The organism is Neptuniibacter caesariensis, from assembly GCF_000153345.1.
Lineage (GTDB): Bacteria > Pseudomonadota > Gammaproteobacteria > Pseudomonadales > Balneatricaceae > Neptuniibacter > Neptuniibacter caesariensis.
This window is the reverse complement of record NZ_CH724125.1, coordinates 1,214,278-1,270,722: the sequence shown is the minus strand read 5'-3', so window position 1 is coordinate 1,270,722 and position 56,445 is coordinate 1,214,278. Positions and strand designations below refer to the sequence as shown.

The 56,445-nt window shown below is 47.0% G+C and carries 58 protein-coding genes (1 of these 58 only partly in view); 32 read left to right on the top strand and 26 right to left on the bottom strand.

What is annotated here, in order from left to right; all coding sequences use genetic code 11:
- From cobN to MED92_RS05985, 9 genes are all read left to right on the top strand, one after another.
- A protein-coding gene (gene cobN / locus MED92_RS06025; RefSeq protein WP_007020624.1) for a cobaltochelatase subunit CobN crosses the window boundary here: on the top strand, window positions 1-3,825 show its 3' portion. The gene continues 57 nt to the left of window position 1, outside the view; 3,825 of the gene's 3,882 nt are visible here — the last part of the coding sequence; its start codon lies beyond the left edge, outside the window; its stop codon occupies window positions 3,823-3,825.
- 270 nt (window positions 3,826-4,095) lie between these two features.
- On the top strand, window positions 4,096-5,613 hold the full coding sequence (locus MED92_RS06020) for a cobyric acid synthase (protein ID WP_050764130.1): 1,518 nt from the start codon (window positions 4,096-4,098) through the stop codon (window positions 5,611-5,613).
- Window positions 5,610-6,569: an adenosylcobinamide-phosphate synthase CbiB gene (gene cbiB, locus MED92_RS06015; protein ID WP_007020622.1), complete on the top strand. Its 960-nt coding sequence runs from the start codon at window positions 5,610-5,612 to the stop codon at window positions 6,567-6,569. Before MED92_RS06020 ends, cbiB begins: the two co-directional genes overlap by 4 nt.
- Entirely contained in the window at window positions 6,566-7,696 is a 1,131-nt protein-coding gene (locus MED92_RS06010; protein WP_007020621.1) for an aminotransferase class I/II-fold pyridoxal phosphate-dependent enzyme, read from the top strand. The genes cbiB and MED92_RS06010 overlap by 4 nt, the downstream gene beginning before the upstream one ends.
- A 180-nt stretch (window positions 7,697-7,876) precedes the next feature.
- Window positions 7,877-9,028, top strand: coding sequence for a sirohydrochlorin chelatase (locus MED92_RS06005; protein WP_040662230.1), 1,152 nt, complete (start codon window positions 7,877-7,879; stop codon window positions 9,026-9,028).
- A 451-nt stretch (window positions 9,029-9,479) separates the two neighbouring features.
- Window positions 9,480-10,100, top strand: coding sequence for a hypothetical protein (locus MED92_RS06000; RefSeq protein ID WP_007020619.1), 621 nt, complete (start codon window positions 9,480-9,482; stop codon window positions 10,098-10,100).
- 62 nt (window positions 10,101-10,162) lie between these two features.
- A complete protein-coding gene (locus MED92_RS05995; RefSeq protein ID WP_007020618.1) occupies window positions 10,163-10,489 on the top strand; it encodes an EF-Tu C-terminal domain-related protein in 327 nt (108 codons plus the stop codon).
- A gap of 115 nt (window positions 10,490-10,604) precedes the next feature.
- On the top strand, window positions 10,605-11,468 hold the full coding sequence (locus MED92_RS05990; RefSeq protein ID WP_154715145.1) for a hypothetical protein: 864 nt from the start codon (window positions 10,605-10,607) through the stop codon (window positions 11,466-11,468).
- A gap of 22 nt (window positions 11,469-11,490) precedes the next feature.
- Window positions 11,491-11,889: a hypothetical protein gene (locus MED92_RS05985; protein ID WP_040661606.1), complete on the top strand. Its 399-nt coding sequence runs from the start codon at window positions 11,491-11,493 to the stop codon at window positions 11,887-11,889.
- Between the two features lie 227 nt (window positions 11,890-12,116).
- Here the strand turns inward: MED92_RS05985 and MED92_RS05980 are convergent, their stop codons facing one another.
- From MED92_RS05980 to MED92_RS05970, 3 genes are all read right to left on the bottom strand, one after another.
- Window positions 12,117-12,314: a tautomerase family protein gene (locus MED92_RS05980; RefSeq protein ID WP_007020615.1), complete on the bottom strand. Its 198-nt coding sequence runs from the start codon at window positions 12,312-12,314 to the stop codon at window positions 12,117-12,119.
- Window positions 12,315-12,377: 63 nt separating this feature from the next.
- The gene (locus MED92_RS05975; RefSeq protein ID WP_007020614.1) at window positions 12,378-12,773 is read right to left on the bottom strand and encodes a nuclear transport factor 2 family protein; all 396 of its coding nucleotides are present in this window, start codon (window positions 12,771-12,773) and stop codon (window positions 12,378-12,380) included.
- Window positions 12,763-13,368: a glutathione S-transferase family protein gene (locus MED92_RS05970; protein WP_007020613.1), complete on the bottom strand. Its 606-nt coding sequence runs from the start codon at window positions 13,366-13,368 to the stop codon at window positions 12,763-12,765. The genes MED92_RS05975 and MED92_RS05970 overlap by 11 nt, the downstream gene beginning before the upstream one ends.
- 111 nt (window positions 13,369-13,479) lie before the next feature.
- On the opposite strand from MED92_RS05970, the gene MED92_RS05965 reads away from it, so the two are divergent.
- Window positions 13,480-14,364 (top strand): LysR family transcriptional regulator, encoded by an 885-nt coding sequence (locus MED92_RS05965; RefSeq protein ID WP_007020612.1) that lies wholly within the window; start codon window positions 13,480-13,482, stop codon window positions 14,362-14,364.
- A gap of 61 nt (window positions 14,365-14,425) precedes the next feature.
- On the opposite strand, the gene MED92_RS05960 is transcribed toward MED92_RS05965, so the two are convergent.
- Together MED92_RS05960 and MED92_RS05955 are read right to left on the bottom strand one after the other, a co-directional pair.
- Window positions 14,426-14,701, bottom strand: coding sequence for a DUF3817 domain-containing protein (locus MED92_RS05960; protein WP_007020611.1), 276 nt, complete (start codon window positions 14,699-14,701; stop codon window positions 14,426-14,428).
- Between the two features lie 58 nt (window positions 14,702-14,759).
- Entirely contained in the window at window positions 14,760-15,173 is a 414-nt protein-coding gene (locus MED92_RS05955) for a group II truncated hemoglobin (protein WP_007020610.1), read from the bottom strand.
- A 481-nt stretch (window positions 15,174-15,654) separates the two neighbouring features.
- On the opposite strand from MED92_RS05955, the gene MED92_RS05950 reads away from it, so the two are divergent.
- The 6 genes from MED92_RS05950 (at window position 15,655) to MED92_RS05925 (ending at window position 20,777) form a co-directional block, all read left to right on the top strand.
- Entirely contained in the window at window positions 15,655-16,467 is an 813-nt protein-coding gene (locus MED92_RS05950) for a helix-turn-helix transcriptional regulator (RefSeq protein ID WP_007020609.1), read from the top strand.
- Window positions 16,468-16,543: 76 nt separating this feature from the next.
- Window positions 16,544-17,098, top strand: coding sequence for a YbhB/YbcL family Raf kinase inhibitor-like protein (locus MED92_RS05945; RefSeq protein WP_007020608.1), 555 nt, complete (start codon window positions 16,544-16,546; stop codon window positions 17,096-17,098).
- A gap of 166 nt (window positions 17,099-17,264) precedes the next feature.
- Complete coding sequence (locus tag MED92_RS05940; protein WP_007020607.1) at window positions 17,265-17,831, top strand: YdeI/OmpD-associated family protein; 567 nt, start codon at window positions 17,265-17,267, stop codon at window positions 17,829-17,831.
- A 56-nt stretch (window positions 17,832-17,887) separates the two neighbouring features.
- Window positions 17,888-18,370: a P-loop nucleotide/nucleoside kinase family protein gene (locus tag MED92_RS05935; RefSeq protein ID WP_007020606.1), complete on the top strand. Its 483-nt coding sequence runs from the start codon at window positions 17,888-17,890 to the stop codon at window positions 18,368-18,370.
- Between the two features lie 34 nt (window positions 18,371-18,404).
- Window positions 18,405-18,770, top strand: a complete 366-nt coding sequence (locus MED92_RS05930; protein WP_007020605.1) for a cupin domain-containing protein — start codon at window positions 18,405-18,407, stop codon at window positions 18,768-18,770.
- 216 nt (window positions 18,771-18,986) lie between these two features.
- Window positions 18,987-20,777, top strand: coding sequence for a hypothetical protein (locus tag MED92_RS05925; protein ID WP_007020604.1), 1,791 nt, complete (start codon window positions 18,987-18,989; stop codon window positions 20,775-20,777).
- Window positions 20,778-20,785: 8 nt separating this feature from the next.
- Here the strand turns inward: MED92_RS05925 and MED92_RS05920 are convergent, their stop codons facing one another.
- The gene (locus MED92_RS05920; protein ID WP_007020603.1) at window positions 20,786-22,069 is read right to left on the bottom strand and encodes a sensor domain-containing diguanylate cyclase; all 1,284 of its coding nucleotides are present in this window, start codon (window positions 22,067-22,069) and stop codon (window positions 20,786-20,788) included.
- A gap of 306 nt (window positions 22,070-22,375) precedes the next feature.
- Between MED92_RS05920 and MED92_RS05915 the strand changes: the two genes are divergently transcribed.
- The 4 genes from MED92_RS05915 to MED92_RS05900 all read left to right on the top strand — a co-directional run bounded on the left by MED92_RS05915 (window position 22,376) and on the right by MED92_RS05900 (window position 25,432).
- Entirely contained in the window at window positions 22,376-23,557 is a 1,182-nt protein-coding gene (locus MED92_RS05915; RefSeq protein WP_007020602.1) for an acetyl-CoA C-acyltransferase family protein, read from the top strand.
- 211 nt (window positions 23,558-23,768) lie between these two features.
- The gene (tnpA, locus tag MED92_RS05910; protein ID WP_040661602.1) at window positions 23,769-24,215 is read left to right on the top strand and encodes an IS200/IS605 family transposase; all 447 of its coding nucleotides are present in this window, start codon (window positions 23,769-23,771) and stop codon (window positions 24,213-24,215) included.
- 138 nt (window positions 24,216-24,353) lie between these two features.
- Entirely contained in the window at window positions 24,354-25,145 is a 792-nt protein-coding gene (locus MED92_RS05905) for an alpha/beta hydrolase (protein ID WP_007020600.1), read from the top strand.
- A 41-nt stretch (window positions 25,146-25,186) separates the two neighbouring features.
- A complete protein-coding gene (locus MED92_RS05900; protein WP_007020599.1) occupies window positions 25,187-25,432 on the top strand; it encodes a DUF2164 domain-containing protein in 246 nt (81 codons plus the stop codon).
- A gap of 14 nt (window positions 25,433-25,446) precedes the next feature.
- On the opposite strand, the gene MED92_RS05895 is transcribed toward MED92_RS05900, so the two are convergent.
- The gene (locus MED92_RS05895) at window positions 25,447-25,635 is read right to left on the bottom strand and encodes a hypothetical protein (RefSeq protein WP_007020598.1); all 189 of its coding nucleotides are present in this window, start codon (window positions 25,633-25,635) and stop codon (window positions 25,447-25,449) included.
- A 205-nt stretch (window positions 25,636-25,840) separates the two neighbouring features.
- Here MED92_RS05895 and MED92_RS05890 point away from each other — a divergent pair, with 205 nt between their 5' ends.
- Entirely contained in the window at window positions 25,841-26,854 is a 1,014-nt protein-coding gene (locus MED92_RS05890) for a GGDEF domain-containing protein (protein ID WP_007020597.1), read from the top strand.
- Between the two features lie 53 nt (window positions 26,855-26,907).
- Here the strand turns inward: MED92_RS05890 and MED92_RS05885 are convergent, their stop codons facing one another.
- Window positions 26,908-27,183 carry a DUF3081 family protein gene (locus tag MED92_RS05885; protein WP_007020596.1) on the bottom strand — a complete coding sequence of 92 codons (276 nt, stop codon included), beginning with the start codon at window positions 27,181-27,183 and terminating at the stop codon, window positions 26,908-26,910.
- A gap of 394 nt (window positions 27,184-27,577) precedes the next feature.
- Here MED92_RS05885 and MED92_RS05880 point away from each other — a divergent pair, with 394 nt between their 5' ends.
- Together MED92_RS05880 and MED92_RS05875 are read left to right on the top strand one after the other, a co-directional pair.
- Window positions 27,578-28,000 (top strand): organic hydroperoxide resistance protein, encoded by a 423-nt coding sequence (locus MED92_RS05880; protein WP_007020595.1) that lies wholly within the window; start codon window positions 27,578-27,580, stop codon window positions 27,998-28,000.
- Between the two features lie 24 nt (window positions 28,001-28,024).
- Entirely contained in the window at window positions 28,025-28,498 is a 474-nt protein-coding gene (locus MED92_RS05875; protein ID WP_007020594.1) for a peroxiredoxin, read from the top strand.
- 12 nt (window positions 28,499-28,510) lie between these two features.
- On the opposite strand, the gene MED92_RS05870 is transcribed toward MED92_RS05875, so the two are convergent.
- The 3 genes from MED92_RS05870 to MED92_RS05860 all read right to left on the bottom strand — a co-directional run bounded on the left by MED92_RS05870 (window position 28,511) and on the right by MED92_RS05860 (window position 32,934).
- A complete protein-coding gene (locus MED92_RS05870) occupies window positions 28,511-30,862 on the bottom strand; it encodes a putative bifunctional diguanylate cyclase/phosphodiesterase (RefSeq protein WP_007020593.1) in 2,352 nt (783 codons plus the stop codon).
- Window positions 30,840-31,898, bottom strand: coding sequence for a polyamine ABC transporter substrate-binding protein (locus MED92_RS05865; RefSeq protein WP_007020592.1), 1,059 nt, complete (start codon window positions 31,896-31,898; stop codon window positions 30,840-30,842). The genes MED92_RS05870 and MED92_RS05865 overlap by 23 nt, the downstream gene beginning before the upstream one ends.
- Window positions 31,899-32,055: 157 nt before the next feature.
- Complete coding sequence (locus tag MED92_RS05860; protein ID WP_007020591.1) at window positions 32,056-32,934, bottom strand: AraC family transcriptional regulator; 879 nt, start codon at window positions 32,932-32,934, stop codon at window positions 32,056-32,058.
- A 602-nt stretch (window positions 32,935-33,536) separates the two neighbouring features.
- On the opposite strand from MED92_RS05860, the gene MED92_RS05855 reads away from it, so the two are divergent.
- Window positions 33,537-34,316 (top strand): GGDEF domain-containing protein, encoded by a 780-nt coding sequence (locus MED92_RS05855; protein ID WP_007020590.1) that lies wholly within the window; start codon window positions 33,537-33,539, stop codon window positions 34,314-34,316.
- Between the two features lie 44 nt (window positions 34,317-34,360).
- Here MED92_RS05855 and MED92_RS05850 read toward each other — a convergent pair whose 3' ends face one another.
- The 3 genes from MED92_RS05850 to MED92_RS05840 all read right to left on the bottom strand — a co-directional run bounded on the left by MED92_RS05850 (window position 34,361) and on the right by MED92_RS05840 (window position 37,767).
- A complete protein-coding gene (locus MED92_RS05850; protein ID WP_007020589.1) occupies window positions 34,361-35,224 on the bottom strand; it encodes an MBL fold metallo-hydrolase in 864 nt (287 codons plus the stop codon).
- Between the two features lie 195 nt (window positions 35,225-35,419).
- Window positions 35,420-37,114, bottom strand: a complete 1,695-nt coding sequence (locus tag MED92_RS05845; protein WP_007020588.1) for a methyl-accepting chemotaxis protein — start codon at window positions 37,112-37,114, stop codon at window positions 35,420-35,422.
- A gap of 239 nt (window positions 37,115-37,353) precedes the next feature.
- Window positions 37,354-37,767, bottom strand: a complete 414-nt coding sequence (locus tag MED92_RS05840; RefSeq protein ID WP_007020587.1) for an MmcQ/YjbR family DNA-binding protein — start codon at window positions 37,765-37,767, stop codon at window positions 37,354-37,356.
- Window positions 37,768-37,869: 102 nt separating this feature from the next.
- On the opposite strand from MED92_RS05840, the gene MED92_RS05835 reads away from it, so the two are divergent.
- A complete protein-coding gene (locus tag MED92_RS05835; protein WP_007020586.1) occupies window positions 37,870-38,331 on the top strand; it encodes a CreA family protein in 462 nt (153 codons plus the stop codon).
- Here the strand turns inward: MED92_RS05835 and MED92_RS05830 are convergent.
- The 5 genes from MED92_RS05830 to MED92_RS05810 form a co-directional block, all read right to left on the bottom strand.
- Window positions 38,328-38,489 (bottom strand): DUF2986 domain-containing protein, encoded by a 162-nt coding sequence (locus MED92_RS05830; protein ID WP_083774920.1) that lies wholly within the window; start codon window positions 38,487-38,489, stop codon window positions 38,328-38,330. The two genes, MED92_RS05835 and MED92_RS05830, sit on opposite strands and share 4 nt — an antisense overlap.
- 76 nt (window positions 38,490-38,565) lie before the next feature.
- On the bottom strand, window positions 38,566-41,202 hold the full coding sequence (locus MED92_RS05825) for a bifunctional diguanylate cyclase/phosphodiesterase (RefSeq protein WP_007020584.1): 2,637 nt from the start codon (window positions 41,200-41,202) through the stop codon (window positions 38,566-38,568).
- 116 nt (window positions 41,203-41,318) lie between these two features.
- Complete coding sequence (locus MED92_RS05820) at window positions 41,319-41,906, bottom strand: alpha-ketoglutarate-dependent dioxygenase AlkB family protein (RefSeq protein ID WP_007020583.1); 588 nt, start codon at window positions 41,904-41,906, stop codon at window positions 41,319-41,321.
- The gene (locus MED92_RS05815) at window positions 41,907-42,785 is read right to left on the bottom strand and encodes a ribose-phosphate pyrophosphokinase (protein WP_007020582.1); all 879 of its coding nucleotides are present in this window, start codon (window positions 42,783-42,785) and stop codon (window positions 41,907-41,909) included.
- Window positions 42,785-44,305: a thymidine phosphorylase family protein gene (locus MED92_RS05810; protein ID WP_007020581.1), complete on the bottom strand. Its 1,521-nt coding sequence runs from the start codon at window positions 44,303-44,305 to the stop codon at window positions 42,785-42,787. The genes MED92_RS05815 and MED92_RS05810 overlap by 1 nt, the downstream gene beginning before the upstream one ends.
- Before the next feature lie 77 nt (window positions 44,306-44,382).
- Between MED92_RS05810 and MED92_RS05805 the strand changes: the two genes are divergently transcribed.
- The 5 genes from MED92_RS05805 (at window position 44,383) to MED92_RS05785 (ending at window position 48,010) form a co-directional block, all read left to right on the top strand.
- Window positions 44,383-44,733 (top strand): 4a-hydroxytetrahydrobiopterin dehydratase, encoded by a 351-nt coding sequence (locus tag MED92_RS05805; protein WP_007020580.1) that lies wholly within the window; start codon window positions 44,383-44,385, stop codon window positions 44,731-44,733.
- Window positions 44,734-44,833: 100 nt separating this feature from the next.
- Complete coding sequence (purU, locus tag MED92_RS05800) at window positions 44,834-45,688, top strand: formyltetrahydrofolate deformylase (protein ID WP_040661598.1); 855 nt, start codon at window positions 44,834-44,836, stop codon at window positions 45,686-45,688.
- A 122-nt stretch (window positions 45,689-45,810) separates the two neighbouring features.
- Window positions 45,811-46,218 carry a CBS domain-containing protein gene (locus MED92_RS05795; protein ID WP_007020578.1) on the top strand — a complete coding sequence of 136 codons (408 nt, stop codon included), beginning with the start codon at window positions 45,811-45,813 and terminating at the stop codon, window positions 46,216-46,218.
- A gap of 105 nt (window positions 46,219-46,323) precedes the next feature.
- On the top strand, window positions 46,324-47,298 hold the full coding sequence (locus MED92_RS05790) for a DnaT-like ssDNA-binding domain-containing protein (protein ID WP_007020577.1): 975 nt from the start codon (window positions 46,324-46,326) through the stop codon (window positions 47,296-47,298).
- A complete protein-coding gene (locus tag MED92_RS05785; protein WP_007020576.1) occupies window positions 47,216-48,010 on the top strand; it encodes a replication protein P in 795 nt (264 codons plus the stop codon). Before MED92_RS05790 ends, MED92_RS05785 begins: the two co-directional genes overlap by 83 nt.
- 2 nt (window positions 48,011-48,012) lie before the next feature.
- On the opposite strand, the gene MED92_RS05780 is transcribed toward MED92_RS05785, so the two are convergent.
- From MED92_RS05780 to MED92_RS05760, 5 genes are all read right to left on the bottom strand, one after another.
- Window positions 48,013-49,332, bottom strand: coding sequence for a sigma 54-interacting transcriptional regulator (locus MED92_RS05780; protein ID WP_007020575.1), 1,320 nt, complete (start codon window positions 49,330-49,332; stop codon window positions 48,013-48,015).
- Entirely contained in the window at window positions 49,329-49,820 is a 492-nt protein-coding gene (locus MED92_RS05775; RefSeq protein WP_007020574.1) for a hypothetical protein, read from the bottom strand. Before MED92_RS05775 ends, MED92_RS05780 begins: the two co-directional genes overlap by 4 nt.
- Entirely contained in the window at window positions 49,813-51,222 is a 1,410-nt protein-coding gene (locus MED92_RS05770) for a sensor histidine kinase (protein ID WP_007020573.1), read from the bottom strand. Before MED92_RS05770 ends, MED92_RS05775 begins: the two co-directional genes overlap by 8 nt.
- 289 nt (window positions 51,223-51,511) lie before the next feature.
- On the bottom strand, window positions 51,512-51,853 hold the full coding sequence (locus MED92_RS05765) for an EF-hand domain-containing protein (protein ID WP_007020572.1): 342 nt from the start codon (window positions 51,851-51,853) through the stop codon (window positions 51,512-51,514).
- Window positions 51,854-52,138: 285 nt separating this feature from the next.
- The gene (locus MED92_RS05760) at window positions 52,139-52,999 is read right to left on the bottom strand and encodes a fumarylacetoacetate hydrolase family protein (protein ID WP_007020571.1); all 861 of its coding nucleotides are present in this window, start codon (window positions 52,997-52,999) and stop codon (window positions 52,139-52,141) included.
- A 78-nt stretch (window positions 53,000-53,077) separates the two neighbouring features.
- Here MED92_RS05760 and MED92_RS05755 point away from each other — a divergent pair, with 78 nt between their 5' ends.
- Window positions 53,078-53,890 carry a formylglycine-generating enzyme family protein gene (locus MED92_RS05755; protein WP_007020570.1) on the top strand — a complete coding sequence of 271 codons (813 nt, stop codon included), beginning with the start codon at window positions 53,078-53,080 and terminating at the stop codon, window positions 53,888-53,890.
- Between the two features lie 51 nt (window positions 53,891-53,941).
- Here MED92_RS05755 and MED92_RS05750 read toward each other — a convergent pair whose 3' ends face one another.
- Complete coding sequence (locus tag MED92_RS05750; protein ID WP_007020569.1) at window positions 53,942-54,535, bottom strand: TetR/AcrR family transcriptional regulator; 594 nt, start codon at window positions 54,533-54,535, stop codon at window positions 53,942-53,944.
- Between the two features lie 215 nt (window positions 54,536-54,750).
- Between MED92_RS05750 and MED92_RS05745 the strand changes: the two genes are divergently transcribed.
- Window positions 54,751-55,602, top strand: a complete 852-nt coding sequence (locus MED92_RS05745; protein WP_238321494.1) for a hypothetical protein — start codon at window positions 54,751-54,753, stop codon at window positions 55,600-55,602.
- Here the strand turns inward: MED92_RS05745 and MED92_RS05740 are convergent.
- On the bottom strand, window positions 55,592-56,233 hold the full coding sequence (locus MED92_RS05740; protein WP_238321493.1) for a DnaJ domain-containing protein: 642 nt from the start codon (window positions 56,231-56,233) through the stop codon (window positions 55,592-55,594). The two genes, MED92_RS05745 and MED92_RS05740, sit on opposite strands and share 11 nt — an antisense overlap.
- Window positions 56,234-56,445: the final 212 nt, after the last annotated feature.

The window sequence follows — 56,445 nt, the reverse complement described above, 5'->3', positions numbered from 1 at the left end:
CTGAACCAGACACCGGCCGATATGATTATCCTTTCTGCAGCCGATAGCTCGCTTGCCGCGCTATCCGATGCTGTAAGCCTTTTTGCCGATGAGCAGATTGAAGGTAATGGGGCGGGTGAAGAGCAACCATCGGTACGTCTTGCCAACTGGATGCAGCTGCTAAAACCCGCCGCCTATGATCTGTATGAGCATAAAGTGCTGGAGCAATCCAAAGTGGTGGTCCTGTCGCTCTTGGGTGGTGCCAGTTACTGGCAGTATGGTTTTGAACGGCTGCAAGCTTGGGCAGCTGCTGATAGTCAGCGGACGCTGATCATTGTTCCCGGTGATGATACACCCGATCCTGAACTGTTCGCTGCAAGTTCGGTAACGGATAGCGAAGCGATGCGGATCTGGCGCTACCTGCGTGAAGGGGGTGTCGATAACAGTCTGCAACTGCTGAACTGCCTGACGGATCAATATCTGCAACAAGCACGTCTCTGGCATGAGCCAAGGCCGCTACCTAAGTGCATGATCTATCTGCCAACGAGCAGAGCAGGACAAACGCCGAGCGGCATACAAGCAGCGACCTTTGCCGAGTGGCAACAAAGGCAGAACCTTACTGATAAGCCAGTAGCGCTGCTGTTGTTCTACCGTAGCCATCTGCAAAGTGGTAATACCCGGATGTTCGATCAACTGATCGAACAGCTGGAAAACCATGGTTTACCACCCTTGCCGATCGCGATTGCCTCACTTAAAGATGCAGAGTCGCTGGCGCTGGTGAATGCACTACTGGAACAGAGTGGTGCCAGCCTGATTATCAACAGCACCGGTTTTGCCTCCAATACGGTTGCCAGCCCGGATCTGTGTTCCCAGCCAAGCGAGTTTTACTCACCCTTTGTGCGTAAGGTGCCGGTATTGCAACTGGTGCTTTCCAGCAGTACCGAAGAAGACTGGCAAACCCATGCTCAGGGGCTGCGGAGCCGCGATATTGCAATGCAGGTGGTGCTTCCAGAGATGGATGGCAGGGTGCATACCCGTGCGCTGAGCTTTAAGACCGAAGATCACTTTGATGATCGCAGCCAGTTATCGGTGGTGCGTTATCAGCTTCACCAGGAGCGGGCGGGCTTTGTCGCAAGGCTGGCTTTAAGGTTTGCACAACTGGCGGATAAGCCGAATAGGGAAAAACGTATAGCGCTGATACTGGCGAACTACCCAACTAAAGATGGCCGTATCGGTAATGGAGTAGGCTTAGATACCCCGGCCTCTGCTGTGAATATCTTACGTGCGCTACAAGCTGAAGGTTATCCACTAGAGGAGATCCCGGAAAATGGCGATGCCCTGATCCAGGAGCTTTTAGGCGCAGTTACTAACAATCCGAATACCCTGCATAATCTCCCTTGTTGGCAGAGTATGTCGCTGGAAGACTACCAGCGCTGTTTTCTACAGCTACCTGAGGCCTGCCAGCAAGCGGTCATTAACCAGTGGGGTGGGCCCGAGCAGGATATCAAATACCGCGATGGCCGCTTGATGCTATCCGGTATTCGTTTGGGTGAAACCTTTGTCGGTATTCAGCCCGCCCGCGGTTTTAATATCGATCTGGTGGCTAACTATCATGACCCTGATCTGATCCCGCCGCATAACTATCTGGCGTTCTACTTTTGGTTGCGCGAATGCTATCAGGTGGATGCGGTTATGCACGTGGGTAAGCACGGTAACCTGGAATGGTTGCCGGGCAAAGGCAGTGCGCTTTCTGAAGAGTGCTGGCCTGATATTGCACTCGGTCCTATGCCGCATTTCTATCCTTTTATCGTTAATGACCCGGGCGAAGGTGCCCAGGCCAAACGCCGTACCCAGGCGGTGATTATCGATCACCTGATGCCACCGATGACCCGTGCTGAAACCTACGGTGAGATGGCGGTGCTGGAAGGGCTGGTGGATGAGTATTACCAGGCGATGGGGATGGATGATAAGCGTCAGCAATGGCTGCGTGATGAGATCCTTAAACAGGTCAGATCAACCCATCTGCTAGAAGAGCTGGGCCAAACCTCCGATGACGAAGATGCGGTGCTGAACGAGCTGGATGCCTACCTCTGCGATATCAAAGAAGCACAGATCCGCCATGGTCTGCATCGTTTGGGTGAACTCCCCGAAACTGAAAAGCTGGCAGATACACTGGTCGCCCTTTTGCGTCTGCCGAGGGGGGATGACCCCGACAGCCAGGGTATTCTGCATAACCTGGTGCAGGATCTGAACTTGCGAGTTAGTTCTGACCCAGACGGAGAGCTATTTGAGCCACTGGAAGCCGGCAGTAAACACTGGAACGGTGAAAAGCCGTCTCGGTTGTCTGACCTTACTGAAGATGACTGGCGCAGCGAAGCGGATACCCGCGAGCGTTTAGAGCTGCTCGCGGCTCAGTTAGTAACAGACTATGTCTTGGCAGATAACTCGCTAGAAAACTTAAGCGATCTACCCAGAACAGCAAAGCAGCTGGCTTATGCGCGGGCGACTATCCACAAGGCTTTATTGCAAAGTGCCGAGCTGGAGATCGACTCGCTTATTGCCGGTCTGGGTGGCGAATTTGTCAATCCAGGGCCTAGCGGTGCGCCGACCCGAGGCCGACTGGATACTTTGCCGACCGGACGAAACTTTTACTCAGTGGATAACCGATCTATCCCATCCCCAGCGGCCTGGGCGATAGGTGAACGGTCAGCCCAGGCGCTGATCGAGCGGCACCTGCAGGAACATGGTGATTATCCACGCACCTTGGGTTTATCGGTCTGGGGGACTGCCACGATGCGTACCGGTGGTGATGATATCGCTCAGGCGTTTGCTCTGATGGGTGTTCGTCCTATATGGGCGCCAGGTTCAAACCGTGTGGTTGATTTTGAGGTACTGAGCTCCCAGCTGCTAGGTCGCCCACGCGTGGATGTTACCTTGCGCGTATCGGGCTTCTTCCGTGATGCGTTTCCGAATGTGATGAAGCTATACGATGCAGCGGTACAAGCGATCGCGGCCTTGGAAGAGCCGGGTGACAGCAATACCATTGCCCAGAATATTCACAAGCGGGAGCAGGAACTTCTGGCTGAGGGCATGCCAGCAGAGGAAGCCCAGCGCCAGGCCAGTTACCGGGTGTTTGGTAGTAAACCGGGTGCCTACGGAGCCGGATTACAAGGGCTGATCGATGAGCGCTGCTGGGAACAAAAGAGCGATCTGGCCGAGGCCTACCTGAACTGGGGTGGTTATGCCTACGGCAACCAGAAGGGTGATGGCGTCGCTGCGCCAAAGGCATTCCAGCACCAGCTATCGCAGCTAGAGGCGGTCGTGCAGAACCAGGACAACCGTGAACACGATCTGCTCGATTCCGATGACTATTACCAGTTCCAGGGTGGCATGAGTAACGCGGTTGAAGTGTTCCGTGGTGAAGCGCCGCAGGTGTACCACAGTGATCACTCCAACCCGCAAAAACCGAAGATCCGCACCCTGAAAGAGGAGCTGAACCGGGTGATTCGCTCCCGCCTGCTGAATCCGAAATGGATCAATGCGATGCAGGAGCACGGTTATAAAGGCGCATTCGAGATGACCGCCAGTGTTGATTACCTGTTCGCCTATGATGCCACCACCAACCTGATCGCCGACTACCAGTATGAGAAAGTCAGCGATGCCCTGGTGTTTGATCAACAGAACCGCGAGTTCCTTGAACAGCATAACTCCCATGCACTGGAAGAGATGGCTGAGCGCCTTCTGGAAGCCACCCAGCGTGGCCTCTGGCAGGAACCGGGGGAATATTCGGAGCGGCTACAGGATCTGCTGCTAGAGCTGGACGAAAAACAAGAAAGCATCCTGTAGTACAAGGTAGAGAGAAGAGACGCCCCCGTCTCGATTAAGAAACAAAGAACGGTTGGTAGGAGAGGCTTCCAGCCTCGAAAGATAGAGACGAGTGGCCCGTAGGAGAGACGCCCCCGTCTCGATTAAGAAACAAAGAACGGTATGTAGGAGAGGCTTCTAGCCTCGAAAGATAGAGACGAGTGACGTGTAGGAGAGACGCCCCCGTCTCGATTTAGAAACACATAAACGGTTTGTAGGGGGCATCTTGCCCCGAAAATTATTGAGAGATAGATGAGTCATTTTCAATCGCCAAATACCCTAATGGTCCAGGGCACTACCTCCGACGCCGGTAAAAGCATTGTGGTCACTGCTCTGTGCCGTATTCTTGCTCGTCATGGCATCTCGGTAGCCCCGTTCAAACCGCAGAATATGGCCCTGAACAGCGCCGTAACCACGGAAGGTGGCGAGATTGGTCGTGCCCAGGCGGTGCAGGCCGAAGCCTGTTACCTACCGGCATCGGTAGAGATGAACCCGGTACTGCTCAAACCCAACAGCGATATTGGCGCGCAGGTGATTCTTAACGGTAAAGCCATCGGCAATATGAAGGCGACCGAGTATCACAACTTTAAGCCGCAGCTACTGACGGAAGTGGTGAAGAGCCACGGCCAGTTACAGCAGAAATACAGCGCAGTGATTGTCGAAGGGGCGGGGAGCCCGGCGGAGATCAACCTGCGCGAGCATGATATCGCTAATATGGGTTTTGCGGAGGCGATCGACTGCCCGGTGATTATTGTGGCGGATATCGACCGTGGTGGTGTGTTTGCACACCTGCTGGGTACCTATGAACTACTCTCTGATTCAGAAAAAGCCCGCGTTAAGGGTTTCGTGATCAATCGCTTCCGAGGTGATGTCAGCCTGTTGGAACCGGGGCTGGACTGGCTGGAAGAGAAAACCGGCGTACCGGTCCTTTGTGTGATCCCTTATGTCACCAATCTGCATATCGAAGCGGAAGATGCGGTGAACCAGCAGCAGAAGAGTAACGGCGAGCAACAACTGAAAGTGGTGGTGCCACTGTATCCACGGGCCAGCAACCATACGGATTTTGATGTGTTACGTATGCACCCGCAGGTGGATTGTGAGTTCTTGCGTGATCCTCAGCAGTTCAGCGGGGCGGACCTGATTGTGCTGCCCGGTAGTAAAAATGTCCGTGGTGATCTGAACTGGCTGCAAGAGAATGGCTGGGACAAAATTATTCAGCGTCACCTTCGCTTTGGCGGCAAGCTGATCGGTATCTGCGGCGGCTATCAGATGCTGGGCGAATGGATTCATGACCCGGAGCAGATCGAGTCAACGGCAGGCTCCAGTGCCGCTTTAGGTATTCTGCCGATGGAAACCACGCTGACCGGCGATAAGATGCTGCGCAATGTTCAAGGTGTACTCTGTGGTAGCGATACCCCGGTGACCGGTTACGAGATCCATGCTGGTATCAGTAACGGTGAGGCGTTGAATAATCCCCTGTTTGAGTTACAGGTTGAAGGGAGCACGCATACGGATGGTGTGCGTGATCCTGGCGATCAGGTAATGGGCACCTATCTGCATGGTGTGTTTGATCAACCGGAATTGCTAACCGAGTGGTTGAACTGGGCCGGGCTCAATCAGCAACAGAGCTTTGATTACCCTGCCTTTCGCGAAGCCCAGATCAATCGCCTCGCCGATGAAGTTGAAGCGGTGATGCCACTGGAGAGTATCCTGACCTTGCTTAGCTTGGGTAGGGGACGAGGTAGTGAACAGGGTGGTGAAAAAGCATGAGTATTGCTTTGAGCCTACTGCTGGCTTTGCTGCTGGATTACTTCCTTAAGGAACCGAAACATTTCCATCCGCTGGTGGGGTTCGGCAACCTGGCGATTGCGATTGAGAAAAAATTAAATCAGGCGAATGCGCCTAAAGAGAGTCAGAAGCGATCCGGTATGCTGGCTTGGTCATTAGCAGTTATACCGTTAACTCTTGTCGCGTTGATTATCGACCTGCTGTTATCAGATTCCCCGGTTCTATTGGCGCTGGTGGGTGGGGTTGTACTCTATCTGGCAATTGGCTGGCAGAGCCTGTTGAGCCATGCACTCGCGATTGCAAAGCCATTGAATGCAGGGGATCTGGACAGCGCCCGCACTGCAGTGGGGATGATCGTTAGCCGCGATACCTCTGAATTGGATGAGCAAGCGGTGGCGTCTGCGGCTACAGAATCCGTATTAGAGAACGGTGCCGATGCGATCTTTGCGGCGATCTTCTGGTTCTGTGTTTTGGGTATTCCCGGCGTGGTGCTGTATCGCCTGAGCAATACCCTGGATGCGATGTGGGGCTATAAGAACGAGCGCTTCCTGCATTTTGGCTGGTGCGCTGCCCGCATTGATGATCTGCTCAACTTTATCCCGGCGCGTCTTACGGCACTGAGTTATGCGCTGGTGGGCAAAACCCGCATCGCCATAGAGAGCTGGAAGCAGCAGGCACCCACCTGGAAAAGCCCGAATGCGGGGCCGGTAATGGCCGCTGGGGCGGGGGCGATCAATGTCTCACTGGGTGGTGCGGCGATCTATCATGGTCAGCTTCAGGAGCGTCCGCAATTGGGCCCTGAGAGCGGCGATCAGCCCTCGGCGAAAAGTATTGAAGAGGCCTGTGCATTGGTGAACCGGGTGCTCGTGATGTGGGGAGTCGGGCTGTATATCCTGATTGCGCTGAGTGTAGCGATTACCTCGGGAGCAGCCGCATGAGCAATCTGATCCACGGTGGCGATCTGGTGAGTGCCGCGCAAAGGTACGGCATACCCGTTGAGGATTGGTTAGATCTATCCACAGGGATCAATCCGGCTGCCTATCCGGTACCACAGATCGATGCGGCCCTGTTTCAGCGTTTACCTTATCAGTCCCAGGCTTTTAGTGATGCAGTCGCCAATTATTATGGTGGCGAAGGCCTGGCGTGCAATGGCACCCAGCAAGCGATTGAATTGTTGCCCAAATTGTCATCTGAACGCTTAGTGGGTGAACAGATAACCTATCCCGTGCTGCTACCTGATTGTGGTTATCAGGAGCACCGATACAGCTGGCAACAAGCGGGAGCTGCGCTTAAGTTCTACTGCGCGAATGATCACCAGCAGGCCGTTGCGCAGATTAATCAACAGCTGGCTAAGGCCGAGCCCTGCCACCTGTTGCTGATCAATCCGAATAACCCAACCGGGCTGCAATTCTCTCCTGAGCAGGTCTTTAGCTGGGCAGAGCAGATGACCGAGGGGAGTTATCTGATCGTTGATGAAGCCTTTATTGATCTGTGCCCTGAACAAAGTTTGCTCAATGACTATGATCGGTTTCAACAGCTCGGGAATCTGATCGTCCTCAGATCATTTGGTAAGTTTTTTGGTCTGGCAGGTATTCGGCTCGGTTTTGTCTTTGCCGAGCCACGATTGCTGAACCGGCTAAAAACCGAGTTGGGCGCATGGGCAGTAAATGGTCCGGCTCAGGCGGTCGCCATTGATGCGTTGAATAACCAGTGCTGGCAGCAACAGGCTCGTCAGCAGATAGCCGCCAATGCCGAAGTAACTCAAGCATTGTGGCAGCCGTTGTTTGATCGGGTAGGGGCTGAATTGTTATGCTCCCGCGGCTTATTTCTGAGTGCGCGATTAGAGAGTGAAATCGCAGAAAAAATTTATCAGTTCCTGGCCGAGCGGGGCGTGTTAATACGGCTGGTTCGCGGTGAGGAATTGGGTCGTTCAGTACAAGGGATCAGTACTGAACAGTCAGCATCGATCTGCCTGCTAAGAAGTGGTTTGATTGATGCGACAGAAGAAAACCAGTGTAAGAAATTAGAGATGGTTATAAGTGAGTTATTACTTACACTGGAATGATCTATCAATGGGGTCTTATTCGTACGAAAGACCCCATAAAATATCGTAATGTAGTTCATTAAAGATGAATCTATGTAGGAGGCCTGCCCTCAGGGCGATTAATCGGCCACGGGGTGGCCTCCTACAATAACAATGTTTGTATGTTGAGTTGGAGAAAGCCCAGTGCCTAAAAAAGGTATTATGGTTTGCGGTCACGGTAGTCGTGACAAAGATGCAGAAAGAGAGTTTGGTCGTGTTGCTGAAGGGTTGAAAAAACGCTTCCCGGACATGCCGGTTGAGTATGGTTTTTTAGAGTTTTCTGCACCGAATATTCATATGGGGCTTAACTCCCTGATCGAGCAGGGTGTAGAAGATATCTACGCTGTGCCGGGTATGCTGTTTGCGGCAACCCATGCCAAAAATGATATTCCTTCTGTACTGACCACCTACGCTGAAAAGAATGATGGCGTAGAGGTTCATTACGGCAAAGAGCTGGGTCTGCACCCGGCGATGATCGAAGCTTTCCAGGCGCGTATCTATGAGTCTATGGGGCTGGATCCGGAAAACCCACCTGAAAGCCTGTATGACACTATGTTGGTGGTGGTAGGCCGTGGTACCTCTGATACTGAAGCCAACGCCGAAGCGGCGAAGCTGACCCGTATTGTGAATGAAAACATGGGCTTTGGCTGGGCAGATATCGTCTACTCGGGTGTGACTTACCCCTCTGTCGGTGTCGGCCTTGAGCGCCTGATGAAGCTGGGCTTCAAGAAGATTGTGGTAGCGCCGTACTTCCTGTTTACCGGCCGTCTGATCAAACGTATCTTCGGTTATGTGGATAAAGTTGCCGGTGAAAACCCGGGTATCGAGTTTATCAAAACCCCATACCTGAACGATCACGAAAAAGTAATCGATGCCTTTGAGATCCGTGTTCGCGAGATCCTGGATGGCAACCTGAAAGACAACGAGACCCTGATGGAATCGTTCCAGCGTCGTCTGGCTGCCGGTGAGGTGGATGTGCATCACCACCATGCGGAATTTAATCCGGATGCTGAGCATGGTCACAGCCATGATCACTCACATAGCCATGATCATAGCCACGATCATTCACATGGGCATCACCATCATCATGATCACTCGCACGGCCATTCTCATAGTCATGAGCATGGTCATTCTCACGAGCATGGTCACTCCCACGGCGTCTACAAGCATATCGGCCATCCGCTGGGTCCACGCACTATGATCGGCGAAGGCATCTGCTGCTGCTTTATGTCTCAGTTCCCGGAAGAGATTCTGGAAGAGGAGAAGGAAAGGATCGCGCTTTGCGATCCGCAGGACGCCCTCGCTCATCGTTGATGAGCAAGGCCTAGAGAACGCTTCGCTTCTAGTGGCTAGGACGCAACTGCGTCGCTAGAGATAAATATTTAAGACCCGGCACAGCCGGGTTTTTTTTATTGTTTGGAACTATAACATCATTCACATAGAAGCAAGAATCTATCTATTGAATGACCATGCTGGATAAGATCCAGTTGCTGCAATAAGCCTATTTATTTCATGAATGACTTATGTAAGGATACTGGATCAATCTGATGGTTTTTCCCGTCCTTTAAGATCACAAAGCAAGGAAAGCTTATGATATCTAAGAGTTTCTCTTCCTCCCCCTATGTTCTCATTCGGAGATATATATCAAATTGACGCGTTTAATCATGTCAATCTGATATGTATTTAGCTGTTAGCTACTAATCAAATATAGTCCTACCGGTACGATAACTGAGCTTTTATGGAATATTATTTTAAGGACACTGTAATGTTGGAAGTCAAAGCAGCTTTACCCTTTGTTACTTTTTTCCTAGGTGTGTATCTAGTTCCTTACATAGAAAAGCGTAAGAATAAGGCAAAGTCTCAAGAAATATTTGAAAACTTGAAGCTTGAACTGACAGATGAAATAAAAATATTACCCGATAAATTAAGAAATATGGCATCGTGCTTGGATAATATGAATTATTGGGAAAAAAATGGCGAACCGAAAGTGGATCAACCTTGGTATTATGTACCTCGAGAAATTAGCTGCTACTTCTTAAAAGACACCATGAATAATAGCTTTCAATTGCTTAGTGAAGAGCAACGCTATGCCGCTAAATCCTTACAAGTACAAATTGAAGCTCTCAAAGGTTATTGTACAGAGATCAAAGCCACCAAAGTTACAGATGAAACAAGGAATCAACTGAGGAATAACTATAAAAGGTATTTGTTCACAGGTTGTGCCACATTAAATACTATGCGTATCATTTCTGGCGATCCAAAGGGGAAAATCGGTAAAGCTGATGAAGAGATAATAGATGCAATCTTGCACGAAATTGATATCGACATTACCAACAAAGACTTAAAAATAATACATAAACAGATTTTTGATGGTGGCCGTAGCTAACAAGCCAATCAAGTGGGACGCCTACGGCGCCCCTTATTGAGGCGTTATGTGACCCAATAAATATGCCAGTACCTAAAGATATCGAAGCAGAAATATATTACCTCACCGCAGAAGAAGGCGGCAGGTCTGCTCCTGCTTTTACTGGTTATAGGCCGCAATTTTATTACAACGAGCAAGATTGGGATGCCTCACACATTTACCCTGACGTAGACGTTGCCCAGCCAGGTGAAACAGTTCGAGCATACATTGGCTTTCTTAGTCCCAAAGAACATATTGGTAAAGTTCACGTAGGTATGGAGTTCCTAGTTAGAGAAGGTGCCCGTACTGTAGGCAAAGGTGTAATAACCAAAATCATTGAGCTGGAACAATCGGCAAGCAATGCAAAGTAGCCAGCCGCATAACAAGTTTGTGAATAATCGCTCTTTGGCAGGACCGCTAAATGGCTGCTTCGCAGCAATACGGCCCATTACAAAAGCGTTATGTTCGGAAAAGCAGGGAAAGGTAATGCGAGTTTTAGATAACATGGAAAAATGGGCTTTAGATCTCCTAAGCCCATTCCTTATTTCCGAGTTCCCCAATGGGTATGAGGTAGTCGTGCCAAATCAAGATCCTCCTGACTGTATTGCTACGAACGGGAAAAAATCTTTACCGATAGAGTTCACAGCTTTCGACACATGGGAAGTTTTTAAGTTTTACAATTCTGATTTCAAAAAGAGAAAAGAACCTTTTTATTCGATTCTTCAGATTCCATACGAACCAGAAAAGTGGATCATGAGTGTGATGGAGCGTAAATCGTATGCTCTTGAAGATAAGTTTAAAGATCTAACTATTGTTACTCATTTTCACGGTGGTCTTGAGTTTCAAAATGCAGAGCCACAAGAGATAGTTAGTAAGACGTCTGCAATTGGGCTAACACATGATCTTCTACAACGAATGAGCTGGGCTTTATGGAATTCAAAGTACCGAAATGTTGAGACTTTCTTAGTATACCCAGGTCAGAACCCTATAAAGCTAAATGTGCCAGTCGAAGAGCCTTCAGAAATTGATATAACAAATGGGTATCCGACAATTCAAACAATCATAGGTAAGTTTCCACTTAATCAAGTAATTGATTTTGAGAAGCTGGAGAGAATGGAAGTGAAATTCTTTCCAAAATCTCAAGGTTGGGTGCAGCCTGATTCCTTAAGAGGCGGCCCTATCGATCCATTTACAATACAGGCTGAACCAAAGGATACAGATGCTTTAGCTTGGGCTTTTGTTGCTCCTAGTATGCCAATGTATAACGAACTAGATCTTAGGCAAATTGCTGAAGCACAAAAACATAACAAGTCAAAGCACTCGGAGTCAGCAAGCGGCGCGAGTGTTTGAGGCGTTATAAGTCAGGATGCTTATGAGAGCTGTCATTCTTCTTTTGTTGTGTGTTCCATGTTTAGTTTCGGCAGGTTCTCTTTCATATAGTTGTGAAGTTAAAAGTGAATTCTACCTGGCGAGCTCGGGCAGTCTTGAGAGTGGTAACCAACTCTATGTTGGGTCTAAGTTTAATGTAGAAAAAAGGACTGGTGTTGTCTCGGGCACTGGGGTTGGAAATAGCTCATACCCAACAAAACAAGTTATAGATGTCGGCAGCGAGGAACAGTCATACCAACTAATATGGATCTCGCGCGAAGTTATAGGAATCAAAGGCGCGCATAATTCTGTTTATTTACGAGTTCAGGAAAACCATGAAGGTATGAACAAACCATTTATTATGAATATGGGTTCAAAAACTCTAACTGGTATCTGTAAGTAAACTTATAACAAGTCAATTAAATCGCTTTGCTTTGACGCGCTCTGCACGCCATTTTTTGAGGCGTTATGCGTAAAAGTATGGACATGAGATTACGTTACATTTTTGATGTGACAAATGGGATCTGAATAAATTTTGCTCTGTTATTAAGCCTCCAGTTGAGCTCTCACTAAGGCAATAAAACCGGCTTTTGGCCGGTTTTATCGTTGTTGGGGTTCTAATGAACTCCATTATCCCTTCCTTATCTCAGTAACTGTCTCGTAGCCGATGCCCCAGTTATCTGTATCTACTTCGTCGATGACAACAAAGGTAGATTGAGGGTCTTTGTTGAGGACTTCTTGTAACAGCTTTGTGGTGCCTTGGATCAGTGCCTTTTTCTCGGCTTGGGTTACACCGTCATCGGTAATTTTGATATTCACGTATGGCATGTTAAGTACTCTTGTTGATAAGTGGCTGGATTCGGCCCTTCAAATATTCTCGCTTAAGGGGCTTCATGCGGCACTTGTCTCAGTTGTTTGGGCGATGTCTGTATACATTTTGTTAACAATCAGCCAGCGCCCCTGTTCCTTTAGTAAGCCTAAAAAATCGATATAGAAATAATCGAATAATGGGCATTCCAGTTTGACCATCGCTTGGTCGTGGATGATCTCGATGGACAGCACCTTAAAGTTAAATGGCTGGCCAAGTGACTCAGGGGTTGCCCGGGTTTCGACATCTTGCAGCCAGCGTTCTAGTGAGCGGAAATTACCTGGGCTTTTCAGCATGGCCGTTGGGTGAAAGATCGCTTTCAGTTGGCTGCTATTGCCCTGATATAAACCGGTAAAATAGCTGTTGATGATGTTACGAATCATCGTGAAGTCATCATCTATTGCTGGGTTAGTTGTCATTTTCGGCCTCCATTAGCAGTGCTTGCTTAAAGGTCGGCCTTTCAATAACGCGGTTAAGCATGGCTGTTGTGCGTGTACCCAGCTTTATCTCAACGGGAAAATACTCCCCCCAACGTGAATAGACGGCGAGCATAATGTCAGCCGCTGAGACTGATTCTCCGCCGAGGTAGTTGCGGTTTTCTAGTTGAGCTTCTACTGATTCCCACAGGGTATTGATCGCGTTAGCGGCGGCGATTAAGGCCATATCCTTCTCAGGCCCTTCGGTCATATTTTGAGTGATAAAGAACAGTCTGCCGTAGGCGGGATGCATCGTTGCATTGGCAAACATAATGTTCTGAATGGCTTTTTGCTGATCACTTTTGTCTTGAGGAAACAGCTGATTGGTTTTGGAGCCCAATAGGTAAAGCATGATGGCTGCACCTTCTGTCAGCGTTTTACCCTCATCGATGAGCACGGGGACGTTACCCACAGGGTTGATTACCGAGAAGTCTGTAACCTTATTTTTGTTAATCAGGCTGACAGACTCATCCATCTCTAACAAAACAGTCAGTGTCGCAAGTGAGCAAGCGTTGGGCAGGTAATACAAGGTGTACATAGGATTCTCCTGATTAGGTCAGATCGTAAAAGACAGAATCAGAATAAATCGCTTGTCAGGTTTCATATATATCTACAATATGAACGTACTGTTCACGTATTGGAAACTTGTATGGATAAACTCAGGGCAATGTCATTGTTCATCCGCTTAGCTGAGCGGGGGAGCTTTACTGAAGTCGCCGAAGAGCTTGGCTTGTCTAAATCAATGGTTAGTAAAGAGATCAGTCGACTTGAGGCGGAAGTCGGTGCCCGATTAATTCACCGTTCTACCCGTTCGTTACAGCTAACCACTATAGGCGAGGGTTATCTGCGTCATTGTCATGATATTTTAGAGCGCATTGATGATGCTGAAAGTTTTGTGCAGGGGGCGCAAGATTTACCCCGCGGAAAGTTAAAGATTAATGCGCCCATGGCATTAGGTATCTCACACCTGAGCCAGGTTTTTTCAGATTTTATGCGTGAATATCCAGAAATCGAATTGGATATACATCTTGATGATGCCCCAGTCGATCTGATTGAAAATGGTTTTGATCTCGGGTTCAGAGCAGCAAGCCGTCCGTTTGATTCCGGTTATGTCGGTAAACCACTTATGGACTTTAGCTATAGTGTTTGCGCATCGGCAGAGTACCTGAAAGAACAGGGCCCAATCACGACGGTTGAAGAGTTGTCGGAACACAACTGTTTTATCTATAGCTATTTCAGAGGGCAGGATATTTGGCCGCTTGGTGAGGGCGTAAAGGTGGGTGGCAACCTACGCGTGAACAGTACACCCTTTATGCTTGATGTCGTGAAAAATGGCTTAGGTATTGGATTTATACCTGATTTTATTGCTGGAAATTCAATTCGTGAAGGGCAGGTCGTAGAGCTGCTAAAAAACGTAGCAAGGCCTCGTTTAACTCTATATGCCATGTACCCTGCCAGACGGTTGGCCCCTCCTAAAATTAAGCTGTGTATCAGTTTTTTAGAGCGTTGGTTCAGGGAAAACGGGGCCGGATAAAGGAATGGATTAAAGGGAGAAGCCATTTCCTGAACTACATGAACCCAACAAAAAACCGGCTTTATGCCGGTTTTTTCTGTTCTGCCTTCTGTAAATAGATCTCGGTGGGGATAAAGGCGAAGGGGATCAGCGCAGCTGCCATTAACAATAGTTGCTGGCGTGAGGTCCAGCCGGTGTTGTTGGACATGGCCAGGATCATATAGATCATAAACAGGATGCCGTGGGTCATGCCGATAGAGGAAACATAGTCGCGGCTGATATAACCCAGCGTGACGCTTAAAATGGCCAGGTAGGATAGGCCTTCAAGCAGGCTGATGATACGGAAAAATTTGATCATGATTAGTGCTCAATGATGGGTAGTCAGTATTTATAAAAACAGTTCAATGTATCCCGGGTTATCTGCGGCAGACCTGGGTGATTCTGCCTGCCGGTACTCTGAGTTGTTCGATCAGATAATCCTTAAAGGGTGCTTCATAGGGCTGTAGCTCGACTGCCTTCTGCATACACAAAATCCACATCTCACTGTCTTCCTCAACGATCGGCAGATGTTTGTGGGCCATGGGGATGCGGATAGAGCCATAGTTTTGCGAGTACAGCTTTGGGCCGCCTAACCAGCCGGAAAGAAAGTAAGCGAGTTTCTGGCGTGACTCGGTCAGGTCTTCCGGGTGCATATCGCGAATAGTCTTCGCTTCAGGTAGCTCATCCATAAATCGATAAAAGTCATCGACCAATCGGGTCAGACCTTCGATCCCACCTGCCATTTGGTAGGAGTTGTCGTTGACGCCATATTCACAGCTGGGAGTTTTCATGAACTATCTCTTTGACTCGCTATCTTAAACCGAAGCGCATTCTATCAAGTTATCGTGCTGAATACTTTGCTGCCTTAGCTTGGGGAACCTGCGAATAAGTCTCGGACTTTCTCAGTGGGCAATAAAACGGCTTAGTGCGCGAAAGGCAATGCAGTGTAATGACGTGTCCTTTCCAAACTGCCTGACAAAGCAGTAAGTCATTATAGTGCCCACCCAAAGGGGCTTACAGAGCGATTCAATCTCTGCGTTAACGATCTTCGACGTACAACCAGTATGTCTGTAATCGTTGCCTTGATCTTGAACCGCTCTGTAAGCCTGAGTCGTCCAGGGCTTGTTCGCAGGTTCCTTAACCAAAGTCTTAAGATATCAACAAGGCTTTGAGTGCATTCACTCTGAGTGATAGGTATATTTTGAGCTGAAGTGCAGCGCAGTGCAGTGCTAACAACAACTGGCTTCCCCTTTAGGCGATTCTTTATTGGCTATGCATAAACTCATCGAAACCGCTCGGAATATCCTTCAGGAAAACGATAGCTTACCGTTTTCCATTTACTGCTCCTCTGCCGAGCAGCGTTTATTCAATGTACCGGTATTGAAGCCCCTGTTGATCTTTATTCTGTCTGGAAGAAAAGAGCTGGGCGTCGATGCGATTAACTGCCCGGCGGGGAGTTTTGTTTTTCTGTCGAATACGCCGAATATCGCGATGCGTAATATTCCCAATGATGAGGAATATTTTGCGCTACTGATTGAGTTCGATTATGCAGACTTTGATTGCCTGAAAGATCGAAAAGCGAGCACTGAAACCTTCTTTCGTGGCGAAATTGAATCCAGGCTCGAGTTGACGCTGCAGCAGTTCATCGAGTGGTCTGCAACCGCCCCGGCTGAACTATGGTACCTGCGCCGTCAGGAGATTCTTCAACTGTTGCTATCACTGGGCTTTGAGCAGGTTGGGGGGATTATGGAGCCACCCACCCTAAGCCACAAAGTCCATACGATCATCAGCGATAATGTGGCGGCTAATCTGGAAGCCAGTGATCTTGCTTCGATGCTGGCGATGAGCGAATCGACTCTGCGAAGAAAACTCAGCGCTGAAGGCAACAGCCTGCAAGGGATTAAAGACCGGGCCCGGTTGGGCTATGGGTTACATCTGCTGCAAACCAGTTTAGAACCGATTGGCCTTATTGCAGAGCAGTGCGGCTATAGCTCCCAATCCCGTTTTACCGACAAGTTTAAGCAACTGTTTAATCTGACCCCGACAGAGTTAAGAAAAACCCGATTGCGCGTTTCGGGCGAATAGTTGGTCGTTATGGGGCTAATCGGCTGACTGGGGCAGAGGTACGATTTCCGTACTTAATAACGCACGGGATTTTTTTATGAATACCTCAATCCAGAAACTGTCTTTGCTCTCTCTACTCATCATGTCATGTGCCGCTTCTGCGGATTCCCTGTCACTCAGCAGTACCGACATTGCTCATGGTGATTTTATGCCGCCGGCTCAGGAGTTCCAGGGATTTGGCTGCACCGGCGGAAACCTGTCTCCGCAACTGTCATGGAGTGGCGCGCCTGAAGGTACCGAAGCCTTTGCGATAACGGCCTATGACCCGGATGCTCCAACCGGTAGTGGCTGGTGGCACTGGCAACTGATCAATATTCCCAAGGAAGTATCAAGCTTAGCGGCGGGTGCGGGTGATTCAGCTAAAAAACTGGCACCGAAAGGGAGCGTGCAAATCAGTAACGATTACGGTGTTGCCGGGTTTGGTGGGGCCTGCCCACCCGAAGGTCATGGTGCTCATCGTTACCAGTTTACAGTACATGCCCTATCTAAAAGGTTAGACCTGCCTGAGAATGCTTCCGGTGCCTTGGCGGGGTATATGATCAATGCCCACTCACTGGGCTCGAGTACCCTCGAAGCCTTGTACAAGCGTTAACAGCGGGTTTAAAGTTAAGCCGTGGCGAGATAGACACGGCTTATCAATTGGAAGTTTTTAATCAGAGTTATGGCTATTGGATTTAGGGATTTTTCTAGATAGCTATACGTGCCAACGAGGAGATGCCACAATTCAGATAAATCACTAGCCAACGATACTACCTCCAATGCCTGATACGACCACGTCTCTATCTTTCACAACCCCTGAAGCGCTTCATCTGTGGCTTAAAGCGAACCATGCCTCTGAATCCGAGTTGTGGATAAAGATCTTTAAAGTCAAAAGCGGTATGCAAAGCGTGACCTGGGATGAAGTGGTGGTTGAGTCTCTATGCTGGGGCTGGATCGACGGGATCAAAAAGTCGGTGGATGAGCATGCCTACCTGCAGCGAATTACCCCTAGAAAGGCCAAAAGTGTCTGGTCGAAGCGCAATCGTGAACATGCCGAGCGCCTGATTGGCGAAGGACGGATGATGGCAGCTGGATTAGCACAGGTAGAGGCGGCTAAAGCCGATGGGCGCTGGGCTAATGCTTATACCGCCAGTGAAATGGAAGTGCCGGAAGATTTTATTAATGCATTGGATGACTATCCAGAAGCGAAGGCATTTTATGCAACACTGGCTAAATCCCGGCGCTATGTGATCGCCCATGGTTTAATCAGTGCGAAAAAAGCGGAGACCCGCCAGCGTCGATTTGTAAAATTTATCGAAGCGCTGGCGCGTGGTGAAAACCCTTAGGTGTTCTGAATAGAATCACAACAACAGAGCTTAGTTTTCTAATAAGTAATCAGATAATGGACAAGAGCAGATTTATATTTTTCTGTGGCAAGATGGGGGCGGGTAAAACCACCTTGTCGCGCAAACTTGCTGCGCAGCGTAATGCGGTTTTACTTTCTGAAGATGAGTGGCTGGCTTCGCTCTATCCGGGGCAGATCAGCTCGTTGCAGGATTATATCCACTACTCAGGATTACTCAGACCGCAGATTAAATCACTGGTGCAATCGATTTTGCGATCGGGCACTGATGTGGTGATGGATTTCCCGGCTAACACCCCTAAACAGCGGGCCTGGTTCCGCTCGATCTTTTCCGAAACCGGGGCTGAGCATGAGCTGATCTATATTGATCTGCCTGATGAGGTTTGCTTACAGCAGATCGCAAAGCGAAGCGCTGAACAACCTGAACGAGCGGCAACGGATACACCCGAGATGTTTGCCCAGGTGACAGCATATTTCGTCGAACCTTCCGATGAGGAAGGGTTTGATATCTCTAGAATCTAAAATTTAGCGACTAGCCACTATTGTTGAGATGAAAATGGGAAAAATAAATATTCAGGAAAAGTTTGCTCTGTTCAGTGAAGAGTGGACCCCAAAAATTATTGCCGAGTCTAATGGGCAACTGGTGAAAATTGCTAAAGGCAGTGGTGAGTTGGTTTGGCATAAGCATGATAATGAAGATGAGCTGTTTATTGTCTTCAAAGGCCATCTGACTTTGAAGCTACGTGATCAGAATATCGAGTTGGCGCCGGGGGAGATGTATGTGGTACCTAAAGGCGTTGAACACTGTCCGGTAGCAGAACCTGATACTCATTTTCTGATGGTCGAACCGGCCAGTACTGCCCATACCGGGGAGCTTCAGTCAGAAGTCACCGTAGCCGCTGAAGATCAGGAGTGGATATAACCGCCTGAAACGAGTCTTGGTCACAATAGCTGAAAATATAAACCGGTTTTCTTTTCAGTACACCAAGCATAGGTAATTTTCCCGTTGCCTATGCTTTTTAGCCTTTAGGCTCGAGCCTTATATTTCAAAATCCAGCCGCCCTTTAACAAGTTAAGCTTTCCTTCATTCAGCCGACTACGGATGATGCGCTCGCTTTTATGGATGAAGGAATATTAAATGGAAATTACCTCTGCTAACTATCATTTGCTTTCCCCGGGATCTACTCCCCGCATAGCCGAGAGCGCTCAAGTTGAGAGCAAGCAAGTTTCCCCTAGCCATGATTCATCACAGGCAACTCAAGGTTCCGATTCAACCCCGAATGATCCGTTTCTGAAGGTCTATACCGGTAATTATCGAAGTGGTGCGGTTGATGATCCGGAGAAAAGCGCACGGCTGGATTCTATCCTTAATCGCTTATCCAAAAATGAGCAGGCTGCCTTAATCGATAACAACACGTTGCTGCTTGATGACAAGTTCCTGCAACTGGCGGAAGAGCTGAGCGATGATGAACTGCGTCAGTTTGTGGCTATCAGCTCTGCGTTGCAAACCGCACCGCTGGTGGGTGGTGATCAAAGCAGCCGCGCTTATTCCGGAACCCAGCAGGTGGAAAACCTTGTTAATAGCTTATCAGGGATGGACTCCGCTACCCGGAGTCGGGTGCTGGACAAGGCTGAAGGCTATGCCGAAAAGGTTGTTAAAGCGCCGCCATCCCAGCCTACTTATGCTGCCCAGGATATCTGGAATTATATGAGTGCCGCAGCGACGGCCAATGATCTGTTTAATTTCAACACGGTGATTTCTAAGAGCGACGATATCAATGCGACTCTGGATCAGCTAGAGCAGTTCGATGAGACCCAGCAAAAGCAGTTACTGGGCGTCTTAAGAAGGGATATCGAGCTGGGTAGTACACTGATGGATCAGCTGGAGGAGCGGGACTCAGCTGCGCAAAATGCAATTCTGAATTATATGACTGAGCTGGATATCTCCCGAAAAGAGTTGGTTAAGTATGATCCGCTTGGTAAAACCAGCTCCGTGCTCGATTTCGATAATAACGGTTATTCCGTTGTTGTTGGCATGATGGAGGACACGGTCTCTCTTCTGGAAAACTACCATTTCGATGATGAACAGCTTCAACAGATGGGGGAGCAGTTACAGCAAATGGATCGCAGTGATCAGCGTGCCTATCTGGCGATCAGTAAGAACGGCCTTGAAACTTTGTTGGGGGATGTTGCTCGGGCTGGTAAGCAAATTGATATGAGCCAGCATCAAGCGGTGTACGAAACCATAGATGGTCTACGCCAGGATGATCAGGTCCGTGAACTGGTCTTCCGATCGCGGATGGGCGAGGAGAGTATCCACGATGGGCGGCGCTTCTACGAACAGAAATCATTGGGAGAAGCAAACCATGATGTAGCGGAGATGGTTCGTTTCCTGACCGCAGATGCCTGGCTAACGGAGCAGGTTGATGACAGCTCGGCAGATCAGGTACAGACGACACGTTTAACCCATAAGCTTCTTGAAATGGGGGCTGAACAACGCGATCAACTGATCCAGGATCTGAACCATCTGGGGCAGGAAGAGCATCCAATGGCTGAGCTGTCTGATGAAGCCCTGCAAGAGGTCTACGGTAGCTTCTTTGATCGGACAACCACCATCGCCCATGTTGATGATCTAAACGAATTGGTAGCAGCTGAAGCTGAGACACGACCTGAATTACGTGAGTCATTTTGGCAGGCTACTGAACTTGCCGGTGAACGTGTGGATCAGCTTCTTCAGGTGTTGGAACATAACCCTCCAGCGATAAGCGAACAGGTTATTCAGGGATTGGCAGAGCAGAAGGACTTGATGCAGGCAGATGAAAGAACGCGTGTTGAAGTGGAGAAGGACTTGAATAAGCTACTTAACTACTTCAGTGAAGAGCATAGTCATCATGAGAAACTGGATTACCTGAGTAGGGCATTTAACTGATTATAGGTCTAGCCGCTGATAAGCTTATTCCGCCCGGATTCTTTGGCTTTATATAATAACTCATCGGTGTGCTGGTAGATCGCGCTAATGGGATCTTCATCAGTAAAATCTTTGGTCATCATCAGGCCAAGAGAGATCGTGACATATTGGCTGGCACCATTGTGTTTGTGGGGAATAGCCAAGCTCTCCACCTCATTCTTGATCCGTTCCGCGAGTGCTGTCGCAGCGCCTTTTGTTCGTTCTGTAAAGATCACCGCAAACTCTTCACCGCCCACCCTAAAGCAATAATCGTTGCCGCGCCTGACGTTTTTTCTCAGGGTTTGGCTGATTTTTTTCAGCACTTCATCACCTTCAAGGTGCCCGTAGGTATCGTTGTATTGTTTGAAGTGGTCGATATCGAGAATAATTAGGCAAAAAAAGCTGTTCTCCCTTTTAGCACGCTCGATCAACGAATCAGACAGGTACTCAAAGTTACGGCGGTTAAACAACCCGGTTAGGGAATCGGTGACCGCTAGCTTTTCAATCTTTTCCTCAAGGGCGCGCGCTTCTGATATATCGATGTGTACGCCGTTCATGCGAATCGCATTACCTTGCTCATCGCGTTGAAATACTTTGCCAACATCATGAATCCAACGCCATTTTCCGTCTCCGCAGATCATTCGGAACCGTGCGTCATAAACCTCAGTTTCGCCATTCAGATGCTTTTCGATCAGTTCGACAGTTGGTTCCAGATCATCCGGATGAACAATCGATGACCAGCGTTCCAGACCATCAATCACCTCAGAAAAGATCGCGTCGCTTTCCCTGAACTCTGAGTCTGGGTATTTCTTTTGAGTGACCCAGGTTTCATTGGCAATGATACGACCCTCTTGCGGATAAAAATCCCAGCAGCCGATATTGGCTCCGTTCACCGCATCATTCAGGCATTTAATGGTTTCCTGATCCTCTAAAGCCTTCTCCTTTAGATGATGCTCTGATGTGATATCGGAAAGGATGCTTAAGATGCTGTCTTTGCTTTTGACCAGACGCATCTGGTAATGGCGGTTGTTCTTTTGGTAGGTAAAAAAGAACTCATTGCCTTCGTCTGCGGCTGAACATTTCTGAAAACAATGCTTAAGCGCTTCGGCTTGTTCTGTTGGGTAGAGTTCAAAAATGGACGTGGATCGCAGAGTTTCAGCAGAGAGACCACGGAGTACTTTCTCTTGCTCATTAAAGAACAGGTACCTTCCTTCTTCGGCGGTGAATTCAGCAATGCCGTAAGGAAGAAGATTGAGAATATGCGAGTTGTCCATTTACTCTGAAATACCAACGGTCGAAGATTATTGAGTGGTTAATCTATATTCGTACAGTTCCTTCAATAAAGCTACGTCAACTTTGTCTGGAAATAAAGTGACGATTTGCATATCTGCAAGCCCCTAAATTAGTAGGGATATACTTTTGTGTGATTGTTATTTCGTCATATGCCGGTGATATTGTGTTGTATTCGATTTGCCTAAAGTGAGATAGTGATCACTTAATCAAAAAGATGGGAAAGCCAGTAAGCCGTTTCCAGAGTGAAGTTACAGGCGATACGACATAATTATCAGGAGTGATGAATCGTGACTAAAGAAGTTGTTGTTCTAAGTGCAGTACGTTCAGCCATTGGTGCATTTGGTGGAAGTTTAAGCACAATGGAACCAGCAGAGCTTGCTGGTCAGGTAATGAAGGAAGCGGTAAACCGTTCAGGTGTAGATCCAGAGAAAATTAATTATGTAACGGTAGGTAACTGTATCCCTACAGAATCTCGTTATGCGTATGTTGCACGAGTTGCTTCTATCCAGGCAGGTCTGCCAATGGAATCTGTGGCAATGTCTGTAAACCGTCTGTGTTCTTCTGGTCTGCAAGGTATTGTTACGACTGCACAGCAGATCATGCTGGGTGACTGTGATTACGGTGTTGGTGGTGGTGTTGAGGTAATGTCACGTGGTGCTTACCTGTCGACTGCGATGCGCTCAGGTGCGCGTATGGGCGAAACCACTATGCTGGATTCGATGGTTTCCGTACTGACTGACCCGTTTGGCGCAGGCCACATGGGTATTACTGCTGAAAACCTGGCAGAAAAATGGGATATCAGCCGTGAAGAGCAGGATGAGTTTGCAGCTGAATCTCAGCGCCGTGCAGCGGTAGCGATTGAAGAGGGCCGCTTTAAGTCTCAGATCGTACCTATCGTGCAGAAAACCCGTAAAGGTGAAGTAGTATTCGATACCGATGAGCACGGAAAGCCAGGCACAACGGCTGAAAAGCTGGCGGGTATGCGCCCTGCGTTCAAGAAAGACGGTACAGTAACCGCGGGTAACGCGTCTGGTATCAACGACGGTGCTGCGTTCTTCGTACTGGCATCTGCAGAAGCTGCTGAAGCGGCAGGTCAGAAGCCAATCGCTAAAATCAAAGGTTATGCTGTTGCCGGTGTATCCAATGAGATTATGGGTGAAGGCCCGATCCCGGCTTCTAAGCTGGCGCTTGAGAAAGCAGGTCTGACTCTGGATGATATCGATGTAATCGAGTCTAACGAAGCGTTTGCTGCGCAGGCGATCGCAGTAGCGAAAGGCCTGGGTCTGGATATGGCGAAAACCAATCCAAACGGTGGCGCAATCGCGCTGGGTCACCCGGTAGGTTGTTCTGGTGCGTTCATCGCAACTAAAGCTATCTACGAGCTTGAGCGTATTGAAGGTAAATATGCACTGGTAACTATGTGTATCGGTGGTGGTCAGGGTATCGCGGTAGTCTTCGAGCGCGTTTAATCCTGTGGTCACTCCTATAGCTGGTTAGCAGAACCAGCTAGAAAAGGCTGATCTGACTTTTGCTTGCAGGCAAATGAAGGTCAGCCTTTTTTGTTTTTGGCCCTAAACCACCTACTTCAGTAGGTGGTTATCATTCATCTGGGCTTTGCCCGAAACACTACCCATGTTAGAAGCCGATTTGATTTTTAGCGAAGTCGAATAGGAAACTAACATGAGTAGATATGAGCAAGCATCGCATGTGTATTGGCGTTGTCAATATCACATAGTCTGGACACCTAAATATCGATTTAGGATTCTAAAGAATAGATTAGGTAAGGATGTATATCGTTGCATCCATGTTTATTGCGCCCAGATGGGATGCATAGTTATGGAACTTAATGTGCAGATAGATCATGTGCATTTAGTTGTGAAGGTGCCGCCTAAGCTTTCGATCTCCAAGTTGATGGGGGCTTTGAAAGGTAAGATAGCTTTGAAGTTATTTAGTAAGTACCCCTATTTAAGGAAGAATAAATTGTGGGGAAACCATTTCTGGCAGAGAGGTTATTTCGTTGATTCGGTTGGAATTAATGAAGAAATTATCCGTCGATATGTCCGTCATCAAGAAAAGCAGGAGCGCCGAGAGCAGGCCCAGCTTTCTATGGACATAGCCCCCTTATAGGGGGCACAAGCAAAGCCACCTTCTTTAGAAGGTGGATTTTTTACTTTACGATCAGCCGTACCCCTTGCTTCTATGCTGGATCAGGCCCTAGACTCTGGCTTCTATTCTTTGAGTTTTTCAGGTTGATATACGACTGATATGAAAAAGGCAGGGTTAAAGTTTCTCGCTCTTAGCTGTACAGGCTATTTTCTGCTGTGCGCCTTCCTCTACTTTTATCAGGATAATCTGCTCTATTTTCCAAAGGATCGAGAAGTTGCTAACCCGGAAAATACTTACCTGCTGAAGACGGATGTAGGTAATACAGTGGTAACTACCGAGGTCAGAAATCAGCGGAAAGCGCTAATCTATTTTGGTGGCAATGCTGAGGATGTTTCAAAGCGTTTGGAGGATTTTAAACAAACCTTTCCCAACCATTCACTCTATCTGCTTCACTATCGCGGTTATGGGGGAAGCGATGGTAACCCTCGTGAAGAAAGCATCTACCAGGATGCGCAGGCTTTATATGAACGGGTACAGAAAGATCACACTGAGATCGTTCTGATGGGGCGTAGCCTCGGTACTGGCATTGCGACCCGGTTGGCGGCGGAGAAAGCGATAGAAAATCTGATCCTGGTGACGCCTTATACCAGTATTGAAGATCTGGCGAGTGAGCGCTACTGGGGGGTTCCGGTGTCATTGCTTCTGAAAGATAAGTATCTGTCCTGGCAGTATGCTCAATTGGTTAAAGCCGATACGGCTGTCTTCCTGGCGGAGCAAGATCAGGTGATTGCTCCGGCCAACACACTTAAACTTCTGGAATATTTCAAACCAGGGGTAGCCACACTTTATCGGTTTGAAGATAAGGATCATCGAACGGTTGCGACGAATCCCAAATACTTTGAACTGTTAAAGGAATTAACTCAGGCAAAGGACCTTGAGGCCAGCCGCTAGAGGCTGATATTGAGACTTATAAACCGATTCAAAGGAATACAATGAGCGATATTAAACTGTCTACGGATGAGACTGACCGCATTGTCAGCAAGATTAAAACTTACTTCAGAGATGAACTTGATCAGGATATCGGCGGCTTTGAAGCCGAGTTTCTGATCGACTTTTTTGCTAAAGAGATAGGCCCGCATTTCTACAATCAAGGCTTGGCAGATGCTAATCGAGTGTTCACCGAAAAGGCAGAAGATATCGGGTATCTGATTCAGGAGATGGAGAAGCCTACTTTCTAGGCTTCTCGCCAATATCAACCTTCAAGCCTGTCTTTAATCATCGCTTCGACATGGGCGAGCTTGCTTTTCATCTTCTCTATATCGGAGTCGGTATCAGCAGTGACAGGGGAGATTTTGATCATATCTAACACTTCAACAAGAAACGTTTCCTCATTCATCTGCTTTAGCTGATCTGCGTTCCAGGTTTTTAGATTATGGGTCATGGCTATTCTCTCTTGTTTTTCCTGCTACCTATAAAGGTATGAGTGACAAGTAGTGAATTTTCAAGTTATTGCTGCATGTAGATATAGTTCATACAGTCTCAGGGTAAGGTTTTTAGTCCAGCTTCTGCTATTTTCTTAAGAGGGGAAATGTTTAGTGGGATAGGGATGTTTTAGTGATCAGAAGAAACCAAACCACCGGTGAACTATGATCGATAACAGCAAAGTGATGTGTGCGGTCGAGACGTTTCTTGATGAGCACAACCTCAATGCCACGCCGGATAATTACGCGCTGGCCTATCGTTATGTCCAGAAAAATTCGCGTTCATTGTGCGAAGCCGTTGAACAGAAGCTCTATAACGAAGGAGGCCTAAACGAAGCTTCGGCCAAAGAGCTATTCAACACTTATATTGTTCAGCATGACCAGGATACAGAACAAATATATCCCGCTCTTCACCAGTTACTTGAACAGGTAACCGGGGCTATCAGTAGCTCTCATAACGAGAGTTCTGGATTTCTGGATACCTTACATCAGAGCAATGAAAATCTACAAAAGCAGGGCTCGCATGATGAGTTGGTAGAGTTGGTTGATCTGTTAACCCAAAGCACATCGTCGGTTATATCGTCTCAAGAAGCGCTCTCTGAGCAACTGCATTCGGCCGAGGAGGAGTCTAAATCGCTTAAAGAGCGTTTAGATAAAGCGTCCAGGGATGCGATGGAAGATGAATTGACCGGACTTCTAAATAGGAAGGGCTTCCGTAAATGTATTGAGGAGTTAACAGCAGAGCGCGCAGTTCCTTTAGATCAGGTGCCTTATTCAATTGTCTCGTTTGATGTTGATCATTTCAAAAATGTTAATGACACTTATGGACACCTGTTTGGCGATAAGGTTTTGCACAACACTGCAGAAGTCATTCTGAAAAGTGTTCGGGGTAACGATATAGCGGTTAGGTTCGGGGGAGAGGAGTTCATTCTTTTGTTGCCGGATACCGACCTCGATGGCGCTCGTCTGGTGGCAGAAAAGGTACGAACCACGATAGAAAAAGTGCGCTGGATTAATCGCCGCACGGGGAAAAAACTCGACCCTATAACCTTGTCAGCAGGTATCTCAGCTAATCAGCATTCGATGGCGCTTGAGGAAGTAATTGAACTGGCTGATGTTGCTTTGTATCAGGCGAAAGGGGCAGGGCGTAATCGTAGTTGTATCTACCAGCCGGACTAATCAGATAAACCTAGATGGTTTCCACAAGCATGCGGTTTACATCGGGTGATCCATCAGTGATGTTTGTGATAAATACGTTCTATTTTATGCAGGAATTCATCGAAATGGCTGCGCCTTTCGAATTGTGCCTGGTATTTATTGTGGAAAAACAGATTTAAAGTTACCTGTGAATCTAGCAGCGTCAGCGTATAACCATCTTGGTCATGTTTAGCTTGAATACCAGAATAAAGGTAGTGCCCATCACTTAACTTTTCACCATGATCTAACACAGTATTGAAGACACTGAGGGTTTTCACCAGATCAACTTTAAGCTCTTTTTCTGAATACATCCGCTTATCCAAATAAAACGGAGTCTGGCGATAAAGCCAGACTCAAATGTTGATCCGCCAAGAAGGCCAGATCCAGGGGTACTTAAGCCTGTTTATAAATAAAGTGAGGCACACGAGCAAAAGCATAAAGCCGCGTACCATCCTTCGCCGCGAAGGACTCATGTCAGATATCAACGAACTTTGATCCACCGGAGCGCTTGGTCGATCGGGTCTCGCTGCTTCACTGACACTTTATTTGTTCAGGCTTATCTTCAACCACCCTTTCTTACGCTTGGCTAGTGTCACTGGATCAAAAAATAAAAGATCAGATCGTGATTCCTAAATCTTGATTCCGCGCATTTCTTAATTTAGCTATGATCTAATTTCCTCAAGCAATATGTTTGGAATAATTACAATGAAAATAATCTATACCGCAGATGCTCTATCAACACAGGGAGGGAATGCCCGATCTATTTCATCTGACGGTAAGTTAGATGTTGCCCTAAGTACCCCTAAAGAATTGGGTGGCCCAGGCGGTGAAGGCACCAATCCTGAACAGCTTTATGCTGCGGGGCATTCCTCCTGCTTCATTGGCGCAATGAAGTTTGTAGCGAAGCGGGAAAAGTTTGAATTGCCTGAGCAGACTTCAGTGAAAGCAATGTGCGGTATTGCTGCCAATTCTCAGGGTGATGGCTTTATGTTTGATGTTGAACTACATATAGAACTACCCGGAATGGAAAAGGATGTCGCGCAGAGTCTGATTGAAAAAGCACATCAGGTTTGCCCGTTTTCAAATGCAACGCGTGGCAATATCAGAGTAGCGTTGCTCCTACTTTGAAAAACAGATTTGTGGAGAATTGAGATGATTAAGGTTGGCGATAAAATTCCATCAGTAGGTATCAGTACGGTGTTGGGGGGCGATACAAAAACGATCTCTACCGATGATTTCTTTGCTGGAAAAAAAGTTGTGATGTTTGCGTTGCCAGGGGCGTTTACTCCGACCTGCTCGGCTTCTCACCTTCCTGGTTATGTTGTGAAAGCAGATGAGATCTATGCACATGGGGTTGATGTCATTGCTTGTTTATCGGTGAACGATTCATTTGTTATGAAAGCCTGGGCTGAAGTTCAGAACGCCGATCGTATTACCATGGTGGCTGATGGTGGAGCTGAGCTGAGCAAGGCGATTGGGCTGCATATGGAAACCGGCGCTTTTGGCGGTACGCGTTCGCAACGCTATGCAATGATTGTCGAAGATGGTGTGGTGACAGCACTGAATGTCGAACAGCCAAAAACATTCGAAGTGAGTAGTGCTGAGACAATACTGCAACTGCTATAAAAATTAGCAAAATTACAGCGCTGTTTTACTGCTCTGATCGAATTTCTGGGCATCGATGTAAGATAGATGCCAGTTTAGAAATTCGGTCAGCGGCATAGGTTTAGCGATAAAGAAACCCTGTTGATAATCGCAACCTGCCTGATGGAGTATATCCATGTGGTATTGGGTTTCTATTCCCTCGGCTACAACCCGCGTTCCCTGAAAGTGGCATAGGTCGATCAGCGCTTTTACTAAGGCGTGCTTTTCGGGCTTGATAAGCCGCTCTACCAGCTCTCTGTCGAACTTAATAAAATCGACCGGGTAATCGAGCATCTGCATCAGGCTGGTATAACCCGTACCGAAATCATCAATCGCAATATTAAAGCCAAGCTTACGCAATTCGCTGAGCCAGTTGAGAGCCGCTTTGTTTTGTTCTATTGAGAACGTTTCGGTTATCTCGATGACGAAATTGTCCGGATTGATCTGATATTCTTTGGCCAGCGCTTCCAGAGTTCTGATAAATCGTTCAGAGCCTATTTCCGCAGAGGATATGTTGATTGAAAGCTCCAGATGCGCTCCAAACTTCTGAATAAGTTGCGGATAAGATTTAAAGGCTTCTTCAATTACCCAAAGATCGATCGCTTCAAACATACCACTGCTTTCGGCAATTGGTATGAACAGAGCGGGGGAGACAAACCCAAGATCTTCAGAATGCCAGCGTAGTAGAACTTCACAGCCCTTAACCTGGTTTTCGCGATCGATAATCGGCATATAGAAAAGTGACAATTCAGAATCGAAATCAATATCTTTTAAGCGGCTTTCTATCTCTTTTGCCTGGCGATCTTTTTTAGCTAACTCTTTTGAATAGATAGCTAATTTATTCTTGCCTGATTTTTTCGCCTGATACATGGCCAGGTCTGCATTGGATATTAACTGCGACAGCGTATGACCGTCCTGTGGATAGGTGGCTATACCGATACTGGCGGTTACCGGGAAATGCCCCAGCTCAAAGTGGTAACCGTCAGCAAACTGCTTAAGAATCGTTTGGCTTAATTCCTGAGCTTTAACTGTGCCTGCATTAGGTAGGATTGCAATAAATTCATCACCCGATAAACGATAGACATATTCATCTGAGTATGTGTGTTTCCATTTTATTGAGATAATGTGGGCTAGCCGAATGGCGACGGCTTTTAGTAACTCATCGCCAATTTCATGACCATACTTATCATTAACAAATTTAAAATTATCCAGGTCGATATAGATGATGCTTATATTGCTTTGCTTCCTTTCCGCTTCACCCAGTTTGATTGAAGCGGTTTCATAGAAGGCGGCGCGATTAGGTAATCGAGTCAGCGCATCGGTGCGCGACTGAATGTGGCTTTCTTGATATGAGTTGTGGAGTTTTTCGTAAAGGCTTTGAAACTTTCTTCCCAGCCGCCCAACTTCATCTTTTGAACGTGACGCGTCAATGTTTTCACGTCTCTGCGCCATGACTTCCGTAAGCTGATGGTCCAGCCGAGCAATAGGTGAGGTAATAAAGCGGCGAATCAGGAATTGAAGTAGTAGATATGTTGCTATGGTTGCGATAAACACAATTAGCATAAATTGCTGTTTCAATACTAAAAGTTGTTGTGCCAGATAGGTATCAGAGGGCGTTATGGTGAGATGGTAATAGGGTTTTAAGGCAATCTCAGAATACAGCTTGCCCTCTGGAGGTGGGCTAAAGTCTTTACCAGAGACAAACGCTATATCGGCACTAAACTCCTGCTTTGTTTCAGAGAGCAGTTGGTTAAAGCCTGAAGGCAGAACAGCGACAAGCACCTTGAGCGTGTGCTCCAATTGGGTGATCTGAGGTGGCGTTAAGGTCCGGGAATCCAGCATGATCCCCTGTTGCATGATTGCTTCTTCGGCCTCTGCTCGATATTCCCAAATACTTAGTACCTTCTCTTTGCGCATTCTCTGCGCCATTTCTAACTGAGACTGGCGAATTTCGCCAAATGGATCGAGGCTGTTCTCTACATAAAATATTAGCTGTTGGTCTGTATTCAGCACAGAGAGTGAAGCGAATTCAGTGTTGTTGCTGAAGAAACGTCTTACTGAAGAAGAGAGATTCTCCGTCAGTCTTCTGTCCTGATAGATATTCTCTGGTTCACGAATAAACCGAGCGAGGGTTTCACCTTCTACCAACGAAACCAGATAAGCATCCAGAAAACTGTTGTATCGGGTAAATTCCGAGCGTAAAGCGCTGAGCCTGAGATTCAGCTTGTTTTGTTCCAGCTGCCTAATCGACTGGCTCTGTTGGTTGTACACAACTAGGGCTATCAGAATGTAACTGATTAGAATGACCGGAAGAATCAGTATGCTAGCGCGCTTGTTTAGATTCATGAAGATTAATTATCGCGCTAGAAATACGGATACGTTGTTTGATATTAGAGTTGCTAAGTACCTCATATAGGCCGCTCTTCTTTAGAATCTCATGCTCAGGAAAAACGTTAGGGTTATTTCTGAATTCAGGGTTTAGCTCTTCTAAAGCCGGGATGTTAGGTGTCGCATAAAACAGATCCGTAGCATTTTGCGCAGCTACTTTGGGGGTGCTCAGATAGTTGATCAGCTCAAGCGCTTTCTCTTGTTGCGTGGATGTACTCGTGACCGCCAGACAATCGACCCAGAGTACCGTACCTTCTTTAGGTACCGCGTATTTCCAAAGCCCTTCCTCTCCTACAATTTCGTTGAGCGTAAACTGGTCTCCACCATAGGCGACTGCCATATACAGATCGTCTTTCTTCGGGCTTGTTTGAACAAAGGAGATTGGATACTCGTATGTGAGAACGTGCTCTGTTTGAGCTTTCAGCCGATTGAATGCTTGCTTCAGTTCAGATGGGTTTTCCGTATTAAGATCAAAACCGTCCAGAAACAGTGCCGGAGCGATCATATCGGTGTAATCATCCAGCATGGCGATATGACCCTTTAATTCATCTGAGGGTTCCAGTATTTCACGCCAGGATTGTGGAGGCTGCTTGATGATGTCTGATCGATAGATAATACCCAGAGTTCCCCAGAGATAGGGGATAGCGTAATTGCTGCACCTTTCTCGCCAGAAGGGCTCATTATTATTGATATTAGGTACGTTCTGTTCGGTGAGCTTGAGCAGGCGGCCTTCTTTTCCAAAGCGCTCTGCGATCACTTCATCAACGATCGCGATATCAATATTGTGGTGCTTTGATTCTAATAGAATGGAATCCCGTTGCTGGTCATTATCAAAGTAGATAACTTCCAGGTTACTGGAGCTCTCTTTTTCCCATTTTTTCTGTACGTTTTCACTGAGGTAGGCTTCCCAGTTAAGTACCCGAACGGTTTCAGCATTCAGGGGAAGGGAAAGTAATAGTAAAAGAGACAGCCACAGTTGATGAATACTACGCATCTCATCGCCCTTTATTATTGTTATTCTATTTTATAGTAGTTGTTCAAAATAAAAGCATTATCGGAACATACTAAAGATAAGGCGGATCATAGAATAGTGTCCGAAAGGACAATATAGCGGGTGCGCCATTGCTGGCGCACGGTTATCAGGGTTCAGGTTACTTTAGCAAACAGTGTATGCGGGTAAGCAATTCAGAGGGCGCTGTGGTTCTGGGATCGTTCAGGTATTCTTCAAACGGCGGGAAGTCCGCAGCTTCTAAACCGCTTTGCGGCAGCCACTGACCAAAGAACCAGTTGTAGGGTTTTTCTAGTTCAGCATAAGGTCCTTTAAACAGCAAAGTGGCACAACGCCCGGCGGGGATTTGAAGATTCTCCGGGTCTTGTTCCTCTTCTGCATCTCTAGGTGCCTCGACACTAATGCAGGCATGAGATCGTAGCTCTGAAGCGTCAACAGAGCCTGGATCGTTGTAATAGATCCCTATTGAGCGGGTCTCAGGTCCAATCAAACGTTTACTCCCGGCAAACATAAACAACTTGTCAAAGGCATTACCTATCTCCATATAGTCGCCTTTGTGTTCGTAACCCAGTAGGTTAGTCGTTTCAAACTCCATCATTTCTACATTGAACATCGTCTTACACTCCTTAGATAATGGTTGTAATTCGACGCTTAACTGTTCTGTCGGGATGATTGGTTGCTGTCTTTTGTCCCGGTAAGCAGCAGGGCTTTCTCCATACTCTTTAGAGAAGGCTCGAATAAATGCTTCGGGGCTAGAGTAAGCAACATCTTTGGCAATTCTGTCGAGTGACAGATTGCTCCTAATCAGATCAGAAGCGGCTTTTTGCAGGCGGAGTCTTCGGACGGTAGCGTTAACGGTCTCATTTGCCATCTGCCGATAGATTCGATGAAAGTGGTAGGGCGACATCAAAGCCACTTCAGCCAGAGCATTAACATCCAAATCCTGATCAAGGTGGTTATGGATATAATCCAGTACCCTGCATAGGCGGCGTCGATAGTTGTTTCCTGTGCTTTCTTTCATCTTGTCTCCTCCTGCATCCATACTAAGGAAGGTGATCCTGATAATGTTTGCGCTTTTCAGTTGGGCATTTTAGTTTTTATATTCGCTTAGTTGATAGTTTTAATTAACCACATAAAGCCTGGAGATATATTAGAATTAAATAACGTCTTACGGATTAAGTCTGTACCGTAGATTTTAATCGATGTCCTAACGGAGTTAGGCGTATGACTACGGTTTCCCTTGGTTATAGTTTACTGGCCTTAGTACTATTCTTTTTCGCGTCTGTTTGGTGGGCTTGTGCTCGATATACCAGCAATGATCGCCTTTACTGCCTACAATCGTCTGCTTATACCCTTTGTTGGAGCATCGGGGTTATTTTAATCTCCTTGCGTTGGTGCCTCCCAGAATGGGTGGGTTACTCATTAAGCAATTTCGTGATCCTGCTTGGATTTGTATACCTGGTTCTGTCAATTGAAACCCATTACAGACTTGAGTCTTCGAGGCTCTCGCTGATCTTCTTATTGGTCTTCTCTGCTTTGCTATTGATCATAATAGGACCCACGAAGGAGAGTCAGTTTGATCGGCTGGTGGTCTTAGGCTCAAGTTCCGGACTGTGTTGTATTATGGCAATGAAGAGAGGCTTGAAACCTCTTTGGCGGGAACATGGTACCCGTGTCGCCTGGGCGATGGGCTTCATTGGAATAATTGCGACTTCGTTATGGATCTTACGGGTCGAGATGGCTGCATATATGCAATCTAATGAGCTGGATCTTATTGCCGCTTCAAACTTCAATCTGTATGCCCTTTACCTTATCTGGCTCATTGCTATCTGCTTTCAGGGCTCGATGCTATTTTTGTTGATCACCCGGAATGCGCGCAAAATTGAGGCACTTTCTACTAAGGATTTTCTGACGGGAGCGCATAACCGGCTGGGGTTGGAAAAAGTATGGCAGCGGATCCTGGATACCCACGAGACGTTTGCGGTGGTCATTCTGGACATTGATCATTTTAAAAAAATTAACGATACCCATGGCCATGATGTAGGGGACCAGATCTTAAAACTGGTTGTTGCGAGAACACATGGGGTGCTTCGTCAGGAGGATAAACTGGCCCGTTTCGGGGGAGAGGAGTTTGTTATCATTCTTCCTGGAGCTGATGTTGAACAAGCTGTGCGTTTTGCTGAACGTGTCAGAGTTGCAATCGAAACGGATCATTTCCAACTTAGAGATGTTGCAATAAGTGTGACTGCCAGCTTTGGGGTCGCTGGGCAAGAGTTGGTTGGGGATCGCGGTGATCTTTATGAACTGGTGAGAGTCGCTGATGAGGCTCTCTACCATGCTAAAGGAAATGGCAGAAATCGAGTTGTTATGGCTGAGAGTCAAATGGTGACTGCTGAGTGTTAAACGAGGAGCAATGCTCCTCGTTGTTATTCAGTAATCTGTGGTCATTACCACTTCATTTCGCCTTTGGCGACTTTTGCTCCGATTTGCAGGGCAATTTCAAGTTTGGCTGAAGGGTATTTGCTCTGCATTACCTGGATCAACTGCTCTGCGTTCTTGGCTTTCTCTGCTTCAGAATAGAAATCTTCAAGATAAGCTTTTGTCGTCGTAATCGCAGAGCGGTCTGTTTTACTGTCCGCTTGCATATGGCCAGGAATAACGGTTGTTGGTTTGAGGCGTTCCATCTCAACCAGTTGTGCCTTCCATGCACTCTGCTCAGTCGATTTTTGCGTGTCTGCAGTCCAGACATGGAGGTCGCCAAATACTGCGACATTGCCAAGAATAGCTTTCTCCGACGGGATCCACAGGTATGGACGATGGGCAAGAGGGCCTTCCGTGCCTATGATCTCTATTGCCTGGCCTTCAAGCATGAGTGAATCTGCTTTGACTGCTTGAGGAATAATCGGGGAAACCGGCGCATTATTACCCATTTTAGGCCCCCAGTATGCCACTTTTCCAGCCGCCTTTTTCTTGATTTGTGCAATCACCGCAGGGGTACTTACCACTTCAGCGTTAGGAAAGATCTTTTTAAGTGTTTCCGCACCGAAAAAGTAGTCTGGATCAGCCTGACTGATAAAGATCTTTTGTAATTCAGTGCCACTATCTAAAACGTTTGCTGCAATACGGTATGCATCAGCTTTAGTAAAACCACTATCGATTAAAATAGATTCTTTTTCACCGCTTACCAAAACGGAAGTGACGTGGAAGCTGTTTCCGTCAGCGTTATAAACCTTCAGTGATAGATCGGTCTCGGCAAGGGCTGTGGTTGAAAGGGTGATTGCTCCAAGTGCTGTGAGAAGTAAGTTACGCATGTTGTGTCTCCGGTTATGTGGGTCGGTGAAGTAGGTAACACCGTTGATGGAGCCACTATAGAAGGGTCTATTGATTTGATATATGGATGTAATTGATTAATTCTGTATCCGTAAGTGAACTAATGTAAAGGTGGAATAAAAAAGCCCGGACAGTTCAAAACTGTCCGGGCTTTATTCTGTTTGCTTTATGAGGAATTAGGCTTTCAGCTCGGAGACCATGCTGTTCAACTGTTTAAGCTCGAGACTCATTCCACGATTGATTTCAGCGGTCTGATTGGCACTATCGTTGGTGCTGCTTGCATATTCAGAGATACTGGCCAGGTTAGTATGTATCTCCCGTACGACAGCGGACTGCTCTTCTGCTGCCGCAGCTATTTGTGTATTCATGGCCGCCATATTTTCTACAGCATGAGTTGCGTCGTTTAGTTCTGCTGTGGTTTTCTCAGAGTGTTGAATACAAGTCTCAGCATTGTTTTGACCTTCACGCATGATGGATACAGCATTTGTTGTTCCTGTCTGTAACCTCTGAAGAAGTTCCTGGATATCTTCAGTCGATGACTGCGTGCGTTGAGACAGAGAGCGAACCTCATCGGCAACCACCGCAAAGCCACGACCGGATTCGCCGGCACGGGCTGCCTCTATTGCTGCATTGAGCGCTAGCAGATTGGTTTGTTCTGCTATACCGCGGATATTGTTTAGCACTTCGCTGATACGGTCAGTTTCTTCTGCCAGCGTTGTTAACTGAGAAGCTGCATTGTCGACGTTGCCTACGAGTTCCTGGATGACATTTTGGTTTTGCATTGCCATCGAGCTACCGGATTTCACGTTGTTAAGCACATCGCTACCGAGGCTTGCAGCATGTTCAGTTGATTGTGCGATTTGAGTCACACTCGCTGCCATCTCCTGAACGGAGTTGGCAACCAGCTCAGTTTCGTTTTTCTGTTGGGTCACTTGATCGCGCGTTGCTTCCATTACAACAATGGTATTTTCAGAACTCTGTACAAGCGTTGTGGAAGTGCTTTTGATCGAGTTGATCATAATCCCGAGTTTTTCCATCAAGGTATTAAAAGCGATAGACGCCTCAGTGGTCTCATCCTTGCCTTTAATCGGTAGTCTTACTCTAAGATCACCATCACCCTCAGCCAGTTCACGCAGACGGTTACGCATCTCTTTAACAGGAGAGGTTACGCTTCTGGAAATAGCCGCAGGAACGGCAATACCGATGAATAGAGCGATGCCAAACAGAATCGTGATCGCTTTCAAAGCATCGAGTTCATCTTTCTCTGCCTGGCGTGTAGCTTGAAGCGTGAAGTCCTGAGTCTTAGCTAAAGCCTCAACCAGGCCATGGTCTATCTTCTCTTCCAATGCAATCACAGAATCTACGGATGAGCGTGCCTGTTCATAAGCACCGTTTTGCATCTGCTCCAGAAGTGATAATGCTTTCCCTTCATACTGCTTATGATCTTTATCAATTGCCATTATCGTGGTGAGCAATTGGGTAAACTCAAGTTTGGCCGCTTCGCTGTGAGTTTTGACAATGGCTTCATCAATCAGCTGTTCCAGCTCCTTGAATTCATTGTTCACTTTGTCAGAAAGCTGAGAGAACTTATTCAGGGTGCTGGTTAACTCTGAGTTACGTTGTTCGCCGAAATTCAATGCAGTTGCATAAGTCAGGCTTCTCTCGAAGAGGATGGCTTGCTCAAGCTGATGTTGCGTGACTTTGGATAGTGCATTCGTGATAGGAATGTCTTCTTCAGCGATATCGATCAGTTCAATACCGATCTTATTCATCTGGAATATCGCAACTCCACCTACCATTGATATCAATCCGAGCATTAATCCCGCAAGAAGGTAGATGCGGGTAGCGATTTTAAGAGAGCCTAACAGCATAAAACTAGTCTCCGGAGAGGGTGCATTGTGAGTGATATTTATAATTAGAATAATTAACCCTACCTTATGTGGTGTTTTTCTATTTAAAACAACTGTTTAGGTTGGATTTACAGCAATATAACAGAACCAAGATAGAGAGAAAGCTGAAGGGGGAATAAAAATTAAAAAAAACTAATATATTTCGATATTGTTACTAAAAATGCACTGATGGGGTGCATAATCGCTAATTTGGCAGGGAACTATCGATAAAGTTGTTCGTGCGGATATTTTAGCTCAAGTTGCAGACGTTCGGTTTTCTTTAAACTTTTTACAACGAGGGCAAAGGAGCGATCGATCAGGCGCTCGATCTCTTTTTCAGGCATGGAGTCGATAAGCACCACGCTGATCCAATGCGTTTTAGACATATGATAGGCCGCTTTAACCTCAGGAAAAATATCCCTCAGCATGATTGCTTCATCGGGGTCACACTTAAGGTTGAGGAAATGACAACCTGCATATTCAGTCCCAAGCTCTTTGCCATTTTCACTGCATTGGCCGAGTAGACCGAACATTTTCCCTTTAATTTTGAAGACCGGAACGTCAGGCACAAATGGAAAATCCATAGTAGCGTCAGGTCGTTTTAGACAATAAGCCTGGGCCTGTTCTGCATTCATAGTCGAGCCTGTAGAATCCTTGATAAGTTCTGCTGAAAATAACCTTTTACTTTTCAGTCGTCCATTATTGCCGTCTGTAAAATCATGAATATAGGGTTAGTAATGAAAAAATCAGGTTTGCTTATTGTGGCTGCTCTTTTGTCCGCTTGCGGAGGCGAAGAGGAGGTCGGTGATGTTTCCCTGGGTGTACTGACCACAAAGGATATTAAAATTGATGTGTTAAAAGACCCCGTTGTGTCGGGAGTGACATGCCATATTGCCAGTATCGAGGCTGATCTGGATTTTTCAGATCCCAGCGATGCAGCAATAGCATGTCGTCAAACAGGCCCGATAACCCCGGCGATGATTGCTAAAATTGATCGTTCTAAATCGGGTGAGGTGGTGTTCAAAAAATCGAAGAGTATTCTTTTTAAGAGCCTTAAAATCCGCAGAATCTTTGATGAAACATCAAATACTCTGATGTATGTTTCCTATTCGACAAAAGAAACATCGGGTAGTTATAAACACAGTCTGTCGACTGTGCCTTTGTGGGGGACAGAAGCATACCCTATGGCAGGCAATTAGGTTGCATCAGATTGGATTTCGGAAGATTCGTTTGCGGCTAACTCTGCGCGTTCAGCCTTAGATATATAGCGGGGTTTAGTGCTTTTAGGAGCAAGCTTTGAGTTTGCCTTTTTCGCTTTCTTTGTGAGAATCTGCTTGATCTTTTTTTTACGGTTCATCGGGTTCTCAAGATAGGTTGCCAGGCCAGTATTATAGCGATACTGGCCTGACACGGATAGACAACGGCAGATTAGATCAGGCCAGTTTATTGTGCTTCTTCAGAAGGTTTGTAAACGCGTTGGCTTCAATAGGTTTACTGAAAAGGTAACCTTGTAACTGGTCGCAATTTTCAGATTCAAGAAACTCTCGCTGAGCCCGGGTTTCTACTCCTTCAGCACAGACGGTCAGGTCGAGTGTATGCGCAAGCAGTATCACGGCTTTTGCGATCGCTTCATCATTTGGATCCTCCGGGATATCTCTTACCAAAGACTGGTCGATCTTAACTTTTGTGATTGGCAGCTTTTTCAGGTAACTCAATGCGGAATAGCCGGTACCGAAATCGTCTAGTGAGAGATGCACACCTAATTCCCGAAGTTGTTTGAAGGTGGAAGTCGCTTCCTCTTCGTGTTCCATCAGGAAAGTTTCCAGAATTTCCAGCTCCAGCATCTCAGCAGGGATCTGGAAGTGCTCTAATGCTTGCATCACCACCATAGGCAAATTCTGTTTAGTGATCTGATCACCCGCTAGGTTTATCGCTAAGCGGAAACCGATCAGCCCTCTTGAGCGCCAGAAGGATAGTTGCTCAAGCGCTGTGTTCATGACCCATTCGCCAATCTTATTCATTAAGCCAATCTCTTCCGCGATAGGAAGGAATTGGTTAGGCGGAATGATGCCCATTTCGGGGTGGTGCCAGCGAATCAGAGCTTCTGCACCTACGATGGCTGTTCCGGTGCTATCAACCTGAGGTTGATAATGTAACTGGAACTGGTTTTCTGCCAGGGCTTTACGCAGTTCAGGTTCTAGCTTGATCCATTCCTGCACAGTTTCTGATAACTCAGGCTGGAAAAAGGCGAAGTTATTGCGGCCGCTATCCTTTGCCTGGTTCAACGCAATATCTGCATGCTTGGTTAGCGTGTCTATATCGTCGCCGTGATCGGGGGCGAGTGCTAAACCAATACTCGCGGTGGTGAAGTAATCTTTGCCATCCAGTGTGAAAGGTTGTTCCATTGCTTCAACCAGACGATCAGCTATCGATTCTGCATCAGAGACATGTTCAAGCTCTTCAACAAGGATGGCAAACTCGTCACCCCCGACACGGGCAAGGGTATCTTTATCGGAAAGAACGCCCTTAAGTCTTTCGGTGACTTGCAGAAGGAGCTGATCACCGTATTTGTGACCTAAGCTATCGTTAATGTGCTTGAAACGGTCAAGATCAAGATGAAACATCACGATCTTTTCAGACGCTTCTCGGTGGGTGAGTGCATGATCCAGTCGGGCACTAAATAATAACCGGTTAGGTAAATTAGTCAGGGCGTCGTGGTGCGCCAGGTGAGATAACTTCTCTTCAGAAGCCTTAATATTACTAATATCGGCGATAACACTGACGAAGTGGGTTAGGGCATCGGTGTTTGGATCGTGGACTGCATTTATATTGACCCAGTGCGGAACAACCTCACCATTTTTGAGTCGGTTCCAGATCTCTCCTTGCCAGTGCCTTTCCTCTTCCAGAGATTTCCAGATCGATTGATAGAACTCATTACTGTGATGCTCTGAGCGCAGGATCGATGGGTTCTTGCCGATTAACTCGTCACGCCCATAACCACTGATGTTCATATAGGCGCGGTTGATATCGATGATCCGATTACGTTTATCCGTAATCATGATCCCTTCGTTGGTACTGGAAAATGCGATTCCGGCAAGACGAAGTTGCTCAATAGAGGCTTTTTCAGGTGTTATGTCGAGGATAATACCATTCCAAAGCAGGCCTTCCTGAGAGCCAAGTTTGCTTGGTAAAGCGGATCCTCTAACCCAATGCATCTGGCCGTTTTTATGAAAAACTCTGAACTCGTGGCTCCAGGCCAGACCATGTTTGCCGGTATGAACAATGCTGGCCCAAAGGCCAGATCGGTCATCCGGATGGACTTGTTCCCAGAATTCGCTGAAGTCTTCTATGGCTGCTTCAGCGGTGATGCCTGATATGGTCTCTATGCCGGGTCCAATGTAAGTGAAGGATTGTTTTAGCTCGTCATCCAGATGGTACTGATAAACCACGCCGGGCATTGCCTGGGTAATGTTCTCCAGCAGGCGCTCTTTGTGTTGCAAATTCTCTTGCGAACTAAAGCGGTTCAGGACAATGCCCGCGATGTTTGCTGCGGCTTCTAACAACTGCGCGTGGAAAGGCGTGGGCTGACGAGGTGTAAAACTGGATATTGCGAAACTACCGGCAATCTCATCAGCATCTGTGCGGATCGGATATGACCAACAAGCACGTAGATCGAGCTGTTGAGCTATAGGTCGAAGTTGATCCCAGCGGTTGTCTTCCGCGGTATCAATGACAAAAACAGGAGAACCCAGGAAAACAGAGGTCCCACAAGAGCCCGCGCCGACTCCGGGAACCATCCCGTCCAGCAGAACTTGTGCCTCTCTTGGTATACTTGGCGCGCAACTCACGTTCAGACACTTTTGGTCTGAATCAAACAACATGATTGAAGCAACGCAATCCGGTACACACTTTTCCACAAAATGGCAGATCTGTTCGAGAATCTGCGCACGGGTTGTATCTTGGACAACCTTTTCCAGTACTTGGTTTTGCAGTTGAAGAATTGTTTTCAGCTCTTCTGTACTGGGATCTCCCTCAATGACAGGGTTAGGTGTAATAGCGTAGCTATTCATCAAATCTTGCTTATTTTTATAGTTTATTTTTATGGTTATTGTTTCAGCCGGAGTATAACTTACTGCATTTATGGCCTGAAGGTCTATATATTATTGTAATATTTACAAGTGTCTGATTATTGAACAATTTTTCGGAAAGTCAGGTTAATTCTAGGACCGATTTGCTTGCGGGTTTTGGGTATTGAGTGCTGCCAATGTTTCTGTAATTCGGGGCCCATTACCAGAAGTGAGCCAGAATTCAGAAGCAGTTCGTGCTGAGTTTTATCGGCTGCCCGAAGTAAAAAGCGCCGTGTTGCCCCAAGAGAGACGCTAACGATGGTCGGTTCAGGCCCAAGCTCTGGTTCATCATCTTTGTGCCAGCCCATGCTGTCTTGCCCATCTCGGTATAAATTGATCAGAACCGCATTAAATTCGGTGTTGCTTGCAGCTTCAGCGAGTTCTTTTATCTTTTTGACGACCGGGTGCCATCCTGAAGCTGTCAAAGTCAGTCCTGAGTAGCGGTAACGGATTCCAGGATCACCCATAAAATTCTGTAAACGGGGAATGGCTACCAGCTTACCAAACATCTTTATCTGATCCTGGCGCCACTCTAGTTCATTACTTAGCGTATTAAAATTCTGGTCAGCAGTATCAGGGCTTAGAAAATCGGTAATCAGAGTGTAGTCAGGTGTTAAGTCATCACGTTTGGGATTCTTTTCGCTCACTTACAGCAGTTCCTTCGCGGCTATAGAAAGCGCCTGACTGATCTCTATCTGATTACTTTGATGGGGAATGCTGTTGCAGGTAACGATTTCTGCCTCCGAAGATAGGGCATTGAAGGCAGAATCAGAGAACAGGCCGTGTACACCAATACAGCAGGCTTTCTTAAGTTGTGCTTTTTGCAGATGGCGGACGGTTTCCAGCATCGTTCTGCCACTGGAAATAATGTCATCTACCAGTACTGGGGTATGGTCATGCCAGCGTTCAACTTCAGGTAGTGATACTTCAACATCGTAGTCTCCGTGGCGGATCTTTGTCAGGACCTGAAAAGGCGCTCCTGCCAGTTGAGCGACATGAGAAACCCATTGTTCACTTTCACTATCCGGACCAATAAGTAAAGGTTTATCGATTGATCTGCTTATCCATTCTGCAATCATTGGTGCCGCATGGACGACAGTGCTCTCAAGCGTGTAGATTTCGTCCAAAGCGTTGTAACGATGTAGATGAGGATCCAGCGTAACTAACCAATCCAGATGACTGGAAAGCAATGCTGAAAAAGGGCGAGATGAAACGCACTCTCCAGGGTTGAAAGCTTTATCCTGCCGCATATAGGCGAGGTAAGGAGTGATCAATCCAATCCGTGTGGCACCTAAGCTTCGCAATGTATCTGCAAGAAAGATCAGGCGCAGGGTTTTACTATCGGGTTGATAGAGGTTACAGAATATAATTACCGACCTGCCGTCACATTCGTTCATGACTCTCAGGTAACTTTCCCCATCAGGAAAGTGACGCATATCCAGTTGGCCCGTATCAGCATTGATCTGTTCCGCCAGGTTTGCAGCAAGCTGTGGATCGCTATCGAGGTTAAAAAACAGAGGTTTCATCACTTATCCTTAGCCAATTCAATGATATCCAGATGGTCTTCAAGATACTCGACAGCATAACTGAGCTCGCCCGAGCTTTCTGCGTGGATGGTGAGCAGAGTTTGTTGAGGCTCGATAGGATCGCCAATCTTACAATGTAGATCCAGACCTGCCGCGAGATCCGCTGGCGCTCCAGCCAATTTAGCTACCTTGGCCAGTTTACGGTTGTTTATACAGCTAACAACCCCACGAGTTTTAGCGACCAACTCATATCGGTAGGGTGCGATTGGTGGTCTCTTAAAGGCCCCTTGCGCATGGCAGATCGCTTGGAACTTTTCCCATGCCGCGCCGGAATTAAGTATCTCAATGGCTTTCTTATATCCTTCACCGGGTCCTAAGCCTTGAACCATTTCAAGCACTGCGCCGGCGACTTCTGAGGCACGCTGGTAAAGGTCTTTTGGCATGTCCGGGTCTTGTTTAAGCACTGCGAGAATATCTCTGGCTTCAAGTGAAGGCCCTATCCCACGACCTACCGGTTGGGAGCCGTCAGTAAATAAGGTCGTTATTTTAAGACCTAAAGTGTCTGCAACGGTTTTAAAGTTTGCGGCAAGAACTTCAGCGGCTTCCTGACTACGTACTTTTGCAGTGGGGCCTACAGGTATATCGATTACAACATGGGTAGCACCTGCGGCAATTTTCTTGGAAAGCACTGAAGCGATTAGCTGTCCCTCACTGTCGATATCCAGTGCTCTTTCAACCTGAATCAATAGATCATCAGAGGGGGATAATTTTACTGATCCCCCCCAGGCTAAACAGCCTCCCTCTTGCTCAACTACGGTACGCATTTGGTCAAGGCTGAGGCTTACATTCGTAAGTGTCTCCATTGTATCCGCTGTTCCAGCAGGGGATGTGATTGCCCTTGATGACGTTTTGGGCATGGTCAGGCCAGCTGCGGTGAGTATTGAAACCAGAATCGGGGTTGTTCTGTTTCCCGGTAATCCGCCAACACAATGTTTATCCACAACGATCGGTAATCCCCATTCAATCGAACTACCCGACTCGACCATTGCGGTGGTCAGGTCTGTGATCTCGCGGATATTGAGTTTGTCATCACCGCAGGCAGTAATAAAAGCAGCTAAGTGAACATCCGCATAGCGGCCTGCCACAATATCCTCAATGATCTCTTTAAGTTCGGATTGGCTGAGTTCATTGCCATAAACCTTAGAACGGATGTAGGAGAGCGATTGCACAGGTTTAGGGTGAGATAACCAAACGGAGGTACCTTCACGAAGCTCTAGTCGTTTCCAGGCAGACTCTGAAAAGCCTATCTCACCAGGCATTAATAACTCGCCTGTTACCATATGCAGGGTTGCGATAAGGTGTCGTTGTTCTGTGCGAACAAGCACACGAGAGAGTGCAGAGAAGCCTTCCGAGCGGCAGACTGGACTATCCTGTCGTAAGTAGATAGTGGGTTCCTGATGGGTATCTAAACCTAAGCGACATGCGTTTAGGGGTGTCATTCTCTCTGGGGTATAACTCATATATTCTCTCCGCTTACTAGCAGTATATGAACTAAATCGCGGAGGTAAAACTATTCTTGATCAACTAAGGTGTACTTATGAATATAGATCATGATTTGGCGACAGAGACTTGCGAAGCCTGCCGAAAAGATGCACCTCGATTAACGGCTCAACAAATAGAAACACTCCTTGTGGAAGTTCCAGGCTGGCAATGGAAGAAGGCTGAGGGGATTGATCGACTGGAAAAGGAATACGCTTTTTCCAACTTTTTAACGGCTTTGGCATTCACTAATAAGGTAGGTGAGATGGCAGAAAAACGCGATCACCACCCGGATATTCTGACTTCCTGGGGGCGCGTTAAACTCACTTGGTATACCCATGCCATTGGAGGGTTGCACAGGAATGACTTTCGTTGTGCTGCAGCCAGTGATCAGCTGTATAACGGATAGGTCCGCAGGCTGACAAAAGATCACAGGTTAGATTCCATCTATCTAATATCTACTCTAGAATAGTCGCTCGATTATTTTCAGCGCTTGGAGTTTTGGCTAAATGGAACGTAGATTCAGGTTAGTACTGGCGTGTCCCGACCGTGTGGGCATTGTGGCAATGGTGAGTAATTTTATCTCCAGCCATGGCGGCTCTATTTCTGACGCCAATCAGCACACTGATAGCTCGACTGGCTGGTTCTTTATGCGTGTCGAGATTAATGCTGCGACGTTGCCATTCTCCCTGGAAGAGCTTAAAGCGGCCTTTTCACCGATTGCTCAGTCTTTCAATATGGATTGGAATATTAGTGATTCAGCTGTGCCGAAGAAGGTTATTCTGATGGCAAGTCGTGAATCGCACTGTCTTGCCGATCTGCTCTATCGCTATCATGAAGGCGAGCTGGATTGTGAAATCCCTTGCGTTATTTCTAATCATGATGATCTGCGTAGCATGGTGGAGTGGCACAATATTCCTTACCATCATGTACCGGTGAATAAGGAAGATAAACAGCCTCACTTTGATGAAGTGGCTCGCCTTATTCGTGAGAATAAAGCGGATACCGTTGTACTGGCGCGCTACATGCAGATTTTGCCTTCTGATGTGTGTCAGGAATATGCTCACCGGATTATCAATATTCATCATAGTTTCCTACCCTCATTTGCCGGGGCAAAACCCTATCATCAGGCACATGAGCGTGGTGTGAAGTTGATTGGTGCTACGTGCCATTACGTGACTGAAGAACTGGATGCGGGCCCTATTATTGATCAGGACGTTATCCGTGTAAGCCACCGCGATGCGCCTGAAGAGATGGTGCGTTTAGGGCGCGATGTTGAAAAAAATGTTTTGTCTCGAGGACTGCGCTGGCACCTGGAAGATAAAATTTTGGTCCAGGGTAACAAGACTGTCGTATTTAACTGATCCTCGTCAGTTGCGGTTATCAGCGGATAGGTGTAAACATAAAAGCATCAAGGGAAGCCGGTTATCTGATCGGCTTTATCTACGGATGCTGATAGTCGTTTATCAGCTGTGGAGGAATGCGAATGTTACGATCCGTTAAAGCTCAGGACTACATGTGTGAAGACCTGATTACTTTTACCCCTGAAACAGATCTGTTTGAAGCGATTAATAAATTACTTGAGTACCGTATTACTGGTGCGCCGGTAGTTGATAAGGATGGCAATCTCATCGGATTGATGTCTGAAGTTGACTGTCTTAAAGCAATATTGACGCTGACCTACCACGAGGAAGAGATGGGTGGTCGTGTAGGAACTTACATGTCGGATGAGGTGTATACCATCAACCACGATGCCGATATTATTAAAGTTGCCGAAGAGTTTATTAATAATAAACGCCGTCGTCTCCCGGTGGTAAAAGATGGTAAACTGATCGGGCAGATCAGCCGTCGAGATGTTTTACGTGCTGTAGAGCAGTTTGCCCAAGACGGTTAAGTTGATCATTTAAGATTAAAGCCGCGGCAAAGACTGCGGCTTTTTTATTTCCCTGGCTCCCTGTAATGATTCAGTGGAGCAGTAGCTATCACCAGAAGTGCCTGAATGAGTTATCAGTTTCCAGAAACGCCTATTTTGCTTTACCCATCTTTAGCCAAAGAGCTAGGCGTGGAGGCTGCTGTACTTTTAACACTCTATCATCAGCAGTTTCAGCGTTTGCAGAACCACTCTTCTGAACTGATTTTTTCTCATCAACAGTGGTTGGCGCTTGGTGCTTTCTGGGATGAAGAGCAGCTAGCACAGTTGACGAGTCAGTTAGTTGCGGCAGGCTATCTGGAAGCGTCTTTTGTTCCGGATGGGCGTGTTCAGATTCAGTTTGTTGAAGCTGAAGCGGATGCAGATGATGCCTTCGTGGAAGAACCTGAAATTGAAATTGTGAGTAGGCTCCCGGTTGTTGAAGAGATTCATCTGGAAAATACGGCTCCAACGCCGGTTAACCAGCCATCCCCTGACTATTCGCATGCGGCTTACCCGGAAATGCAGGATACGCCGTATTACCCTGATCATAATCAGCCCGCTGTGCCTCAGTCTTCGATACCTACCATTCAGACAACCGCTGTTGATCGAGGGCCTGCGCCGACTTTTGGTGGCAGTATTGGCTGGGCTCGAAAAGCCCAGCAGCAAAGAAGTGGACGTTCTGATGAACTGCATGCCTGTTTTGACCAACAGGAAAAGTTAAGAAAGAAATTGCACCCTATGGAATTAGGCTGGCAGCCATCAGCTAATTTTTATGCATTATTACCGAGACACAATATTTCCCCTCAGTTTGCCCAGACCTGTTTGGATGAGTTTGTGCTTTACTGGTTAGATAAAGACCGTAAGGAAACTAATTGGGATCAGAAGTTCCTTGGTTGGGTGAAAAGAGAGTGGGTTAAGAAGCAAACTCAGGAAGGGCGCCAGCAGCGCTTATCAAACGAACAGCAAGCAGGTTTTAACCATGAAAACCCCCGCAGAGATACTCGCGAAAAACGCCAACGGGTTACCGCAGCAATCATGGACATCAAAGACACCGACTGGTGATCAGCAGGCTGAGCCGGTTAGCAATGAGCTAAGTGTTGAAGTTAAAACACTTGTGAACATGATCTTTGCTCGTTTTATGGCGATATACGGTCATAAGTTTAAAAGCTGCTTTGAGACGCAGGATGAGATCAGGATCGCTAAGCGAGAATGGGCGCTAAGCCTGGGCGGGTACACTGAGCAGGAGCTGGTTGCAGCTATAGACTACTGTAAAGAGCACAGTGCCTGGATGCCGACTATCTCTGAATTCCTTAAAGTGCTGCGTAATCTAACCGGTGATCTTGGTCTGCCAATCGCTAAGCACGCTTATGAGGAAGCCTGTCTGAATGCGGAGCATGCCTCTAAGCATAACTGGACCCATCCTGCTATTTACTTTGCTGGCAAAGCGACCGGCTGGTTCCGACTGCGCACTGAAGATGAAGTCGATGTATTTCCTGATTTTCGTTACAACTATGATGTTATCTGTCGCCGGGTACGTGCAGGTGAAGAGCTTACAATGCCTGTTGCCGTAGCACTGCCTGATAAAAGTGATACGTCATTGTTTACTTTTATTCAGTCCTGGGGCGAAGAAAACAATCTGAAACCCGAAGTTGCTAGCAAATGGTTGTTTTATTTAACCAAGCCTAAAGGCTCGGAAGTACGTAAACGTTTTCAAAAGCTAGCTCAGGTTGAAGCGAATGCAATGGGCATTCAGTTACCGGACGATTATCAGTAAATTCAGCCTTTAAAGTTTGCCGCTTCCAATTCATGTTTCTTGAGCAGCTTGTAGAAATCAGTGCGGTTTCTCCCCGCAATTTTAGCCGCTTGAGAAACATTTCCCTCTGTTATTTGTAGCACCTTAATCAGATAGCGTTTCTCAAATTCCGCACGGGCTTCATTAAAATTCGGAATCACTTGTTCCTGATTCGCCAGTGCTCGTTTTACCGCGCTATCAGAGATAATCGGCGTTGTTGAAAGTGCGGTGACTTTCTCAATAATATTTTCTAACTGCCTGACGTTTCCAGGCCATGCCGACTGCGCTAGCTCGTGAAGGGCAGCGCTGGAGATGTTTTTAACCTTTGGGTTATGGCGTTGAGCCGCTTTATCTACGAAGTGCCGAGCAAGGGGCGGAATATCCTCGGGGCGTTCTGATAATGGAGGGAGATGGAGGTTGACCACGTTAAGTCGATAAAACAGGTCTTCCCGGAAGTCATTGTTAAGCATGGCTTCTTCTAGGTTTCGGTGAGTGGCAGAGATTATCCTCACATCGACAGGCACGGTTTCAGTACTACCGACAGGCCTGATCTGTCTCTCCTGTAATACCCGTAACAACTTCACCTGAAGTGGCATTGGCATATCACCGATCTCATCAAGAAACAGCGTGCCTCCATTAGCTGCCTGAAATAATCCTTCATGTTTATTAACCGCGCCGGTAAAGGCCCCTTTGGTATGGCCAAAGAGTTCAGACTCCAGCAGTTGTTCAGGTAGTGCACCGCAGTTGATGGCGACAAAGGGCTTTTTATGCCGAGGACTGGCGTTATGTATCGCATTTGCCATCAGTTCTTTACCACTACCGCTGGGCCCGGTGACTAATACACTGACATCAGACCCTGCAATTTGCTCAGCTTCTGCCAGCAGGTTTTCCATGATAGAGCTGCGGCTGATAATATTCTCACGCCATTTACCCAGAGAACGGCTTGTACTGGCTAGTGCGGCACTAATCGTCTGTAAAAGCTGGTCGCGATCTATAGGTTTGGTTAGAAAACCAAATACACCTTGCTGTGTTGCGGTGACCGCTTCAGGTATGGATCCGTGGGCGGTGATGATGACAACAGGGAGTTGCGGGTATAGGCGCTGGACCTGATTAAACAGGGCCATCCCGTCCATCCCTTCCATTCGCAGGTCTGTGATCAGCAGGTCGAACTGATCGTTGATTAATTCTAAGGCTCGCTCAGCACTATCGGCACAGGTGACTTTATACCCACTGGCCTCCAGACGCATAGAAAGAAGTTTCAGTAGTGAGCTGTCGTCATCGACAAGAAGAATCGCAGGGTTCATTGCTGACCCTCACGTTCTTCATTCAGATCAGACTCGATCTGAGTTAATGCATCAATTTTTACCTGTAAAGCCTGGTTTTCTTCCAACAGGTTATCTTGTTCGGCTCTCATCCACATCAGGGTCGAAGTGAATTGGTTACGAACGTCCAGGTAGCGATCTCCGGGGCAGCTTTCATGAGGAAATAGCACCAGTTTTGCGTAGTGTCGCTTGGCCTGCTGAAGTTGTTCAGTGGAAGAGAGTGGCGTGGATAAGAGCAGCGCAAGCAGGGCACTGTCTTTACTTTTAATCGCATTGAGCATAATGCGACTACGCTGATCAGGTTTACTGAGAAACTGTCGCTCAGTGTTTTGCAGATCATAAAGGTGCGCGGGCGTTATCCGGCAGGTTGGCTTTTCTTCACTCGCCTTTAAATTGGGCTTAAGTTCCTGAAGCTGGCACCCTGATAGCAGGAACAGGCAGCATAAGCTGAATAGCGCGGTATTACGCAAGGTGAATGTCCTCTTCTTTAGGTAAGCTAACTCTGAAACCCACCTGATTGTCACTGTTCTGAATCAGCTCAACACGTGCCCCTATTGATTCAGCCGCATCTTTAACGATACTCAAACCAATACCTGAGCCTTTGACGGGACCTAATCGACGGTTTTGGCCCTGGTAGAATGGGTCAAACAGGTGTGGAATATCTGTATCCGGGATGGTGGGTCCATCATTGATGACTTCAATACAGAATTCATCTTCATAAATGAATGTTTTTACTTCCAGGTAACCCTGTTTGCTTCCATATAACGCAGCATTAGAGATGAGATTACCCAGAATCCTAACCAGCATGGCCCGGTCAGTTTTCCACTGGAAGTCATCCCCAGGGATCTGTAAGTCGATCTCTTTTTGTTCCAGCAGTAATTTGTAGGGTTCGCATGCCTCGACAATAACAGGCAGAACAGGAACCTGTTGGATTGCAACCGGCTCATGCTGACTCAGACGGCTATAATCCAACAGCTGTTCAATGAGCGTCTGCAGCTGCCTGGCATTACTTTGCAGCAGGTTAGCGACTTCCATCTGGCTGTTATTGAGAGGGCCGGTAATCTGATCTGCGAGAAGGTCAGAGCCCTCTCTTAAGGTTGTCAGAGGTGTTTTTAGCTCATGAGACATATGGCGCAGAAAACGTTGTTTCTCATTTTCTACTTCTGCCAGGCGCTCGGTCAGCCAGTCAAGTTGCTGTTCAAGTTCCACCAGCTCATCAGGTCCGCCAACCTTGGCGCCAAAGTACTCTTCACCGGTGCCCAGCGCTTGGATTCGGTCAGCAATACGTCGAACTGGCTGAATGATCGTGAAGCTTAAAAACAGGATCAAGAGGGCTTCAAAGGCGAGAAGAATCAGTGCCATTGTACTGAGTTGAGTTTGTGTTTTTTGTGCTGTCTCATTTAACGCCTGGATTCGGTTGTCCAGAATACGATCGATCTGTTTATTGATCTCTCGGGTGAGGCTTAGCAGGCTATTACTTTCAACAGGTTCAGATTGACTGATTCGCTCGAGTAGTCTTTTGATCTCATTAAAAGTCGTAGCATCACTGAGCAGAAAACCATGTATGTCCAGAGTGGTACGATAATCATTAAGGAACTGATCGAGGCGTTGTTGAATTTCAGATTTCTGAACGATCTGATATTGTCGCGCTGAACGGGTGATATCTTCGGCCAGGTGTTCCAGCTGTTGACCTCTGCGGGTTACTTCTAATGCCTGTTTTGCAAGCACACGCCCTTGTGCCGACTGAGCAACCAGAGCATCAGTAGCATAAAAGATAAGGATGCCGAAGGGGGTTACGACAACCAGGAATGAGAGTAGCACTAACTGTTTAAGTGAACTCAATCGCCAGAAGCGGCTATTTTTTCTGGGCATTAAACAATCTTTTTAAACATCTGTATGTCTATTATCCATTAAAGCGGTCTTCCATCAAAACTATCGATCTAGTCGCGGAAACTTTGCAATCTTTCAGTCCTGCTGAGGGATTGCAAAATACCCTTAAGTAAGGCGACCGGATACCTTCCTGGTATCCGGCCAAGTCAAGCCAGAGCGGGCGGCTAGTGTGGACAAGGATGCTCTGAATTAACTGTTACCTTTCATGAATCAGTGACCTGCTGAGGCTGTCTCGGAATCAGTGAGTCACCTTTTCAAGAGAGGTGAACCCTTAATAGTTATGTACAGTAGCCAGGGCAATGAACGTAGTTGCCGTGGTTGCTTTAACCTGAAGCTGAGAAAATTCATCCTGGCTTAGGAAGCCATCTTTGTTGCTATCGATTTTGTCGAAGCTTTTTACCAGAGCTGGCGATACCTGAGCTTCCTGGGCGCTAACCTTGCCATCTTTGTTCTGGTCAAGTTTTTCAAAGATGCTTGGGGTTTTGATCTCTTCGCTTTTTAGAACCTCTGGCTGTGCTGCAGGCTCAACTTTTAGAGGAGCCTGATCAGCAGCAATTGCTGCAGAAGAACCCAGCAAAATGATGGATGCAATTGTTAAGTTTTTAAAAGTCATCTGTCTCTCCTAATGAGTAACCGTAAAAAAGGGAAATGAAAAATCACTAGGTATATATCAATGACTGTGCCAGTTTTAAAAAAGTATTATAAATCAAATGCTTATTGTTATTTATGGTTTGCTTTAGACCGTTGGAAAAAATAACCAGTTAAAAAACGCCAAAGACTGTCTCTTTTTAGAGACAGTCTGTTGTGTGTTTTATATGCAAACTTAATAATTTCAATGAGTTAGAGGGGTTTTAAATTGCGACAGTTGAATAATCAGACTATGAAAACGGCGACACCTTCAATATTTTTGAGTATCCGGTTCGTCTATGACCGGGTTACTCAGTTTGCCAATGCCTTCGATCTCAATGGTTACCCGATCACCGGGCTTCATGTAGCCTCGGGGTTTCATTTTGACACCTACCCCGGAGCTGGTACCTGTCGCAATTACATCACCTGGTTGTAGAGTGCATACGGTTGATAAGGTTTCGATGAGTTGGTAACAGTCAAAAATAAGATGCTTGGTATTTGAATGCTGGCGGAGCTCATCATTAACCCAGGTTTTGAGTTCCAGATTATGTGGATTTACTTCATCTGCAGTTACGATCCAAGGGCCCATAGGTCCATGGGTGTCAAAGGATTTACCTAAAGTCCAGGTTGGTGATTTTATCTGCCAATCGCGTACAGAAACATCGTTCACAATGGTGAACCCCGCGATAACTTCTGAAGCTTTTTCATAAGGTACATGTCGGCATGCTTTACCGATAACGATGGCAAGTTCACCTTCGTAATCGAGCTTTTCTGAAACAGTGGGGCGGTGTATCGCTTCATTCGGCCCGATAACACAGCTGCTCTGTTTATTAAAAAAAGTTGGGAACTCGGGGGTATCTAACCCGGTTTCCTCTATATGGTCAGCATAGTTAAGTCCAACCCCAAGAAATTTTTGCGGTGAGGCTACCGGGGCCAGCAAACTTACCTCGTTTAAAGGGATCTCCTGGTTGCCGGCTTTTGAAGCAAGGAGTGCCCATGCATCCTTGCCAGCAGCTAGAAAAGCGCTCATCTCCTGTGGCAGTTCCTTTACACTCCAGGCGGGGATTATTGACTCTTCTGTTACTGCACCAATACCGATCTTTCCCTGGTGATAGAAGCGGGCTAATTTCATAAATACTCCTCTTGCTGAACTAATTGGATTGTAACGACTCTACGTTTAGGGAAAAACAAAAATAACTGGAGGCAGGTCATGAAGCGGGGAATCTATTGTTCGGTGCTATTGTTCGCCGGAATCACTGCTAACGCTCAAGCAAGTAGTGGCATAGTGGTGGTTGAGGCGGGTGAATTTAAAATGGGATGTTCGGCAGGTGATAGCGCATGTGAGAATGATGAGGGGCCTGAGGGCGGAACCGTTGTCAGTGTACCGACCTTTAGCATTGATAAAAATGAGGTGACTGTCGCCGAATACGAAGCTTGTATAGCAGCGGGCAAATGTACGCGACCTAAAGATCACCAAAGAAACAAATATTGCAATGTAGGGGCTGAAGGTCGTGACAACCATCCGGCGAATTGTGTCGATTGGCAAGAAGCACTCGATTACTGTCATTGGCAGGGAGGGCGTTTACCTTATGAGGCGGAATGGGAAAAAGCCGCTCGCGGTCAAAGTTTAACCCGTTATCCCTGGGGCCAGGCGGTCAGTTGTAAGCAAGCTATTTTGGATGATGGTGTAACGATGGGTTCAGTTCCCAATGAGCCAGACGGTTGTGGTGAAGACAGAACCTGGCCTGTTGGCAGTCATGCTGCGAATGGCTACGGTCTGAATGATATGCATGGTAATGCCGGCGAGTGGACGATGAACTGGTATGACCGAGAGGGTATAACGCGTTATGCAAGTGGAGACCTCAAAGGGCCAGAAGATGGCCGTCAACGTGTCGTCCGAGGCGGCTCCTGGGATGAAAATGTTAATAACCTACGGAGTTCATTTCGTAATGTGAAGCCGCCTGTCAGCGGTCGAAGTATTTATGGATCGATAGGCTTTAGATGCGCCTATGATCCGAAGTAACAGACATAATAAAGGCACCCAATCGAGGGTGCCTTATACTCTGTTTAATGCTCAGTGAGATGGGGCGTGTAGCGAACGCAGGATGTTCGTGATAACCGCATCATACTGTTTACGATCTGGGCGTTTGCTGCTGAGTACCCTCAATCCCCAGATATTGGTCATCAGGTAAGTAGCGAGATCTTCCGGCGCTTGGTTGGAATTCAGGGAGCCTTCAGATTGAGCTTGAGTAATTGCTTTGATGAAGTAGTCTTCTACCTGGTTAAGATAACCACTGACTCGCTCGCGGATTTCATCATCTTCAGTGGCCAGTTCTAACATAGTATTGACCATTAGACAGCCGCGACCAATCTCATCATTGGAAAGGTCGTTGCAGAAAAGTTGGAAGAAGCGTTCAATCCCTTCTAATGGCGAAGCTGCGTTACTAAAAGCTACTTCAGCACGATTAATACTGCGCTCGGCATAGGTATCAATGACTTCAAGAAATAATCCGCGCTTGCTTTGAAATGCTCCGTACAGGGAACCCGGTTTCAACTTAGTTGCGTTTACCAAGTCCGTAATAGAAGTCGCGTTGTAGCCCGTTCTCCAAAACACTTCCATCGCTTTTTCTAATACATCCGTACGATCAAACTCTGCTGGCCTAGCCATTTTTTGCCCTCCTTGTTCTATTACCTTATTATGAATATTCACCTCCCTTCGATCAATAGCATTATTTTTACGGCGGCATCTGCGTGTTTAAGAACCTGTTTTTACTACTTTTTATAGTGTTAATTGCTGGTTGTCAGAGTATACCCGAAAGCCTTGAAAAGGATGCGGGCCCTCTGTTTCGCAGGGGAATTGTCAGTGATTCTGAACAAGGAATCATGTTTAAGCCCTGCTATGTAGCCAAGAAAGAACTGATCAATGACCACACCGGTAAACTCCAAAAGCGCCTTAACAAACAGATTGAACCGACCGTTTATGTCGAATTAAGCGGTGACAATATTGCCCCAGGTAGACCTTGGGATATCTATAAAGTTCATCTTATTGGTGGGAATGAATCAACATGCGGGTATGAACTAAGCGGGAATGACTTTCGGGCGGCTGGGAATTCACCCGTTTGGATTACCGATTTACGCACAGATGGCATTCATGTTCAAAACTATGGACGTTTGGCGAGACTTATTTTTCCGCTCAGAGATCCGATTAACCTTGGCAATGGCCGCGAGTGGAATAGTGAACTAAAAGGGATTGAAGCCTATAAGCTCTCTCTGAAAATTCTGGAAATACCCTGCCGGGACCGTTATGGAATAGAGTATGAATACAGTTCGGAGATGACGCTGAATGGAAAAGTTTTTTCCGGTTGTGCAAGAGAAGGAAACCTTGATCTGCGAACGCTACCAGGGCTCTACAGTACAGAGTTACCAGGTGTCCGAAGTGCCGGGCGATTTATCACGCTGGATATTACGCGCGAGGGTGATGTGATTGTTACTCAGGATTATCGTAATCGTCAGCCTCTGATTATTCAAAAGGGTAGCTGGGAGAGATTGTCTTCAGGTCGAATCGTACTTCATCTGACTGAAACTGATGGCCGTAAAGAGAGCGAAGTATTGATCTTTGAACGTGATCGTCGTGGTGGATTATTGCTTAAAGGGTATAGCTCTACTTACGGAAAATCCGGTCTCCGGCTTGAGCGGGTTGGACCGGAGCGGATCTACCGAAAAGTTAGTCGCTAAGTAGAATATCCTTCGCCTGATTAATCTTGGCCGCCAGATAATCGTTGCCACCGCGATCAGGATGAATCTTTTGGATCAGCTTTCGATGGGCATCGATAATTTCTTGTTTGCTGCACCCTGGAGTAAGCCCCAGAATTTCATAGGCCTCTTTTTTACTCATGCTTCCTGTTGGAGTAACAGTTGAGCCATTACCTGGGTCATCTTTGCGCCAGGCATCACCAAAGCGACGATCAAGGTAGTTTTCCAATAGTTTCGCTGAGTCTTTTTCCATCTGGCGGCAGAAGGTTAGTAGTTCGATGAACTCTTTCTCGCTCAGTTCATTAAGAGACCGCCCTTTGAATGGGCCGCGTTTGACTGTGCCATAAATCACCCCCGAGCTTTGGTCTATATGCATATCAAAAATTGCGGTATTCATCTCTGAATGCTGAGGGTTGGCATTTTTTTGTTGTTGTCTGCGAAGATACCAGCGGCCCAAAAAGGGTAGAGCCTTAATCAAAATAGGCAGGAACTTTTGCGCAAAAGGTAATAATCCGGCAACAACGGCTGCAATCCAGTGCAATCGACCGGTTATCGCCATCAGTAGTGCAAATAGGGCAAAAAGCACAAGCGTAATCAAAATGACGGCTTTCACTCTTTTGCGTGGAGTCAGGGATTTGAGCCAAAAAAAGATAAGAAACCCTATACCTGCCAGTAAGGCTAAACTAACTGGATTCAATGTGAACCTCGAGACATATATGTGTACCTGAAATCATACTGTTTTACGGATTAATCTAGCAATTGAGTTCAGATGAAGATTAAATTTTTTCTTAAACGCACCGTCAGTCTTGTGACCATTAAACTGAA

Excerpts from the sequence above, each read along its gene's own strand:
- MED92_RS06020 (WP_050764130.1), top strand. The coding sequence starts at position 4,096 with ATGAGTCATTTTCAATCGCCAAATACCCTAATGGTCCAGGGCACTACC.
- cbiB (WP_007020622.1), top strand. The coding sequence starts at position 5,610 with ATGAGTATTGCTTTGAGCCTACTGCTGGCTTTGCTGCTGGATTACTTC.
- MED92_RS06010 (WP_007020621.1), top strand. The coding sequence starts at position 6,566 with ATGAGCAATCTGATCCACGGTGGCGATCTGGTGAGTGCCGCGCAAAGG.
- MED92_RS06005 (WP_040662230.1), top strand. The coding sequence starts at position 7,877 with ATGGTTTGCGGTCACGGTAGTCGTGACAAAGATGCAGAAAGAGAGTTT.
- MED92_RS06000 (WP_007020619.1), top strand. The coding sequence starts at position 9,480 with ATGTTGGAAGTCAAAGCAGCTTTACCCTTTGTTACTTTTTTCCTAGGT.
- MED92_RS05995 (WP_007020618.1), top strand. The coding sequence starts at position 10,163 with ATGCCAGTACCTAAAGATATCGAAGCAGAAATATATTACCTCACCGCA.
- MED92_RS05990 (WP_154715145.1), top strand. The coding sequence starts at position 10,605 with ATGCGAGTTTTAGATAACATGGAAAAATGGGCTTTAGATCTCCTAAGC.
- MED92_RS05985 (WP_040661606.1), top strand. The coding sequence starts at position 11,491 with ATGAGAGCTGTCATTCTTCTTTTGTTGTGTGTTCCATGTTTAGTTTCG.
- MED92_RS05980 (WP_007020615.1), bottom strand. The coding sequence starts at position 12,314 with ATGCCATACGTGAATATCAAAATTACCGATGACGGTGTAACCCAAGCC.
- MED92_RS05975 (WP_007020614.1), bottom strand. The coding sequence starts at position 12,773 with ATGACAACTAACCCAGCAATAGATGATGACTTCACGATGATTCGTAAC.
- MED92_RS05970 (WP_007020613.1), bottom strand. The coding sequence starts at position 13,368 with ATGTACACCTTGTATTACCTGCCCAACGCTTGCTCACTTGCGACACTG.
- MED92_RS05965 (WP_007020612.1), top strand. The coding sequence starts at position 13,480 with ATGGATAAACTCAGGGCAATGTCATTGTTCATCCGCTTAGCTGAGCGG.
- MED92_RS05960 (WP_007020611.1), bottom strand. The coding sequence starts at position 14,701 with ATGATCAAATTTTTCCGTATCATCAGCCTGCTTGAAGGCCTATCCTAC.
- MED92_RS05955 (WP_007020610.1), bottom strand. The coding sequence starts at position 15,173 with ATGAAAACTCCCAGCTGTGAATATGGCGTCAACGACAACTCCTACCAA.
- MED92_RS05950 (WP_007020609.1), top strand. The coding sequence starts at position 15,655 with ATGCATAAACTCATCGAAACCGCTCGGAATATCCTTCAGGAAAACGAT.
- MED92_RS05945 (WP_007020608.1), top strand. The coding sequence starts at position 16,544 with ATGAATACCTCAATCCAGAAACTGTCTTTGCTCTCTCTACTCATCATG.
- MED92_RS05940 (WP_007020607.1), top strand. The coding sequence starts at position 17,265 with ATGCCTGATACGACCACGTCTCTATCTTTCACAACCCCTGAAGCGCTT.
- MED92_RS05935 (WP_007020606.1), top strand. The coding sequence starts at position 17,888 with ATGGACAAGAGCAGATTTATATTTTTCTGTGGCAAGATGGGGGCGGGT.
- MED92_RS05930 (WP_007020605.1), top strand. The coding sequence starts at position 18,405 with ATGGGAAAAATAAATATTCAGGAAAAGTTTGCTCTGTTCAGTGAAGAG.
- MED92_RS05925 (WP_007020604.1), top strand. The coding sequence starts at position 18,987 with ATGGAAATTACCTCTGCTAACTATCATTTGCTTTCCCCGGGATCTACT.
- MED92_RS05920 (WP_007020603.1), bottom strand. The coding sequence starts at position 22,069 with ATGGACAACTCGCATATTCTCAATCTTCTTCCTTACGGCATTGCTGAA.
- tnpA (WP_040661602.1), top strand. The coding sequence starts at position 23,769 with ATGAGTAGATATGAGCAAGCATCGCATGTGTATTGGCGTTGTCAATAT.
- MED92_RS05905 (WP_007020600.1), top strand. The coding sequence starts at position 24,354 with ATGAAAAAGGCAGGGTTAAAGTTTCTCGCTCTTAGCTGTACAGGCTAT.
- MED92_RS05900 (WP_007020599.1), top strand. The coding sequence starts at position 25,187 with ATGAGCGATATTAAACTGTCTACGGATGAGACTGACCGCATTGTCAGC.
- MED92_RS05895 (WP_007020598.1), bottom strand. The coding sequence starts at position 25,635 with ATGACCCATAATCTAAAAACCTGGAACGCAGATCAGCTAAAGCAGATG.
- MED92_RS05890 (WP_007020597.1), top strand. The coding sequence starts at position 25,841 with ATGATCGATAACAGCAAAGTGATGTGTGCGGTCGAGACGTTTCTTGAT.
- MED92_RS05885 (WP_007020596.1), bottom strand. The coding sequence starts at position 27,183 with ATGTATTCAGAAAAAGAGCTTAAAGTTGATCTGGTGAAAACCCTCAGT.
- MED92_RS05880 (WP_007020595.1), top strand. The coding sequence starts at position 27,578 with ATGAAAATAATCTATACCGCAGATGCTCTATCAACACAGGGAGGGAAT.
- MED92_RS05875 (WP_007020594.1), top strand. The coding sequence starts at position 28,025 with ATGATTAAGGTTGGCGATAAAATTCCATCAGTAGGTATCAGTACGGTG.
- MED92_RS05870 (WP_007020593.1), bottom strand. The coding sequence starts at position 30,862 with ATGAATCTAAACAAGCGCGCTAGCATACTGATTCTTCCGGTCATTCTA.
- MED92_RS05865 (WP_007020592.1), bottom strand. The coding sequence starts at position 31,898 with ATGCGTAGTATTCATCAACTGTGGCTGTCTCTTTTACTATTACTTTCC.
- MED92_RS05860 (WP_007020591.1), bottom strand. The coding sequence starts at position 32,934 with ATGAAAGAAAGCACAGGAAACAACTATCGACGCCGCCTATGCAGGGTA.
- MED92_RS05855 (WP_007020590.1), top strand. The coding sequence starts at position 33,537 with ATGGCAATGAAGAGAGGCTTGAAACCTCTTTGGCGGGAACATGGTACC.
- MED92_RS05850 (WP_007020589.1), bottom strand. The coding sequence starts at position 35,224 with ATGCGTAACTTACTTCTCACAGCACTTGGAGCAATCACCCTTTCAACC.
- MED92_RS05845 (WP_007020588.1), bottom strand. The coding sequence starts at position 37,114 with ATGCTGTTAGGCTCTCTTAAAATCGCTACCCGCATCTACCTTCTTGCG.
- MED92_RS05840 (WP_007020587.1), bottom strand. The coding sequence starts at position 37,767 with ATGAATGCAGAACAGGCCCAGGCTTATTGTCTAAAACGACCTGACGCT.
- MED92_RS05835 (WP_007020586.1), top strand. The coding sequence starts at position 37,870 with ATGAAAAAATCAGGTTTGCTTATTGTGGCTGCTCTTTTGTCCGCTTGC.
- MED92_RS05830 (WP_083774920.1), bottom strand. The coding sequence starts at position 38,489 with ATGAACCGTAAAAAAAAGATCAAGCAGATTCTCACAAAGAAAGCGAAA.
- MED92_RS05825 (WP_007020584.1), bottom strand. The coding sequence starts at position 41,202 with ATGAATAGCTACGCTATTACACCTAACCCTGTCATTGAGGGAGATCCC.
- MED92_RS05815 (WP_007020582.1), bottom strand. The coding sequence starts at position 42,785 with ATGAAACCTCTGTTTTTTAACCTCGATAGCGATCCACAGCTTGCTGCA.
- MED92_RS05810 (WP_007020581.1), bottom strand. The coding sequence starts at position 44,305 with ATGAGTTATACCCCAGAGAGAATGACACCCCTAAACGCATGTCGCTTA.
- MED92_RS05805 (WP_007020580.1), top strand. The coding sequence starts at position 44,383 with ATGAATATAGATCATGATTTGGCGACAGAGACTTGCGAAGCCTGCCGA.
- purU (WP_040661598.1), top strand. The coding sequence starts at position 44,834 with ATGGAACGTAGATTCAGGTTAGTACTGGCGTGTCCCGACCGTGTGGGC.
- MED92_RS05795 (WP_007020578.1), top strand. The coding sequence starts at position 45,811 with ATGTTACGATCCGTTAAAGCTCAGGACTACATGTGTGAAGACCTGATT.
- MED92_RS05790 (WP_007020577.1), top strand. The coding sequence starts at position 46,324 with ATGAGTTATCAGTTTCCAGAAACGCCTATTTTGCTTTACCCATCTTTA.
- MED92_RS05785 (WP_007020576.1), top strand. The coding sequence starts at position 47,216 with ATGAAAACCCCCGCAGAGATACTCGCGAAAAACGCCAACGGGTTACCG.
- MED92_RS05780 (WP_007020575.1), bottom strand. The coding sequence starts at position 49,332 with ATGAACCCTGCGATTCTTCTTGTCGATGACGACAGCTCACTACTGAAA.
- MED92_RS05770 (WP_007020573.1), bottom strand. The coding sequence starts at position 51,222 with ATGCCCAGAAAAAATAGCCGCTTCTGGCGATTGAGTTCACTTAAACAG.
- MED92_RS05765 (WP_007020572.1), bottom strand. The coding sequence starts at position 51,853 with ATGACTTTTAAAAACTTAACAATTGCATCCATCATTTTGCTGGGTTCT.
- MED92_RS05760 (WP_007020571.1), bottom strand. The coding sequence starts at position 52,999 with ATGAAATTAGCCCGCTTCTATCACCAGGGAAAGATCGGTATTGGTGCA.
- MED92_RS05755 (WP_007020570.1), top strand. The coding sequence starts at position 53,078 with ATGAAGCGGGGAATCTATTGTTCGGTGCTATTGTTCGCCGGAATCACT.
- MED92_RS05750 (WP_007020569.1), bottom strand. The coding sequence starts at position 54,535 with ATGGCTAGGCCAGCAGAGTTTGATCGTACGGATGTATTAGAAAAAGCG.
- MED92_RS05745 (WP_238321494.1), top strand. The coding sequence starts at position 54,751 with ATGTTTAAGCCCTGCTATGTAGCCAAGAAAGAACTGATCAATGACCAC.